The sequence below is a fragment of the Dinoroseobacter shibae DFL 12 = DSM 16493 genome (assembly GCF_000018145.1).
Taxonomy (GTDB): Bacteria; Pseudomonadota; Alphaproteobacteria; order Rhodobacterales; family Rhodobacteraceae; genus Dinoroseobacter; species Dinoroseobacter shibae.
In genome coordinates this window covers 620,001-677,185 of sequence record NC_009952.1, presented here as the reverse complement: position 1 = coordinate 677,185, position 57,185 = coordinate 620,001, and the positions used below count along the sequence as shown (strand labels likewise).

Annotated in this window: 48 protein-coding genes, 2 rRNA genes and 1 other RNA gene (2 of these 51 cut by a window edge); 15 read left to right on the top strand and 36 right to left on the bottom strand. The window is 66.1% G+C overall.

Going from position 1 to position 57,185, the window contains the following annotated elements:
- Together DSHI_RS03435 and clpS are read right to left on the bottom strand one after the other, a co-directional pair.
- Positions 1–776, bottom strand: the 5' portion of a protein-coding gene (locus DSHI_RS03435) for a class I SAM-dependent methyltransferase (protein WP_012177349.1). The gene continues 226 nt to the left of window position 1, outside the view; only the first 776 of its 1,002 coding nucleotides appear in the window; its start codon is at positions 774–776; the stop codon falls past the left edge of the window.
- 16 nt (positions 777–792) lie between these two features.
- Entirely contained in the window at positions 793–1,113 is a 321-nt protein-coding gene (clpS, locus tag DSHI_RS03430) for an ATP-dependent Clp protease adapter ClpS (protein ID WP_044028302.1), read from the bottom strand.
- 153 nt (positions 1,114–1,266) lie between these two features.
- On the opposite strand from clpS, the gene DSHI_RS03425 reads away from it, so the two are divergent.
- Together DSHI_RS03425 and DSHI_RS03420 are read left to right on the top strand one after the other, a co-directional pair.
- A complete protein-coding gene (locus DSHI_RS03425) occupies positions 1,267–1,971 on the top strand; it encodes an HAD family hydrolase (RefSeq protein ID WP_012177348.1) in 705 nt (234 codons plus the stop codon).
- Positions 1,972–2,144: 173 nt separating this feature from the next.
- Entirely contained in the window at positions 2,145–3,626 is a 1,482-nt protein-coding gene (locus tag DSHI_RS03420) for a D-alanyl-D-alanine carboxypeptidase family protein (RefSeq protein WP_012177347.1), read from the top strand.
- Between the two features lie 87 nt (positions 3,627–3,713).
- On the opposite strand, the gene ccoS is transcribed toward DSHI_RS03420, so the two are convergent.
- From ccoS to fnrL, 9 genes are all read right to left on the bottom strand, one after another.
- Entirely contained in the window at positions 3,714–3,872 is a 159-nt protein-coding gene (ccoS, locus tag DSHI_RS03415) for a cbb3-type cytochrome oxidase assembly protein CcoS (RefSeq protein ID WP_012177346.1), read from the bottom strand.
- Positions 3,873–3,876: 4 nt separating this feature from the next.
- Entirely contained in the window at positions 3,877–6,066 is a 2,190-nt protein-coding gene (locus DSHI_RS03410) for a heavy metal translocating P-type ATPase (protein WP_012177345.1), read from the bottom strand.
- A 1-nt stretch (position 6,067) separates the two neighbouring features.
- A complete protein-coding gene (locus DSHI_RS03405) occupies positions 6,068–6,535 on the bottom strand; it encodes a FixH family protein (RefSeq protein WP_012177344.1) in 468 nt (155 codons plus the stop codon).
- A complete protein-coding gene (ccoG, locus tag DSHI_RS03400; protein WP_012177343.1) occupies positions 6,532–7,974 on the bottom strand; it encodes a cytochrome c oxidase accessory protein CcoG in 1,443 nt (480 codons plus the stop codon). The genes DSHI_RS03405 and ccoG overlap by 4 nt, the downstream gene beginning before the upstream one ends.
- Positions 7,975–8,289: 315 nt before the next feature.
- Positions 8,290–9,153 (bottom strand): cytochrome-c oxidase, cbb3-type subunit III, encoded by an 864-nt coding sequence (gene ccoP, locus DSHI_RS03395; RefSeq protein WP_012177342.1) that lies wholly within the window; start codon positions 9,151–9,153, stop codon positions 8,290–8,292.
- On the bottom strand, positions 9,150–9,383 hold the full coding sequence (locus DSHI_RS03390) for a cbb3-type cytochrome c oxidase subunit 3 (protein WP_012177341.1): 234 nt from the start codon (positions 9,381–9,383) through the stop codon (positions 9,150–9,152). The genes ccoP and DSHI_RS03390 overlap by 4 nt, the downstream gene beginning before the upstream one ends.
- A 12-nt stretch (positions 9,384–9,395) precedes the next feature.
- Complete coding sequence (gene ccoO, locus DSHI_RS03385) at positions 9,396–10,121, bottom strand: cytochrome-c oxidase, cbb3-type subunit II (protein ID WP_012177340.1); 726 nt, start codon at positions 10,119–10,121, stop codon at positions 9,396–9,398.
- Between the two features lie 14 nt (positions 10,122–10,135).
- Positions 10,136–11,737 (bottom strand): cytochrome-c oxidase, cbb3-type subunit I, encoded by a 1,602-nt coding sequence (gene ccoN, locus DSHI_RS03380; protein ID WP_012177339.1) that lies wholly within the window; start codon positions 11,735–11,737, stop codon positions 10,136–10,138.
- Positions 11,738–12,074: 337 nt separating this feature from the next.
- Positions 12,075–12,824, bottom strand: coding sequence for a transcriptional regulator FnrL (gene fnrL / locus DSHI_RS03375; protein WP_012177338.1), 750 nt, complete (start codon positions 12,822–12,824; stop codon positions 12,075–12,077).
- A 52-nt stretch (positions 12,825–12,876) separates the two neighbouring features.
- Between fnrL and hemN the strand changes: the two genes are divergently transcribed.
- Positions 12,877–14,238: an oxygen-independent coproporphyrinogen III oxidase gene (gene hemN, locus DSHI_RS03370; protein WP_012177337.1), complete on the top strand. Its 1,362-nt coding sequence runs from the start codon at positions 12,877–12,879 to the stop codon at positions 14,236–14,238.
- Positions 14,239–14,415: 177 nt separating this feature from the next.
- On the opposite strand, the gene DSHI_RS03365 is transcribed toward hemN, so the two are convergent.
- From DSHI_RS03365 to DSHI_RS03345, 5 genes are all read right to left on the bottom strand, one after another.
- A complete protein-coding gene (locus DSHI_RS03365) occupies positions 14,416–16,017 on the bottom strand; it encodes an ABC transporter ATP-binding protein (protein ID WP_012177336.1) in 1,602 nt (533 codons plus the stop codon).
- Positions 16,014–17,192: an ABC transporter permease gene (locus DSHI_RS03360; protein ID WP_012177335.1), complete on the bottom strand. Its 1,179-nt coding sequence runs from the start codon at positions 17,190–17,192 to the stop codon at positions 16,014–16,016. The genes DSHI_RS03365 and DSHI_RS03360 overlap by 4 nt, the downstream gene beginning before the upstream one ends.
- Position 17,193: 1 nt before the next feature.
- On the bottom strand, positions 17,194–18,291 hold the full coding sequence (locus DSHI_RS03355; RefSeq protein ID WP_012177334.1) for a microcin C ABC transporter permease YejB: 1,098 nt from the start codon (positions 18,289–18,291) through the stop codon (positions 17,194–17,196).
- A 4-nt stretch (positions 18,292–18,295) separates the two neighbouring features.
- The gene (locus DSHI_RS03350; protein WP_012177333.1) at positions 18,296–20,197 is read right to left on the bottom strand and encodes an extracellular solute-binding protein; all 1,902 of its coding nucleotides are present in this window, start codon (positions 20,195–20,197) and stop codon (positions 18,296–18,298) included.
- A 250-nt stretch (positions 20,198–20,447) separates the two neighbouring features.
- Entirely contained in the window at positions 20,448–20,972 is a 525-nt protein-coding gene (locus DSHI_RS03345) for a c-type cytochrome (protein WP_012177332.1), read from the bottom strand.
- 123 nt (positions 20,973–21,095) lie between these two features.
- Between DSHI_RS03345 and DSHI_RS03340 the strand changes: the two genes are divergently transcribed.
- Complete coding sequence (locus DSHI_RS03340) at positions 21,096–21,938, top strand: prephenate dehydratase (protein WP_012177331.1); 843 nt, start codon at positions 21,096–21,098, stop codon at positions 21,936–21,938.
- Positions 21,939–21,983: 45 nt separating this feature from the next.
- On the opposite strand, the gene DSHI_RS03335 is transcribed toward DSHI_RS03340, so the two are convergent.
- Positions 21,984–22,472 carry an SRPBCC family protein gene (locus DSHI_RS03335; protein WP_012177330.1) on the bottom strand — a complete coding sequence of 163 codons (489 nt, stop codon included), beginning with the start codon at positions 22,470–22,472 and terminating at the stop codon, positions 21,984–21,986.
- A gap of 20 nt (positions 22,473–22,492) precedes the next feature.
- The gene (nudC, locus tag DSHI_RS03330) at positions 22,493–23,449 is read right to left on the bottom strand and encodes an NAD(+) diphosphatase (protein WP_012177329.1); all 957 of its coding nucleotides are present in this window, start codon (positions 23,447–23,449) and stop codon (positions 22,493–22,495) included.
- A gap of 120 nt (positions 23,450–23,569) precedes the next feature.
- On the opposite strand from nudC, the gene ffs reads away from it, so the two are divergent.
- The 4 genes from ffs to recR all read left to right on the top strand — a co-directional run bounded on the left by ffs (position 23,570) and on the right by recR (position 26,523).
- Positions 23,570–23,666, top strand: an RNA gene (gene ffs, locus DSHI_RS21635) — signal recognition particle sRNA small type.
- Between the two features lie 113 nt (positions 23,667–23,779).
- Entirely contained in the window at positions 23,780–25,543 is a 1,764-nt protein-coding gene (locus DSHI_RS03325; protein WP_012177328.1) for a DNA polymerase III subunit gamma/tau, read from the top strand.
- 19 nt (positions 25,544–25,562) lie between these two features.
- On the top strand, positions 25,563–25,907 hold the full coding sequence (locus DSHI_RS03320; RefSeq protein ID WP_012177327.1) for a YbaB/EbfC family nucleoid-associated protein: 345 nt from the start codon (positions 25,563–25,565) through the stop codon (positions 25,905–25,907).
- 16 nt (positions 25,908–25,923) lie between these two features.
- Positions 25,924–26,523 (top strand): recombination mediator RecR, encoded by a 600-nt coding sequence (recR, locus tag DSHI_RS03315; RefSeq protein ID WP_012177326.1) that lies wholly within the window; start codon positions 25,924–25,926, stop codon positions 26,521–26,523.
- 149 nt (positions 26,524–26,672) lie between these two features.
- Here the strand turns inward: recR and DSHI_RS03310 are convergent, their stop codons facing one another.
- The 10 genes from DSHI_RS03310 to DSHI_RS03265 form a co-directional block, all read right to left on the bottom strand.
- Positions 26,673–29,420 carry an FG-GAP-like repeat-containing protein gene (locus tag DSHI_RS03310; protein WP_012177325.1) on the bottom strand — a complete coding sequence of 916 codons (2,748 nt, stop codon included), beginning with the start codon at positions 29,418–29,420 and terminating at the stop codon, positions 26,673–26,675.
- 191 nt (positions 29,421–29,611) lie between these two features.
- Positions 29,612–31,714, bottom strand: coding sequence for a TRAP transporter permease (locus DSHI_RS03305; protein ID WP_012177324.1), 2,103 nt, complete (start codon positions 31,712–31,714; stop codon positions 29,612–29,614).
- A gap of 58 nt (positions 31,715–31,772) precedes the next feature.
- On the bottom strand, positions 31,773–32,780 hold the full coding sequence (locus DSHI_RS03300) for a TAXI family TRAP transporter solute-binding subunit (protein WP_012177323.1): 1,008 nt from the start codon (positions 32,778–32,780) through the stop codon (positions 31,773–31,775).
- Between the two features lie 99 nt (positions 32,781–32,879).
- On the bottom strand, positions 32,880–34,775 hold the full coding sequence (uvrC, locus tag DSHI_RS03295) for an excinuclease ABC subunit UvrC (protein WP_012177322.1): 1,896 nt from the start codon (positions 34,773–34,775) through the stop codon (positions 32,880–32,882).
- A gap of 293 nt (positions 34,776–35,068) precedes the next feature.
- Positions 35,069–35,860, bottom strand: a complete 792-nt coding sequence (locus DSHI_RS03290) for an SDR family oxidoreductase (RefSeq protein WP_012177321.1) — start codon at positions 35,858–35,860, stop codon at positions 35,069–35,071.
- A 10-nt stretch (positions 35,861–35,870) separates the two neighbouring features.
- Complete coding sequence (locus DSHI_RS03285; RefSeq protein ID WP_012177320.1) at positions 35,871–36,809, bottom strand: calcium/sodium antiporter; 939 nt, start codon at positions 36,807–36,809, stop codon at positions 35,871–35,873.
- A 2-nt stretch (positions 36,810–36,811) separates the two neighbouring features.
- The gene (locus tag DSHI_RS22540; RefSeq protein WP_012177319.1) at positions 36,812–36,982 is read right to left on the bottom strand and encodes a hypothetical protein; all 171 of its coding nucleotides are present in this window, start codon (positions 36,980–36,982) and stop codon (positions 36,812–36,814) included.
- Positions 36,983–36,986: 4 nt separating this feature from the next.
- Positions 36,987–37,784 carry a S49 family peptidase gene (locus DSHI_RS03275; protein WP_012177318.1) on the bottom strand — a complete coding sequence of 266 codons (798 nt, stop codon included), beginning with the start codon at positions 37,782–37,784 and terminating at the stop codon, positions 36,987–36,989.
- Positions 37,785–37,885: 101 nt separating this feature from the next.
- Positions 37,886–38,647, bottom strand: a complete 762-nt coding sequence (locus DSHI_RS03270) for an ABC transporter permease (RefSeq protein WP_012177317.1) — start codon at positions 38,645–38,647, stop codon at positions 37,886–37,888.
- Entirely contained in the window at positions 38,644–39,600 is a 957-nt protein-coding gene (locus DSHI_RS03265) for an ABC transporter ATP-binding protein (RefSeq protein ID WP_012177316.1), read from the bottom strand. The genes DSHI_RS03270 and DSHI_RS03265 overlap by 4 nt, the downstream gene beginning before the upstream one ends.
- Positions 39,601–39,791: 191 nt before the next feature.
- Here DSHI_RS03265 and DSHI_RS03260 point away from each other — a divergent pair, with 191 nt between their 5' ends.
- The 3 genes from DSHI_RS03260 to DSHI_RS03250 all read left to right on the top strand — a co-directional run bounded on the left by DSHI_RS03260 (position 39,792) and on the right by DSHI_RS03250 (position 43,777).
- Positions 39,792–40,715 (top strand): ring-cleaving dioxygenase, encoded by a 924-nt coding sequence (locus DSHI_RS03260; protein WP_012177315.1) that lies wholly within the window; start codon positions 39,792–39,794, stop codon positions 40,713–40,715.
- The gene (locus DSHI_RS03255; protein WP_012177314.1) at positions 40,712–41,377 is read left to right on the top strand and encodes an alpha/beta hydrolase; all 666 of its coding nucleotides are present in this window, start codon (positions 40,712–40,714) and stop codon (positions 41,375–41,377) included. The genes DSHI_RS03260 and DSHI_RS03255 overlap by 4 nt, the downstream gene beginning before the upstream one ends.
- A gap of 198 nt (positions 41,378–41,575) precedes the next feature.
- Positions 41,576–43,777 (top strand): cyclic nucleotide-binding domain-containing protein, encoded by a 2,202-nt coding sequence (locus DSHI_RS03250; protein WP_012177313.1) that lies wholly within the window; start codon positions 41,576–41,578, stop codon positions 43,775–43,777.
- Positions 43,778–43,779: 2 nt separating this feature from the next.
- Here the strand turns inward: DSHI_RS03250 and DSHI_RS03245 are convergent, their stop codons facing one another.
- The gene (locus DSHI_RS03245; protein WP_012177312.1) at positions 43,780–44,589 is read right to left on the bottom strand and encodes a hypothetical protein; all 810 of its coding nucleotides are present in this window, start codon (positions 44,587–44,589) and stop codon (positions 43,780–43,782) included.
- 255 nt (positions 44,590–44,844) lie between these two features.
- Here DSHI_RS03245 and DSHI_RS03240 point away from each other — a divergent pair, with 255 nt between their 5' ends.
- Positions 44,845–46,209: a bifunctional enoyl-CoA hydratase/phosphate acetyltransferase gene (locus DSHI_RS03240; protein WP_044027612.1), complete on the top strand. Its 1,365-nt coding sequence runs from the start codon at positions 44,845–44,847 to the stop codon at positions 46,207–46,209.
- Positions 46,206–47,354 carry an acetate/propionate family kinase gene (locus DSHI_RS03235; RefSeq protein ID WP_012177310.1) on the top strand — a complete coding sequence of 383 codons (1,149 nt, stop codon included), beginning with the start codon at positions 46,206–46,208 and terminating at the stop codon, positions 47,352–47,354. Before DSHI_RS03240 ends, DSHI_RS03235 begins: the two co-directional genes overlap by 4 nt.
- Here DSHI_RS03235 and DSHI_RS03230 read toward each other — a convergent pair.
- Complete coding sequence (locus DSHI_RS03230; RefSeq protein ID WP_012177309.1) at positions 47,332–48,105, bottom strand: DeoR/GlpR family DNA-binding transcription regulator; 774 nt, start codon at positions 48,103–48,105, stop codon at positions 47,332–47,334. The genes DSHI_RS03235 and DSHI_RS03230 overlap by 23 nt on opposite strands.
- 183 nt (positions 48,106–48,288) lie before the next feature.
- Between DSHI_RS03230 and glpD the strand changes: the two genes are divergently transcribed.
- Entirely contained in the window at positions 48,289–49,884 is a 1,596-nt protein-coding gene (gene glpD / locus DSHI_RS03225; protein WP_012177308.1) for a glycerol-3-phosphate dehydrogenase, read from the top strand.
- Between the two features lie 64 nt (positions 49,885–49,948).
- Positions 49,949–50,821: a helix-turn-helix transcriptional regulator gene (locus tag DSHI_RS03220; RefSeq protein ID WP_012177307.1), complete on the top strand. Its 873-nt coding sequence runs from the start codon at positions 49,949–49,951 to the stop codon at positions 50,819–50,821.
- Between the two features lie 6 nt (positions 50,822–50,827).
- Here DSHI_RS03220 and DSHI_RS03215 read toward each other — a convergent pair whose 3' ends face one another.
- The 6 genes from DSHI_RS03215 to DSHI_RS03190 all read right to left on the bottom strand — a co-directional run.
- Positions 50,828–51,658, bottom strand: coding sequence for an ABC transporter substrate-binding protein (locus tag DSHI_RS03215; RefSeq protein ID WP_012177306.1), 831 nt, complete (start codon positions 51,656–51,658; stop codon positions 50,828–50,830).
- 36 nt (positions 51,659–51,694) lie between these two features.
- Entirely contained in the window at positions 51,695–52,450 is a 756-nt protein-coding gene (locus DSHI_RS03210) for an ATP-binding cassette domain-containing protein (protein WP_012177305.1), read from the bottom strand.
- Entirely contained in the window at positions 52,443–53,150 is a 708-nt protein-coding gene (locus tag DSHI_RS03205) for an ABC transporter permease (RefSeq protein WP_044027611.1), read from the bottom strand. The genes DSHI_RS03210 and DSHI_RS03205 overlap by 8 nt, the downstream gene beginning before the upstream one ends.
- Before the next feature lie 209 nt (positions 53,151–53,359).
- On the bottom strand, positions 53,360–54,010 hold the full coding sequence (locus tag DSHI_RS03200) for a hypothetical protein (RefSeq protein ID WP_157865231.1): 651 nt from the start codon (positions 54,008–54,010) through the stop codon (positions 53,360–53,362).
- Between the two features lie 184 nt (positions 54,011–54,194).
- A 5S ribosomal RNA gene (gene rrf, locus DSHI_RS03195) occupies positions 54,195–54,309 on the bottom strand.
- A 205-nt stretch (positions 54,310–54,514) separates the two neighbouring features.
- A 23S ribosomal RNA gene (locus DSHI_RS03190) occupies positions 54,515–57,185 on the bottom strand; it runs 228 nt beyond the window's last position.

The following is a 57,185-nucleotide window of genomic DNA, read 5'->3' as shown; positions in this document are numbered from 1 at the left end:
TGGAAGGGCGGGTTGCACAGGATCGCGTCGTAGCGTTTGCCGGGGGCGAAGACCGCCGCGTCCTCCCAAAGAAACCTTGCGCGCGGATCGTCGACATTGCGGCGCGCGGCCTCCAGCGCGTCGAACTCGGCCTCCACCAGATCCATGCCGGTGACCTGCCCCGAGGCAAGCGCGGCCTTGGCCAGATACCCCCACCCGGCCCCGAGATCGAGCACGTCGCCCTGCAACCGCGCGGGCAGATGGGCCGCCAGCAGCGCCGAGCCCGCATCCACCGCCCCGGCGGAAAACCCCGCGCGCGCTGTCACCCAGCCCTCGGGCGATGTCAGCGGCGGGGTCAGCGGCGCCAGATCGGGCAAGGGGTCCGGCACTCGCCCCCAGAGCAGTTTGCCATGGGCCTTGGCATAGACCTCGACCCCCGTCAGCAGGGATTTCGCGAGCTTCACCAGGCTGTCGACGCCGTCGGTCTTCTGCCCGTCCAGAACGATCAGCCCGCCGGGCCCGACCCGGCCGATCGCCTCGGCCAGCAGCGCGCGGGCATGGTCCTTGGCCCGGGGCACGCAAACGAGGGCCGTCGCGAACGCGCCCTCGGCCTGCGGCTGCACCAGGGCGCCGCGGCGTTCCCAGGCGGTAACATCGGGGCGAAATCCGTGGACGATCTGGAACCTGTCCTCGGGCAGCCCTTCGAGCCCGGGCGGCGGGCGCAGGGCGAGTACCGGGCCGTCTGGCCACTCCAGAAGACCCGCGTCCAGGGCCAGCCGTAATCGTTGTGCTGTCATGGGCTGCGCCGGGGCGCTATTCCTTTTCCATCGTGCACTGCAGCGGATGCTGGTGCCGGCGGGCGAAATCCATCACCTGGGCGACCTTGGTCTCGGCGATCTCGTAGGAAAACACCCCCACCACCGCCACGCCTTTCTTGTGCACGGTGAGCATCAGCTCGACCGCCTGGCCGTGGGTCATGCCGAAGAACCGCTCCAGCACATGCACGACGAATTCCATGGGCGTGTAATCATCGTTCAGGATCAGAACCTTGTAGAGCGGAGGTTTCTCCGTCTTGGTTCTGGTCTTGGTGATGACGCTGGTATCGTCATTGGGCGTGCCGGGTTCATCAGACATCTGGATCGGGGTGTTTCCTGTCATTCGCAGCCACTCTGGTGTTGCGTGTCAAACTGGCAATATAAGTGTAGAGGCCCGTGTGAAAAGAGCAACCCGGGCTCAAGCCGAACAAAACCGCCCCAGTGCTGCGCTTTGACCAACCGAGGCCCACGATTGTCCACCCCGATCACGACCATCGGCTTCGATGCCGATGACACGCTCTGGCAGAACGAGCAGTTCTTCCAGCTTACCCAGGAACGATTCGCCGACCTGCTGGCCGAGTTCGCCGAGCCCGACCACCTGATGGAGCGGCTGCTGGCGGCCGAGCGGCGCAACCTCGGCCATTACGGGTTCGGGATCAAGGGGTTCGTGCTGTCGATGATCGAGACGGCGCTGGAGGTGACCGAGCACAAGGTGCCGGGCGAGGTCATAGCAGAGCTGCTCGCCGCAGGGCAGGAGATGCTGCAGCACCCGATCCACCTCCTGCCCCATGTGGGCGAGACGGTGGCGGCGCTGGCCGCGGAGTTCGAGCTGGTGCTCATCACCAAGGGCGACCTGCTGGACCAGGAGCGCAAGCTGGCGCAATCGGGGCTGGGGGAGTTCTTCGACGCGGTGGAAATCGTGTCCGACAAGACGCCCGCCACCTATGCCCGCGCCTTTGCCAAGGCCCCCCATGGGCCGGCCGGCGCGATGATGGTGGGCAACTCGCTGAAGTCCGACGTGTTGCCCGCGCTGGCGGCGGGGGCCTTCGCCGTGCATGTGCCCCATGACCTGACCTGGGTGCTGGAACAGGCCGAGTCGCCCAAGGGGGCCCATCGGTTTTTCGAGTTGCCCGATCTCGGGGGGCTGCCCGGGCTGATCGACGGGCTGCGCCGCTAGAGGCTTGCGCCTTGTGGCGCGCGGGCCCCAAGATGTGGGTTTCAAGGCGCGAATTATCCGGATTCAGACCGGGATAAACCGTTTCTTCACGAAGATTTGCGTGCTATCCTTCATGTAATAAACGCGGTGCGTCCAACGAGACGCGCCCAGAGGCAGAATAGGATCGAGTTGACATGGCACGTCCGTGGCTGGAAGGATTCCGAATAATTGCAATCGTGTGTGTGTGCCTGGGGATGCAAATCTCGGCACAGCCCGTACAGGCCGCGCCCTACGCGGCGATGGTGATCGATGCCCGCACCGGCGAGGTGCTGCATTCGCGCAACGCCGACACACGCCTGCACCCTGCATCCCTGACCAAGATGATGACCCTCTACATCGCCTTCGAGGCGGTGCGCATGGGCGAGATCGGCCTGGACACGAAGGTCCGCATCTCGAAAAAGGCCGCCGCCGAGCCGCCCTCGAAACTGGGATTGCGACCGGGGCAGCAGATCGCCCTGCGCTACCTGATCCGGGCCTCGGCCGTGCGGTCGGCCAATGACGCGGCCACGGCCATCGGAGAGGCGATCTCCGGCTCCGAGGCGGCGTTCGCGCGGCGCATGAACCGGACCGCCAAGGCGCTGGGGATGAACAGCACGACCTTCAAGAACGCCCATGGCCTGACCGAATCCGGCCACTTGTCCACGGCGCGGGACATGACGACCCTGGGACGGCACCTGTTCTACGACTATCCCGAGTACTACAACCTGTTCTCCCGCCGCTCGACCGACACCACCATGGGCACCGTGGCCAACACCAACCGGCGGCTGCTGAACGCCTATCGCGGCGCAGACGGGATCAAGACCGGCTATACCCGTGCCGCGGGCTTCAACCTCGTGGCCTCCGCCGAGCGCGGACAGGAACGGATCATCGCCACGGTGTTCGGCGGACGGTCCTCGGCGACCCGCAACCAGCGCGTGGCCGAACTGCTGGACCTCGGCTTCCAGCGGGCCCCGAGCGTGGCCAGCGTGCGCAAGCCCGCCCCGCCCCGCTATGACCGGGCCTTTGCCCAGGCGACCCGCACGGACTTGGCGCTGGCCAAGAGCCCGCGTCCGGCGGCCCGGCCGCAGCCGGTGGCGACCCTGGTCGCGGAAACCGTCGCCCCCCAGGTGGACAGTGCCGAAGAGCTGATCGCGATGCTGGCGCCCTCGGTGTCCGACGCGGTCAAGACAACGACAGAACAGCTCGCCGCCGAGGACGGATCGGCCGAGGTGGCCAATGCGCCCGAGCCGGAGGCAGGCTTTGCCGAGATCCCGGTCGCCCAAGGGGCCGCAGCCCCGGTGATGCCGCGCCCCCTGCCCGTGCCCGAGCCGCGGCGTTTTGCCGATGTGGACCCGGATGTGCAGCCCGAAGTGGTCACGCGGATCTCGACCTCGGGCGGGCGCCAATGGGGCATCCATATCGGCTCCTACACCACCCGCTACCAGGCCGAGCGCGTTCTGCTGAAGATCGCGCTGAAGGAGACCGGCACGCTGGACGAGGCGCTGCGCAAGGTCGCGCGCAAGGGCGGCATGTTCGATGCGAATTTCGTCGGGATGAGCGCCGAGAGCGCGGAGCTGGCCTGCAAACGCCTGACCGCGCAGAACATTCCCTGCGCGCCCATGAGCCCGACTTCCTGATACGCACTGCCACTCACGGAGCGTACCGCCCCGTCGGGACCGAGGTCCTGGCGGGGCTTTTTTCTGCCTGGGCGTCGGGTGGGCGGATCAGTGCTTGGGGCGGTCGTCGAATTCGTCCGACAGGATGCGGTTGGCATCCCCGTCCGGGTCGTCGAACTGCCGCGACTTCACCATCCAGTAGAAGCCTGCAAGCCCGATACCCCCCAGTGTGAGCGAGATCGGAATGAGATAGCTGAGAACTTCCATGGGCTCAGCGTACACGCAATGCGTTCAGACTGACAGTGATGGATGAGACCGACATGGCCAGCGCCGCGATCAGGGGCGTGGCGAGCCCCGCGATGGCCAGCGGCACGGCCACCACGTTGTAGACGGTCGAGATGGTGAAATTCTCGCGGATCAGCTTGGTGGACTTGCGCGCGGTCTGCAGCATGTCGGCCAGCGGCGACAGGTCCTGGCCCAGCAGCACGATGTCCGACGCGACCCGGGCCGCGTCCAGCGCGCTGGCCGGCGAGACCGACGCATGGGCCGCGGCCAGGGCGGCGGTGTCGTTCAGCCCGTCGCCCACCATCAGCACCTTGTACCCGGCCTCGCCGCGGGCGGTGACATGGGCGGCCTTTTCCTCGGGGCGGCACTCGGCGCGGTAGTCGGTGATGCCGAGCTCCCGGGCGACCCGCGCCACGGCCCCGGGCGCATCCCCGGACAGCAGGCTGACCTTCAGCCCGCGCGCCTGCAGGGCCGCCACGGCCTCCGCCGCGCCGGGGCGCAGGGCATCCTTGAACTCGAAGGCCACCGGCGCCGCCTGCCCGATCCGGAGCCAGGTCGCGGTCACGTCCCCCTGCGCAGCCCCGACCCAGTCGGCCCGCCCGAGGCGCACCGGCTGATCCTGCCAACGACCCTCGACCCCGTAGCCGGGCACTTCGCGCAACTCGGTGACCTCTGCGCTGGCCCCACCTGCGTCGGTGGCGGCAATCGCCCGCGCCAGCGGGTGCGCGGACCCCTGCGCGAGCGCCCGGGCAACCGCGAGGTCCCGGGCCGCGATCCGGTCGGCATTCTCCAGAATCGGCTGGCCCAGGGTCAGGGTGCCGGTCTTGTCGAACACGACCTCGTCGACCTCGGCCAGACGCTCCAGCGCCGTGCCGCTCTTGATCAGCAGCCCGCGCCGGAACAGACGCCCGGAGGCCGCCGTGACCACCGCGGGCACCGCGAGGCCCAACGCGCAGGGGCAGGTGATGATCAGAACCGCACTGGCGATGTTGAGCGACAGGCGCAGATCCATGGAATAGAGCATCCAGCCCAGCCCGGTCAGCGCCGCCAGGATATGCACGCCGGGCGCATAGAGCCCCGCCGCCTTGTCCGCGAGGGAGGTGTATTTCGACCGGGCGTTCTCGGCCACGGCCACGAGTTCCGCCATCCGGTGCAGGGAGCTGTCCTGCCCCGCCGCCGTCACCCGCAGGGTCAGCACCCCGGTCAGGTTCATCTCGCCCGCCGACACCGGGGTGTCGGGCGCCGCGTGAACCGGCAGGCTCTCTCCGGTCAGAAGCGACCGGTCCAGCTCGGACACCCCGTCCACGACCAGGCCATCGGCGGGCACGCGGGAGCCGGGTGTCACCCGGATCAGGTCGCCCACCGCCAGATCGGCCACCACGGTCTTCACCTCGGTGCCGCCCACCAGCTTGATCGCCCGGGGCACTTCCAGCGCGGCAAGCTCCTGCGCGGCCGAGCGGGCCGAGGCGCGGGTGCGGAAATCGAGATAGCGCCCCGCGAGCAGGAAGAAGGTCAGCGAGACCGCCGCGTCGAAATAGGCGTGCGCGCCGGAATTGGCGGTCTCGTAGAGCGACATGCCCACCGCCAGCAGGATCGCCAGCGAGATCGGCACATCCATGTTGAGCCGCCCGGCCTTCAGCGCGCGCCAGGAATTGGAAAAGAACGGCTGGGCGCAGAACCCGATGGTCGGGATCGCGATGGCGGCGGAGATCCAGTGGAACATGTCCCGGGTCGCGGCCTCGGCGCCGGACCAGACCGCCACCGACAGCAGCATGATGTTCATCATGGCAAAGCCGGACACCGCCAGCCGCATCAGCAGGTCACGGGCCGGACGGTCGGCCTCGGCATTGCCGAGTTGGCCGGGATCAAGCTCGTAGGCCTCGAACCCCTTGTCGGTCAGAAGCTGCGCGAGCGCTTCGGGGGTGATCCCTTCCTCGGCGTCGATCAGAACCCGTTTGCGGGTCAGGTTGACCCGGGCCCCGACCACGCCGGGGGTTGCGTCCAGCAGGCGCTCGACCCCCGAGATACAGGACGCGCAATGGATCCCCGGCAGGCTGAGCACGATGCCCCCGCGCACGGGGCGCTTGCTCAGCTGCTCGGCCAGCGGCGCGGCCGCGCAGGCCGGGCAGGCGGAGTTGGCCGAGGGGCCGAGGCTATGCGCGCTCAGATCCGACATCTCATCCCTTCACGTAAAAGACCATGCGCTGCCTGAACTGCGTGCCGTCCTCGGCCTGGGCCACGAGACGGATGTTCCAGTTGCCCCCGTCCAGGTCGACCGGCGCGGTGAAGTCGCGGCCGGTCCAGCGGAAGGGCGGCGTCTGGTCGTCGCGGACATGGGTGGACCGGCCGAGCGTGACGCTGAGCAACTCCGCGCGCACGGGCTGGCCCTGCTTGTCGGTAAAGACCAGGTGCAGCACCCCGTCGTCGAGCCGCACATCGGTGGTCCAGCCCAATGCCTGTTGAGAGGCGCGGTTCTTGTCGAAATTCTGGCTGGCGACGTAGCTGTTCTTGACCTCCAGGCCGGGGAAGGTGCCGATCGCGTTATAGGCCATGGTCAGGTTGACGGTGATGATCACCCCGAACGCGCCCAGCATGACCATCAGCATGTGACGCCCGGTGAATTCCTTTTCCTGCGACTTGCTCATTGGCTGCCCTTTCCGTTGAATACAGTGTCCTTGTAGGCGCGCTCGCCCGTCGAGAGGTCCTCCACCCAGAGGCGGAATTCCGTGCGGTGGTTTTCGACCGCGTCCGAGCCGCGCGGGCCGATCACGTAGACGCGCGACAACTGGGTGCTGTCGGCGGGGACCATGACCCAGTTGGTGTCCGACCCCTCGATGTCGAGCATCAGCTCCGCGGCGGCGGGATCCTGCGCCTCGACGGTCAGGTCGAAACGCCGGTCCTCGCCATGCTTGTTGAGCAGGCGCACCTCGTAGGTGTTGCGGATGTCGCCATTGGCGAGGGTCACGAAGGTCGGGTTGCGCACGGGGGCGACGGTCATCTCGATATCCGAGCGCAAGAAGAGCGCGACGACCAGACCGACGCCCACCCCGGCCCAGAGCACGGTATACAGGATGGTGCGCGGGCGCAGGATGTGCTGCCACGGGCGCCGCCCGGTCTTGCCCGCGCGCTCCAGAGTCTCGTCCGAGAGCGCTAGGTAGTCGATCAAGCCCCGGGGCTTGCCGATCTTCTCCATTATGTCGTCGCAGGCGTCGATGCACAGACCGCAGGTAATGCACTCCATCTGCTGGCCGTTGCGGATGTCGATCCCCATGGGACAGACATTCACACAGGCCATGCAGTCGATGCAGTCGCCCTTTTCCTCCGCGCCCTCGGCCTTGCGGTGCTTGCCGCGCGGCTCCCCGCGCCAGTCGCGATAGCCGATGGTCAGGGTGTCCTCGTCCATCATCGCGGCCTGGATGCGCGGCCAGGGGCAGGCATAGATGCAGATCTGCTCCCGCGCGAAGCCGCCGAACACGAAGGTCGTCGCCGTCAGGATGGCGATGGTGGTGTAGGCCACCGGGTGCGCGCTGAAGGTCACGAGATCGCGCAGCAGGGTCGGCGCATCGGTGAAATAGAACACCCAGGCGCCCCCCGTGGCCACGGCAATGACCAACCAGATGGTCCACTTGGTCAGCCTCAGCCGCAGCTTGCGCGCGCTCATGGGCGCGCGGTGCAGGCGCAGCCGGTTGTTGCGATCGCCCTCGATCCAGCGCTCCACCGCGATGAACAGGTCCGTCCAGACCGTCTGCGGGCAGGCATAGCCGCACCAGACCCGGCCCATGGCCGAGGTGAACAGGAACAGCCCCAGCCCGGCCATGATCAGCAAGCCGGCCACGAAATAGAATTCGTGCGGCCAGATCTCGATCACGAAGAAATAGAAACGGCGGTTCGCCAGGTCGACCAGCACCGCCTGGTCCGGCAGGTTCGGCCCCCGGTCCCAGCGGATCCACGGGGTGATGTAGTACACCCCGAGCGTGACCAGCATGATCCACCACTTCAAACTGCGGAACGTGCCTTTCACCCGGCGCGGAAAGATCGGCTCGCGCGGAGCATAGAGCGACTTCGGCTCTTCAACGGATGACACAGTGCGACTCCTGAACGTAAAGCTTAGTATATCATTTGGCTTTTTTGCCGGGCCTCTACATTGACCTGAGTCAAACGGGGCGCAGTCTGCGGGTCCATCGGGCACTGTGACGCGCGGTCCGGAAAACAAGGGCTCTCCGCGCTGCGACACAGTGCGCGCTGGGCCCGTCTGACCCCCGGTGCGCGCGTGGGGCTGGCCGCGGCGGACCGCGCTCCCCGGAAAAGGCACGCCGCCCCTCGAATATGCGCGAACAGGTCGAGGAGCGGCGCCGGGACCAGACCGCCTCAGGGCGATCCGGGTGTTTGTTCGGAGGGGTTACTCCCCGCCGCCCAACTGGTGGACATAGGTGGCCACGGCGGCCACATCGGCCTCGGAGAGCCGGTCGATCCAGCTCGGCATCACACCGAAGCGGGAGTAGCGCACGGTCTCCTCGATGCTGGCCGCATCGCCGCCATAGAGCCAGATCGCGTCCGTGAGGTTCGGCGCCCCACCATAGATGTCGCCGGTGCCGTCCTCCATGTGACAGGCGGCACAATTGTCGAGATAGACCGGCTCGCCCGCCGCCACCAGGGTGGCATCGGTTTCCGTGCCCGACAGGCTCATGACATACTGCACCACCGATGCGATCTCTTCATCCGACAGGATCTCGTCGAACGCCGTCATCTCGGACCAGCGGGCATCCGGATCGTTCTCGTTCCGGATCCCGTGGGCGATCGTGTGACGGATATCCTCGATCGACCCACCCCAGAGCCAGGCATTGTCCAGCAGGTTGGGATAGCCGACCGCCCCCGCAGCCCCCGAGCCGTGGCACTGTGCGCACCAGGTCCGGAACACCGCAGCCCCGCCGGAGACCGCGTAGCTGTAAAGCTCTTCGTTCTCGGGCAGCGTGGTCAGGTCCGCCGAGGCCAGCTGCGTGTCGAGCTCCGCATTCGCGGCCTCGAACAGGGCAATCTCCTGGGCGACCTCGGCCCGGGTGGAATACCCCAGAAGCCCGGGCGTCGCGCCCTTGATCAGGGGCCAGGCCGGATAGGCGATGGTGTAGAGGATCGCCCACACGATGGTGGCGTAGAAGGTCCACAACCACCAGCGCGGCATCGGGTTGTCGTATTCTTCGATCCCGTCCCACGAATGTCCCGTGGTGGGTGGTTCCTTCTGGTGGTCGTCGGGTTTGTTACTCATAGCCGCGCCTCCTTGAACTGGGCGATCCGCTCGCTGACCTCTGGCAGGCCGGAAGGGCGGTCCGTGGCGGGTTTATCCTCGTGACGGAATGGGATGTTGGCCACATCCTTGTGTGTCGCCTTGCTGCCCGGCCGGAGGGCCCAGAGGACCACTCCGACGAACACGCTGAACAGGAACACCAGGGTGAAGTTGTCCTTGACCTGTTGAAGGATCGTAACTGTCTCTTCCATGAGGCGTCCTCCTTAGCGACTTGCATCGGCCTGGAAGGTCGAGAAATCGACCAGCGTGCCAAGCATCTGCAGATAGGCGATGAGCGCATCCATTTCGGTCAACTCGGGCTGACCGTCGAAGTTCCGCGTCTGGGCCTTGGGATAGCGGGCGACCAGGTCGTCCCAGTCCCCGTCCGGATCGGCCTGCACCAGGAAGTCGGCCCGGGCGGAGGCGATCATCTCGTCCGTGTAGGGCACGCCCACCATGCGGTGGGTTTCCAGCAGGTCCTGGATGTATTTTCCATCCAGTTCCCGATCCATCAGGAAGGCGTATTTCGGCATCACCGACTCCGGCACGACCGACTGCGGATCGATCAGGTGATCCACATGCCAGTCATCCGAGTACCGGCCGCCCACCCGGGCCAGGTCCGGCCCCGTCCGCTTGGACCCCCACTGGAACGGGTGGTCGTACATCGACTCCGCCGCCAGCGAGTAGTGGCCGTAACGCTCCACCTCGTCCCGCATGGGCCGGATCATCTGCGAATGGCAGACATAGCAGCCCTCGCGGATGTAGATCTCCCGGCCCGTCAGTTCCAGCGGGGAGTAGGGGCGCATGCCCTCCACATCCTCGATGGTGTTCTCCAGGTAGAACAGCGGGGCGATTTCGACGATCCCGCCGACCGTCACGACGAGGAAGCTGAACACCAGCAACAGCGTCGCGTTCTTTTCGAGGACCTTGTGCTTGTCAAGAATTGCCATTTTCTGGTCCCTCCTTATTCAGCGGGGGTCGCGACAGCCGCGGGAGACTTCTTCTCCGAGCCGCGGGTGACGGTCCACCACAGGTTGAGACACATGATGATTGCACCGGCCAGGTAGAGCACCCCGCCCAGACCGCGCACCACATACATCGGGAACTTGGCGGACACGGTGTCGGCGAAGGAGTTCACGAGGAAGCCCTGCGCATCCACTTCGCGCCACATCAGGCCCTCCATGATGCCCGTGACCCACATGGCCGAGGCATAGAGGACGATCCCGATGGTCGCGAGCCAGAAGTGCCAGCTGACCAGGGTCAGGCTGTAGAGCTTCTCGCGGTTCCACAGGCGCGGCACCAGGAAGTAGAGCGCGCCGAAGGTGATCATGCCGTTCCAGCCCAGCGCCCCGGAGTGCACGTGACCGATGGTCCAGTCCGTGTAGTGGCTCAGGGAGTTGACCGCGCGGATCGACATCATCGGGCCTTCGAAGGTCGACATGCCGTAGAAACCGATCGAGATCACCATCATCCGGATCACCGGGTCGGTGCGCAGTTTGTCCCAGGCGCCAGAGAGCGTCATCAGACCGTTGATCATGCCACCCCAGCTGGGCATCCACAGCACGATCGAGAACACCATGCCGAGGGTCGAGGCCCAGTCCGGCAGCGCGGTGTAATGCAGGTGGTGCGGACCGGCCCAGATATACAGGAAGATCAGCGCCCAGAAGTGGATGATCGACAGCTTGTAGCTGAAGACCGGCCGCTCGGCCTGCTTGGGCACGAAGTAGTACATCATGCCGAGGAAACCCGCGGTCAGGAAGAAGCCCACCGCGTTATGGCCGTACCACCACTGCATCATCGCGTCCTGCACACCCGAGAACAGCTGCACCGAGCGCGAGCCGAAGATCGACACCGGGATCGACAGGTTGTTGCCGAGATGGAGCATCGCCACCGTGACGATGAAGCTCAGCAGGAACCAGTTCGCCACGTAGATGTGCTTTTCCTTGCGGTTCATGATCGTGCCGAGGAACACCGCCAGGTAGGCCACCCAGACAACGGTCAGCCAGATATCCACGTACCACTCGGGCTCGGCGTATTCCTTGGACTGGGTCGCGCCCAGCAGGTAGCCCGTCGCCGCCAGGACGATGAACAGGTTGTAGCCCCAGAAAACGAACCAGGCGAGATTGCCACCCCAGAGACGTGCCGCAGAGGTGCGCTGCACGATGTAGAAAGATGTGCAAATCAGGGCGTTGCCCCCAAACGCGAAAATCACCGCACTGGTGTGCAGCGGTCTCAGGCGCCCGAAATTTGCATATCCTTCCGCCCAGGCGAAGTTGAGTTGCGGGTAGGCGAGCTGGAACGCGATGAACGTGCCCGCGAGGAACCCCACAACCCCCCAGAAGGCGGTCGCCACGACGCCGTACCGCACGACATCGTCCATGTATTCACTGGTATTGACTGTCTTTGGTTCGTCGACCTTGCGCACCTGCCAGAGGAACATCCCCCCGGCGATGAGCATGATCAAGACAGCGTGGACCTGATAGGCCAGATCGCGGGCATAGTTGGCAGCGATTGCAGCTGCCAGAGCGACCAGACCAAGCAGTACGATTTTAACGTAGTCCCACATTGATCGTCCCTTCGTTTTCCGTACGTGTGACCGACTCGCGGGACACCTCGGCGTTAATTATGGGGTTTTCATGCGGGTTTCCGGGAAGAGGCTCATTGATCCATGTCAAAGAGCGCGGCGGGGACCGAAAAAGACCTGCGCACAGACATGCGTACTTTAGTCGTAGAAACGGAATTCGGTTGTTTTTCAGGGGTTTTGAAGGGTCGCCCCCACCCCGCGATGCAACGCGATCGCCCAAGGCGCCCCGAACGCGCAGCGTGCCACAGATGCAGCCGGGCCGCGTGACGCTACGGGAACAAACTGAGAATCAGCGGAGCGACACGCCCCCTCCGGCCGGTCAGACCAGCGGGCCACCATCGGCGTCATCGCCGGTTTCGTCCATCAGCCGGAAGAAATCCGGAATGGTCACTTCGCGCTTGCCGCGCAGCTCGATCACGCCGTCGCGCTTGAGCGCCGAGACCTGCCGCGACACGGTCTCCAGCGTCAGGCCGAGGTAATCGGCCATGGCCTCCCGGGTCATCGGCAACTCGAAGGTGAAGGCACTTCTGTGGTCGTGCTGGGCAATGGCGGCGTTGCGCCGGGCGATGATCGCGATCAGGCTGGCGATCTTCTCGCGCGCGGTCTTGCGCCCCAAAAGCAGCATCCACTCCCGCGCCGCGTCCAGCTCGTCGAGGGTCATTTCCAGCAATCGCTGGGCGATATGGGGGGTGGTGTTCATCATCTGCTCGAACGGACCGCGGCGGAAACAGCACAAGGTCACGGCCGTGCTCGCAGTCACGTCGTAGCTTGCGATGGTACGCCCGGGCCGACCCAGGAAATCCGAAGGCAGCAGAAGCCCGACCATCTGGCGCCGCCCGTCCTCCATGGTCTGGCTGAGCGAGGCGATCCCGTCGACCACGGAGGCCACGAAATTCAACTCATCCCCCGCCCAGACGATGGTCTGTCCCGCCTCGAAATCGCGGTAGTACTTCATGCTTTCCAGCAATTCCATCTCGTCGGTCTCGCACCGCGCGCAGACAGCACGGTAGCGGATCGGGCAATCGCTACAGTCTTTACTGATTTGAATGGCTTGGCTGGTGGCCGGCATTGGATTGATCTGGGTCAAGGACGCGTATGCGCAGATACCTCACCGTAGTCGCATGACACCCAAAACGCAACTTGCGCGCTACGGGCTTTTTGACACTCGCGTTCCACGGTACACGAGCTATCCCACGGCGACCCATTTCTCGCAGGCCACCCGGCCAAGGGATTTCACGGCCTGGATCCAGGCGATCCCCCCGGGGAGCGAGATTTCCCTCTACGCGCATGTGCCGTTTTGTCGCCGCCTGTGCTGGTTCTGCGCCTGCCGCACCCAAGGCACCCAGAGCGACGCGCCGGTGCGCGCCTATGTCGATACCCTGCTGGCTGAAATCGCCCTGCTGCGCGCGGCGCTGCCCGAAGGTGTCCGCCTGTCGCGCATCCATTGGGGGGGCGGCACACCGACCCTGCTCGCGCCGGACCTGGTGACGCGGCTGGCCGAGGCGATGTTCGCCCTGGCGCCCACCACCGACCGGGCGGAATTCTCGGTCGAGATCGACCCGAACGAGATCGACGCCGCCCGCCTCGACGCGCTGGCCGCCGCGGGCATGAACCGCGCCTCGATCGGGGTGCAGGATTTCGACCCGGACATCCAGAAGGCGATCGGACGCGAACAGCGATTCGAAGTGACCGAGGCGGTGGTGATGGACCTGCGCGACCGCGGCATCCGAAGCCTGAACACCGACATCCTTTATGGCCTGCCCTTCCAGACACCGGTGAAGATCACCGAGTCGGTACAGAAGCTGCTGTCGCTGCAACCGGACCGGGTCGCCCTCTATGGCTACGCCCATGTGCCCTGGATGGCCCGGCGCCAGAACCTGATCCCGAACGAGGCGCTGCCCACCCCGGAGGCCCGGCTCGACCTGTTCGAAACCGCCCGCCGCCTGTTCCGCTGGGACAACTACGCCGAGATCGGTATCGACCATTTCGCGCACCAGGGAGACGGGCTCGCCGTGGCCGCCGCCGAACGGCGCCTGCATCGGAATTTCCAGGGCTACACGGACGATTCCGCAACCGTTCTGATCGGCCTCGGCGCCTCGGCGATCTCGCGCTTCCCGCAAGGCTACGCCCAGAACGCCAGCGGCACCGCCCAGTACCAGAAGGCCATCCGCGCAGGCGGCTTCGCCACGGTGCGGGGCCACGACTTTGCCGGGGACGATGCGATGCGGGCGCGAATGATCGAGATGATCATGTGCGATTTCGCCGTGGATGGCCGGGAACTGGTCCGCGTGTTCAAGGTGCCCGAGGCCCGGATCACCGCCCTGTTCCGCGCCGCACAAGAGCAATTCGGCGGTATGGTCGAGCTCGACAGCGGGGCACTCAGCTTCCGTATCCCCCCCGATGCACGCCCCCTGACCCGGATGATTGCAAGGGCCTTCGACCGCTACGAGGCCCCGGCAGGCAGCCACTCGGTCGCCACCTGACCGCAGCTGACGCGCGCCTCAGTTGCGTCCCGCGCATCGGGGATGCGCCCGAACCTTTCTCAAGTCTGGAAATATCCCGGGGAGAGCACGAGAGGGGCTGGCCCCTCTCGCCCCGGGCGACGTGCGCAGCACGGCGCAAAACCTCCCCGCCCCGCCCGCAAAGTCACGCGTGCCGCCTCAGGCCGCACCACGATCCATGAACGCCGCCGCCAGCAACTGCTTGGTATAGTCCGACCGGGGCCGCTCGAAGATCTGCCGGCCCTCGCCCATCTCCACCACGTCACCCTGGCGCATCACGATCACCTTGTGGCTCAGCGCGCGCACCACCTTCAGGTCGTGAGAGATGAAGATATAGGCCAGCCCGTATTTCCGCTGCAACGCGCGCAGAAGCTCCACGATCTGGACCTGCACCGTCATGTCGAGCGCCGAGGTCGGCTCGTCCAGAACCACCAGCTTGGGCCGCAGGATCATGGCGCGCGCAATCGCGATCCGCTGCCGCTGCCCGCCGGAAAACTCGTGCGGATAGCGGTCCATCATGGCCGGGTCGAGGCCCACTTCCACCAGGATCTCCGCCACCATCCGGCGCGGGTCGGCCCCCGGCTCCAGCCCGTGCACCCCCAGCCCCTCGGCGATGATCTGGGCGATGGTCATGCGCGGGCTGAGGCTCCCGTAAGGGTCCTGGAACACCACCTGCATGTCCTTGCGCAACCGGCGCAGGTCGCGGGATTTCCAGCCCTGGATGTTCTCGCCCGCATAGACGATCCGCCCCTCCGACGAGATCAGCCGCAGGATGGCGAGCGCCAGCGTGGTCTTGCCCGACCCGCTCTCGCCGACCACGCCCAGGGTCTCGCCCGCGCGCACGTTCAGCGTCGCGTTGTTGACCGCCTTCACATGGCCGACCGTGCGCCGCAGGATGCCGCGCTGGATCGGAAACCACACCTTCAGGCTGTCGGTCTCGGCCACCACGGGCGCGTCCTCGGGCACCGGGTCGGGCTGGCCCGACGGCTCCGCCGCCAGTAGCTTGCGGGTATAGGGATGCTGCGGGTTGGCGAAGATCTCCGCCGTGGGGCCGGTCTCGACGATCTCGCCGCCCTGCATCACGCAGACCCGGTCCGCGATCCGCCGCACGATGGTCAGGTCATGGGTGATGAACAGAAGGCTCATCCCCTCTGCCTCTTTCAGATCCGCCAGCAGATCGAGGATCTGCGCCTGGATCGTCACGTCGAGCGCCGTGGTCGGCTCGTCCGCGATCAGCAAATCCGGCCCGTTGGCCAGCGCCATGGCGATCATCACCCGCTGGCGCTGCCCACCGGAGAGCTGGTGCGGATACGCCCCCAACCGGCTTTCGGCATCGCGGATCCCGACCTTTTCCAGCAACTCGATCACCCGCGCCCGGGCCGCGTCGCCGGTCAGCCCCTGATGGAGCGTCAGGCTCTCGGTGATCTGCTTCTCCAGAGGGTGCAGCGGGTTGAGCGAGGTCATCGGCTCCTGGAAGATGAAGCTGACATCGTTGCCGCGCACCCGGCGCAAGTCCCGCTCCGGCGCGCCGACCATCTCGGTCCCGGCATAGGTGATGGATCCCGACACCTCCGCCGAATCCGGCAGGAGCGACACGGTGCTGAGCGCGGTCACCGACTTTCCCGACCCGCTCTCGCCCACTAGGGCCACGGTCTCGCCCTGGGCCACGTCGAAGCTCACGCCCTTCACGGCCTCGGTCACCTGCCCGTCCTGCCGGAATCCCACGCGCAGGTTGCGCACCTGCAGAACCGCATCGCTCATGAGAAGGTCTTTCTGGGGTCGAACGCGTCACGGATGCCCTCGAAGACGAAGACCATGAGCGACAGCATGATCGCGAAGGTGAAGAACGCCGTGAAGCCGAGCCAGGGCGCCTGCAGGTTCTGTTTCGCCTGGAGCGTCAACTCGCCCAGCGACGGCGCCGAGGACGGCAGGCCGAAGCCCAGAAAGTCGAGCGTGGCCAGCGAGGCCACCGTGCCCGTGACGATGAAGGGCAGCATGGTGACCGTGGCCACCATGGCGTTGGGCAGCACGTGGCGGAACATGATCACCACGTTCGAAACACCCAGCGCCCGCGCCGCGCGCACGTATTCGAAGTTCCGCGCCCGCAGGAATTCCGCCCGCACCACGCCGACAAGGGCCGTCCAGCCGAACAGCACCATCAGGAACACCAAGAGCCAGAAGTTCATCTGGAAGATCGCGGCGACGATGATGATGATATAGAGGCTCGGCGTCGCGCCCCACAGCTCGATGATCCGCTGGAACAAGAGGTCCGTGAGCCCGCCGAAATACCCCTGCACCGCCCCGGCGGCGATCCCGATCACCGAGGTCAGGAACGTCACCACCAGCGCGAAGGCCACCGACAACCGGAAGCCGTAGATCACCCGCGCCAGCACGTCGCGCGCGGTGTCATCGGTGCCGAGCCAGTGATTGGCATCGGGCGCGGACGGTGCCGTGCCCTGAATGTCGTTGATCGTGTCGAAACTGTAGGGGATCAGCGGCCAGAGCAGCCAGCCCTTGTCGATCTCCTGCCCCAGCACCTCGCCATCCTGCGCATCCTCGATGATCCCCTCCGGGTCGTCGAAGCAGTCCTCGAGCCCGCCCGATATGATCAGGCATTGCACTTCCGCATCGCGGTAGACGGCCTCGGTGCGGAAATCTCCGCCGAACGCGGTCTCGGGATAGAATTGCGCCACCGGGAAGTGCCACTCCCCCTGGTAGCTGACGATGATCGGCTTGTCGTTGGCGATCAGTTCCGCAAAAAGCGACAGCACGAACAGCGTCCCGAAAATGATCAGCGACCAGTAGGCCCGCCGGTTCGCCTTGAAATTCCGCCAGCGGCGCTGGCCCAGGGGCGAGAGGCCGAAGCGCTTCTTTTCTTCGGGCACATAGACCGGCGGGGCGGCCGGATCGGGGCGGGTCTCTTCGGCCAGTGCCATCTCAGGTCTCCCGCGTCGCGAAGTCGATGCGCGGATCGATCCACACATACATCAGGTCCGACACCAGCCCCATCAGCAGCCCGATCAACCCGAACACGAACAGCGTGCCGAAGATCACCGGGTAATCCCGCGCCACCGCCGCCTCGAACCCGAGCCGCCCGAGCCCGTCGAGGCTGAAGATCGTCTCGATGATCAGCGAGCCGCCGAAGAAGACCGACACGAACACCGCCGGGAATCCCGCGATCACGATCAGCATCGCGTTGCGGAACACATGGCCATAGAGCACCTGGTTCTCCGCCAGCCCCTTGGCCTTGGCGGTGATCACGTATTGCTTCTTGATCTCGTCCAGAAAGCTGTTCTTGGTCAGCAGCGTCAGCGTCGCAAAGGCCGAGATGGTCGAGGCCAGCACCGGCAGCGTGATGTGCCACAGGTAATCGCCGACCTTGCCGATCAGGCTCAGCTCGTCGAAATTGTCCGAGGTCAGGCCGCGCAGCGGGAAGATCTGGAAATAGGAGCCCCCCGCGAACAGCACCAGCAGCAGGATCGCGAACAGAAACCCGGGGATCGCATAGGCCACGATGATCAGCCCAGAGGTCCAGGTATCGAAACTCGACCCGTCCCGCACCGCCTTCCGGATGCCCAGGGGGATCGACACCATGTAGGCGATCAGCGTCGACCACAGCCCGAGCGTGATCGAGACCGGCATCTTTTCCAGCACCAGGTCCACCACGGAAATGGACCGGAAATAACTCTCTCCGAAATCGAACCGCATGTAGTCCCACATCATGTTTAAAAACCGGATATGGGGCGGCTTGTCGAAGCCGAATTGCGCCTCCAGCTCGGCGATGAATTCCGGCGGCAGGCCCCGGGAGCCGAGGTACCGGTCATCGCCCGAAGAGGCCGCGCCCGCGCCCACATCCCCGCCCGCATCGCCGCCCCCGGCGATGTTCTGGAACACGTCCCCGCCCCCGTCGAGCTGCGCCAGCACCTGCTCCACCGGGCCGCCGGGGACGAACTGCGTCAGCGCGAAGTTGATCAGCATGATGCCGAACAGCGTGGGAATGATCAGCGCCAGGCGGCGCAGGATATAGGCGCCCATGGGCTTACAACGCGCCCTTCGCGCGCAGGGCCTCGGCCTTCTCGGCGTTGAACCACCAGAAATCCAGGTTGCCCAGGGCAAAGGGCGGCAGGGTCTCGGGATGCTCGTACATGTCGTAATAGGCCACCGTATGGGTGTTCTTGTTCCATTGCGGCACCCAGAACTTCTCGGCCCGCAGCGCACGGTCGAGCGCATGGACCGCCGTGGTCAACTCTTCCTGGCTTTGCGCGGCGAGCACAACCTCGATCAGCCGGTCGATCGCCTCCGATTGCAGGCCCATCTTGTTGAAGGTGGAGGTATCGGCGGTCTCGGAGCCGAAATACTGCCTCAGCCCGCTGCCGGGGATGTAATCGGTCGCCATGAAGGTCGTGACCATGTCGAAATCATACTCCGGCGGCCGCTCCCGCAGGGTCATCTGCGCATTGTCGATCCGCGTGTGGCGGGCATCGACGCCCAACCGCTTGAGGTTCTCGACGTAAGGATTGATCACCCGGTCGAAGGTCTGGCTGTCGTTGAGGAATTCGACGCTCAGGGTCTGTCCGTTCTTGCGCCGCAACCCGTCATCGCCGACGACCCAGCCCGCCTCGTCCAGCAGCGCCGACGCCGCCCGCAGGTTGCCGCGATCGAGCTGCCGCGCGCCGGAGCGCGGGAAGCTGAACGGCTCGGAGGTCAGGATCTCCGGCGCGAGCAGCCCCTCGTCCACCAGCGGTTGCAGGATCGCGATCTCGGCCTCGGTCGGCAGGCCCGTCGCCTCCAGCTCGGAATTGTCCCAGAAACTGTCGACATAGTCGTAGATGCCGTAGAAAAGCGTCTCGTTCGACCACTCGAAATTGAACATCATGCCCAAGGCTTCGCGCACGCGCGGATCCTGGAATTGCGGGCGGCGCAGGTTGAACACCCAAGCCTGACCCGTGGCCTTGGATCCGTTGGGCAATTCGGCCTTAATGACCGACCCTTCGGCCACCGCCGGAAAATCGTACCCAGTGGCCCAGATCTTCGAAGACGCCTCGTTGCGGAAGGTATAGGTGCCGCCCTTGAACCCCTCGAAGGCCGCGTTGTAGTCGGCGTAATACTCGATCCGGATGGCGTCGAAATTGTTGCGGCCGATATTGATCGGCAGGTCCGCGCCCCAGTACGCCGGATTGCGCTCGTAAACCACCGTCTGGCCCACATCCATCCGGCCCAGAACGTAGGGCCCCGATCCGACCAGCGGCTCCAGCGAGGTCTCTTCGAAGTCCCGGTCGTTCGCGGTGTAGAAATCCTCGGAAAACACCGGCAGCGCGCCCACGTCCGAGATCAGATCGCGGGTGGGAATGCCCTCCTTGAACACGAAGCGGACCGTACGGTCGTCCAAGGCCTCGGCGCTCTCGACCTTCTGGGCCAGCTGCGCCCGGAAGGACGGCAGGCCCTTGGTCAGCAGGATCTCGTAGGAAAACACCACGTCTTGCGCGGTCAGGGGCGTGCCGTCGGAAAACGTGATGCCCTCGCGCAAGGTGAAGGTCACTTCCGAGCGGTCCTCGGGATAGGTCAGGCTCTCACACAGCAGGCAATAGGCCGCGCCGATCTCGTCCGCGGTGCCGGTGAGCAGGCTTTCGAAGAACACGTTGGACAGGCCCGCCGCGCGGCCCTTGAGCGTGTAGGGGTTCATCGAGTCGAACGATCCGAAGGCCCAGACCGACATCTCGCCGCCCTTGGGTGCGTCCGGGGTCACATAGTCCAGATGCGGAAAATCGGCAGGGTATTTCAGATCGCCGAAGGTCGAGATGCCGTGGGAGGTGATCATTTCCGCCCGCGCGGGCAGCGCCGCCAGCGCAAGCGCCATGCCGAGCGCCAGACCGCTCAGGGTCGGGCCGTATCGGCGGGTGATCCAGGGTCTGTCGGCTGCTCGCACCTGTGGCTTTCGCATGAATGTCCTCCTGAACCTCTTGGGTAACCCGGCGCGCGACGCGGCCACGCGCCCAGTGCTTCAAGCTAAAGAGCGACCGCCCCGTCTTTCAAGCCTGCATCACTCCATTTCACGAGGAAGTATGCCGCCGCGAGCAAAAAACAAAAAATCAGCCCCGTGTCGGAGGCGAAATCGACGCGACCGGGCGCGCGGACCACCCATGAAAAAGGCCGCCCGAAGGCGGCCCCGAATTGCGATCCGACAGATCCGCTTACTGGTAGGTCGCCAGATAGGCGATCAGGTTCGCGCGGTCCTCGACATCGGGCATGCCGCGATAGGCCATCTTGGTGCCCGGCGCATATTCGCGCGGGTTCTCGAGAAACGCGCTGATGTTCTCGGGCGTCCATGCACCGTCCTGGGACAGCAGCGCGTCGGAATAGGCATAGCCATCGGCCGCGTGCTTGGGCCGGTCGACGATACCGTGCAGGTAGGGGCCCACGCCATTGGCGCCCGCCTCCAGCTTGTGGCAGGCCTGGCACTGACGCCACAGGCGCTCGCCCGCGCCCGCATCGGCGGCGGCGTAAACTTCGGCGAATGGCAGTTCGACGACCTCTTCGGCTTCGGCCACAGACTCTTCTTCTTCGCCCGTGTCGATCACGTAGGCCTGGTTTTCACCGGCTTTCGGACCGCCATAGGTGCCGTACAGGATGCTGGACGCCCACGTGCCCAACAGGAACACGAGAAGTGCTCCACAAAAGCCACCCACAATCTTCGTCATCGTCATTGTGTCGAACATGTTGCTTCCACTCGCTGCAAGTTTGAGGCGGTAACTATGGCTTCCCCTCCCCGAGGGCAAGGTATAGAAACCGCGACCAAACGCCCGACCGTTCAGAGGTCAAACGTCGAGCAGAGGCCCGCCATGACATTGAAAATCGCGTTCCAGGGAGAACCGGGCGCCTACTCGCACCAGGCCTGCCACGACGCCCGCCCCGATGCGGAGGCCGTGCCCTGCCGCACCTTCGAGGATGTGTTCGCCGCCGTGCATGACGGCAGTTGCGATCTGGGCATGCTCCCGGTGGAGAACTCGACCTATGGCCGCGTGGCCGATATCCACCGGCTGCTGCCCGAAAGCGGCCTGCATATCATCGAAGAAGCCTTCGTGCGCGTGCATATCAACCTGCTCGCCGTGCCAGGCGCCAAGCTCGGCGATATCCGCACCGCCCAGAGCCACACGGTCCTGCTGGGCCAGTGCCGGTCCTTCCTGCGCGCCCATGACATCCAGCCCGTGACCGGGGCCGATACGGCGGGCTCGGCCATGCATGTCGCGCAGGAGGGCAACCCGGCCCATGCCGCGCTGGCCTCGGAACTGGCCGGCGAGATCTACGGGCTCGACGTGCTGGCCCGCCATATCGAGGACCAGGACAACAACACCACCCGCTTCCTGATCATGACGCCGGAGCTGGACCTCACCCGGCGGGGGTCCGGCAAGATGATCACCTCCTTCGTGTTCCAGGTCCGTAACATCCCCGCCGCCCTCTACAAGGCGATGGGCGGGTTCGCGACCAACGGCGTGAACATGACCAAGCTGGAAAGCTACATGGTCGGCGGGTCCTTCACCGCGACCCAGTTCTACGCCGATATCGAAGGCCACCCGGACGACGCCAATGTCCGGCGGGCGCTCGACGAGCTAGGCTATTTCACCTCGCAGCTGGAAATCCTCGGGGTCTACCCGGCCGACCCGCGGCGCGACGAGACCGCCTGAGGCCGCGCCCGCAGGTCGGGGGGCAGCGCGCCCCACCCCGGACATTCACGACGCGTCCGGTTCACCCATGGTCGGGGCGTGGATGCGATCTTCCAACTCGCGCAGGGACTTGCGCACGCGCTTGCGATACTGCTTGGCCAGCGAGGCCCGCGCCAGCTTCATCGATTGCAGGATCACCTTGGCGCTGATCGACTTGGCGCGCAGCTTGGTGGTGATCGTCACCTCCGTGGCGTCCGGGTCGAGCACCCGGCAGTCGAAATCGCTCTCGAAGAACAACCCCTGCACCCGGCCCTCGAACCGCATCCCCGTGGGCGCGGCCAGCTTGACCAGCGCGAACTCTGCCACCCGGTCCCGCCCCTTGGCCCGGAACGGCACTCGCCACTGCATCCCCGGCGCGGGGCGGGGCAGGTTGTCGAGCCGCTCGACCTGCACCCCGCGCGCCAGCGCATCGCGCTCGTAATGGGCCATGTCGCTCAGGCCCGCGAACACCAGATCGATCGGGCCCGTGACCACCTCGGAAGCTCTGAATTGCAAACCGCTCTCTCCTTCGTGCCCTAGCGCGCCTCGTCCCGGAGCCACGCGCTCAGCAGGCTGTGGGCGATGGCGCCCTTTCGGGGCTCGCGCATCTCCGGATGGGTGCCCGCGAACACGTCGATCATCTCTTCCCGGCCCATCCAGCGCGCATCCTCGATCTCCACCGGGTCGACGGTGATCGCGTCGCTGACCGCCTCGCCCGCGCACCCCATCATCAACGACGCCGGATAGGGCCACGGCTGGGACGCGATGTAGCGCACGGGGCCGACGCGGACACCGGCCTCCTCATAGACCTCGCGCCGCACGGCCCCCTCCAGGGTCTCGCCCGGCTCCACGAACCCCGCCAGCAACGAATACATCCGCTCCGGCCAGCCGGGCGAGCGGCCCACCAGCACCTTGTTGCCCCGGGTGATCAGCATGATGACAACCGGGTCCGTGCGCGGGAAATGCCGCCGCCCGCAGGACGGGCAAAGCCGCTGCCAACCGGCATCGGCCTGATCGCTCTTGACCCCGCACATGGAACAGAACCCGTGGGTGCGGTGCCATTCCAGCAGCTGCCGCGCCGCCGCCGCCAGTTCCGCCTCGCGCCGGGTGAGCAGGGTCATCACCCCGCGCAGTTCCTTGAACAGATGCCCCTCGGGCAGATCGGGATGCTGTTGCTCGGAGCGGTCGAGAAAACTGTCCAGCTCCCCCACCTCTTCGACCGGCTGCCAGCCCGACAGGTCATAGGCGAACCGCGGACCCGCCTTGTCCAAGCCCAGGAAAATGGGCGCCTCGGTCGCCGCCTCCAGGACCGGATGGTCCAGCGGCAGCTTCACCAACCCCTCCGGCGAAACAGCCGGTTTCGCCCGCCAGAAGGCGATCGCCCGCGCCGCCGGGTCCGCGACCAGCCGCGCCATGGCCTCCGGGTCCATACGCAGATGCGCCGCGCGCTCCAGCCCGGAGCTGCCAAAGGTAATGCTGTCTTCGAATGGCATGGGCCGTGTCCTCCTTCGCGCCCGTGCTTGCCACGAGACGCCCGGAGGCGCAATCGCCGCCCCGCCCTCCGGACAGGCCGGGTCTTGCAGTCGCGCGGCAGGATGCGTATATCGCAGATCGAGAGGTTGGCGCGGGCGAGCGCCTCGCCAACCCGGTCAGATCCGGAAGGAAGCAGCCGTAACGAGCCCCGCTTGGGTCGTTGTCCAGCCTCTCACCTCTCCCCCACCCGACGCCTGTTGCGACCTGAATGGTATGCCGCCGCCCCGCGGCGCTGGACCTTGCCCCTGCGCGGCCCTACCCTGTGGCCCGAGCGAGTCAGATGGGGCGACATGAGCGACACCACCACCACCGGTTACCAGGTGCTGGCGCGGAAATACCGCCCGGCGACCTTTGCGGACCTGATCGGCCAGGACGCCATGGTCCGCACCCTGCGCAACGCGTTTCAAGCCGACCGGATCGCCCAGGCCTTCATGATGACCGGCATCCGCGGCACCGGGAAGACCACCACCGCCCGGATCATCGCCAAGGGCATGAACTGCACCGGCGCCGATGGCGCGGGCGGGCCGACCACGGACCCTTGCGGGCAATGCGACAATTGCCGCGGGATCATGGCGGGCCAGCATGTGGACGTGATCGAGATGGACGGCGCCAGCCAGACCAAGATCGACGACATCCGCGCCAATGTGCTCGACTCGGTCTATTACGCGCCGGCCTCCGCGCGCTACAAGATCTTCATCATCGACGAGGTGCACATGCTCTCGACCAGCGCGTTCAACGCGCTGCTCAAGACCCTCGAAGAGCCCCCCGCCCATGTGAAATTCATCTTCGCCACCACCGAGATCCGCAAGGTGCCCGTCACCGTGCTCAGCCGCTGCCAGCGGTTCGATTTGCGCCGGATCGAGCCGGAGGTGATGATCGCCCATCTGCGCCGCATCGCCGGGCTGGAGCGCGCCGAGATCACCGATGACGCGCTGGCACTGATCACGCGGGCCGCCGAGGGGTCGGTGCGCGATGCCATGAGCCTGCTGGATCAGGCGATCAGCCACGGCGCGGGCGAGACCACCGCCGAGCAGGTGCGCGCCATGCTGGGCCTGGCGGACCGGGGCCGGGTGATGGACCTGTTCGACCTGGTGATGCGCGGCGACGCGGCGGGGGCGCTGACCGAACTGTCGGCGCAGTATTCCGACGGGGCCGATCCCATGGCGGTGCTGCGCGATCTCGCCGAGGTGACGCACTGGGTCTCGGTGATCAAGATCACCCCCGATGCCGCCGAGGATCCCACCGTCAGCCCCGATGAACGTGCCCGCGGGCAGGCGGCGGCGGCGGAGTTGCCCATGCGCGCACTGACCCGGATGTGGCAGATGCTGCTCAAGGCGCTGGAGGAGGTCGCGATCAGCCCCAACGCCATGATGGCCGCCGAGATGGCGATCATCCGGCTGACCCATGTGGCCGACCTGCCCTCCCCCGAAGATCTGGTGCGCAAGCTGCAGACCATGACGCCCCCACCCGCCACGCCCGGCGGCGGCGCGGCCCCCGGCGGCCCCGGCACGGGCGTCAGCGCGCGCGGACATGGCGCGGCCCCCGCCCCGCGCGGCGGCGGTGTGCGCGCCTCCGCCGGTCCTGCACTGGCCATGGCCCAGGCCGATCCCGACGCGCTGGCGCGGTTCCGGCGGTTCGACGATGTGGTCGCCCTGATCCGCAGCCACCGGGACGTGAAGCTCCTGGTCGAGGTTGAAGGCTGCCTGCGTCTGGCCGCCTACAGCCCCGGCCGGATCGAGTTCGCGCCGACCGAGAACGCGCCGCGCGACCTCGCCGCCCGCCTCGCCGCCCGCCTTCAAAGCTGGACCGGCGCCCGCTGGGCGGTCTCCGTGGTGGCCGAGGCCGACGCCCCCACCATCGCCGAGACCCGCGACGCCGAAAAACTGGAGATGGAGCGCAACGCGCTGGACCACCCGCTCGTGGCCGCCGTCTTCGCCGCCTTCCCCAAGGCAAGGATCACCGAAATCCGCACCCGCGAGGCCCTGACCCAGGAGGCCGCCATCGAGGCGCTTCCGGAAGTCGAGGATGAATGGGACCCGTTCGAAGACGACTAACCTCCCGAAAGGAAACATCATGCTCAAGGGATTGGGAAATCTGGGCGACATGGCCAAGGTCATGAAGCAGGCCCAGGAAATGCAGGCCAAGATGGCCGAAATGCAGGAAAACCTGAAAACCATCACCGTGACCGGCGAGAGCGGCGCGGGACTGGTCAAGGCCACCGCCACCGCCAAGGGCGAGCTCACGGGGCTGGACATCGACCCGTCGATCTTCAACCCCGAGGAAAAGGAAGTCGCCGAGGACCTGATCCTCGCCGCGATCAAGGACGCCCAGGCCAAGGCGCTCGACAAGGGGCGCGAAGAGATGGCCAAGGTCACCGAGGGGCTGAACCTGCCCGAGGGCATGAAGCTGCCCTTCTGAGCCGGGAACACAGGACGTGAGCACCGCGCCCAAGGATATCGAAACGCTGATCGACCTGATGGCGCGGCTGCCCGGACTGGGCCCGCGCTCGGCCCGGCGCGCGGTGCTGTTCCTGCTCGGCAAGAACCGCCGCCTTCTGGCGCCCCTGGGCGAGGCCATGACCGCCGTGGCCCAGACCGCCCGCGATTGCCTGAACTGCGGCAATATCGGCACCAGCGATATCTGCGACATCTGCACGTCCGAAAAACGCGCCACCGGCGAGATCTGCGTGGTCGAGGATGTCGCGGACCTCTGGGCGATGGAGCGGGCGGGCGTGTTCAAGGGCCGCTACCACGTGCTCGGCGGCACGCTCTCGGCGCTCGATGCGGTCGGCCCCGAAGAGCTGCGCATCCCCAAGCTGCGCGACCGCGCGGTCAGCGAGGGCGCGACCGAGATCATCCTCGCCCTCGGCGCCACAGTGGACGGCCAGACCACCGCCCATTACATCGCCGAAGCGCTGGAAGGCACCGGCGTCGCGGTGACGAGCCTCGCCCAGGGCGTGCCCATCGGCGGCGAGCTCGACTATCTCGACGACGGGACGATCACCGCGGCCCTGCGGGCGCGCAAATCGTTTTGATCCCGAGCGCCCCGAGACCGGGGGCGCCGTAGCCCCTGCCAAGGCTTTGCGCCGTGCTCCGCACGTCGCCGGGCGCGAGAGGGGCCAGCCCCTCTCGCGCTCTCCCCGGGATATTTTCAGACTTGAGAAAGGGCACGCCCGGCCCCCGGTCACAGGTTGACCAGATGCCCGCGCTGCGCCCAGGTCAGGCCGATCTGCGAGACGGTCTTGTTCGGATTGCCCTCGGGATAGAGCCGCCCGTGATTCACCCCGACCATGCCGGTGCCCCAGCCGTTATGGATGAACACATCCGTCAGCCCGTCGATCACCGTGTCCCGGTCGCCCAGCGCGATATCCCGCCCCGTGCGGTGGAAATCCCCCAGCACGAAACGGTCCCCCGCCCCGAGGTTCCAGCGCCCGTTGAAATGGCTGTGGATCGCATGGACCACCTTCATCTCACCGTCCTGCCAGGCCAGCACGTAGAGGCCTGTCTTGCCGTAATGGCCCGCCCCGTTCTGGTCCTTGCGGATCAGCACCCCGTCCCGGTCCGTCCGGAACCGGCCCGCATACATCCGGTCCTCGGGGTCCAGCGGCATCCGGCGATCCGCCCGGTCCTCGTGGTGGTTCACATGCTCTTTCGTCATCCACAGCACGCGGAACCGCCCGCCCTGCCATTTCAGCACCCCGATCCAGCCATCGCTGCGGATCACGATCTCGTCCATCCCGTCACCATCCACATCCGCGATGGCGTGCCAGTCGCCGGGCCCGAGGTTCCAGCCATCGACCCAGTCATGCTGGATCCCGGCACGCACGAGTTTCTGCGCCCGCGCATCCCAGCGCAGCAGGCCGATCCAGTTGTCGCTGCGGATCACGATCTCGTCCCGCTCCTCGGTGGAGAACCGCCCGACATACTCCCGGTCATCGCGCCCGAGATTCCAGTCGTCGATCCAGTCGTGATGGATCTTCTTCAGCCGCAGCCGCCCGCCTTCCAGCTTCATCACCCCGGCCCATTCGGGCGAGCGGATATAGACCTCCGCCGCGCCATCCCCGTCGAGATCGGCCAGAAGCTCCCGATTGTCCGCGCCGAGATTCCAGCCATCCACCCAGTCATGCTGGACGGTGACACTCTCGAACCGGCTGCGGGTCCATTTCAGCACGCCGATCCACTCGGGCGAGCGGATCAAGATCTCGTCCCGGCCGTCCCCGTCCAGATCGCCGACCGTCTGGCGGTTGTCGGTCCCGAGGTTCCAGCCGCCGATCCAGCCATCCTGCCGCTTCTCGACATTCCACTGGCCCTCGCCATGGCTCAGAAGTGCGGCGGCATTGCCGTTGCGGATGAAGATCTCCTCGCCGGAGGTCGCCGAGGCGGGCGTGAACCGGCCCGCCAGCGCGCGGTCCTCGGAGCTGACGGTCCAGCCGATGCTGTGATGCGCGTTGATCTCCAACTCGAAGCGCAGCTGCTCCGCCTCGATCCGGATGCCGGTGATCGACAGCCCGGAATTGCGCGGCCCGTAAAGGTTGCTCGACGGCGCGGTCGCCGGCGTGAAGCTGTTCTGCGCGCCTTGCGGGAAAAGCTTGCCGGTCAGCTCCTTGTGGCCATGCCAGTCCACCACGTTGGGCCCGCCCGCATCGGCGAACTCGGTGTTGAAGAAGGGCGCATCGCGCAACAGCCACGTACTGGGCACGCCGATCCGGTCGTTGACATGGGTGATGAGCAGCCCCTCTTCCGGCAAGCCCCCATCGGGGCGCCAGACCTCCGCTCCGGTGGATTTGCGGTACTCCAGCAGGAAATATTCATGGGGCGTGAACTCCGGATCCGGGACGACCTTGATCGCCTCGTGATCGGTCGTATAGGGCCGCAGGGACAGGGTGCGCCGCGACACGTTCGGCCCCTCGATCACCTGCTTGAAGGACAGCCAGCCCATGCGCTCCTTGAAGAGCGAGGAAACCTCGGACATCCGCCCCGGGGGGGAGTTGTCGCCCAGCAAGTCCCAATACCCGGTGCAGCCCGAGGGGCCGTAGAGGTCCCAGAATTCCAGGAAATTGTGGGCGTATTCATGGTTCAGCGTGCCCCACCAGGTTCGGCCGACCTTTCCCGGTGCCTCCGGCGGCGCGTAGGTGTCGAGCCCGAAGCGGATATGGGTCACGTCGCCCACGGTATAGGTCGTGCCCGAGACGTCGATATCGTAGCCGCCGAACCGCGCGCTGGCATGGGTCCAGTAGTTCTGCACCAGCACCAGCGACGGGATCCAGCGCTTGCCGTTCTTCATCAGACCGCCCGCGGCCTGCCAGATGGCCTGGGCATTGGCCTTGACGCAGCGCCTGATCAGTTCCTCCCAGGCCTGCACATCCCCGCCGGGCGGCGCGATGTCGGGGATCAGCGGCTTGCCCGCACCGTCCCGCGGTGTGTTCAGCCCGAAGGCGAAGGCCCCGTTCGACAGGGCGCCCCAATACTGGGTCAGGCTCTCGGAGATGCCCGGCGACAGCGCCCCGGGCCCCTCGTCGAGGAAGGTCCTGGCCGTGGCCACCGTGGTGGCGGCATAGTCGTCGGGCCGGTCGGCGGCGGGCATGTCGAGGTTGAAGAACAGCGCCACGGAATTCCACTGGGGCGCATAGCTCGGCAGGTCGGCGCCCGGGCGCGGTGCCGGGCTCGGGATCGGGCGCGGCATCAGCGGAAACTCGAACGCCCCGCGCGGCGGGCGGCGCAGGTCCGGCAGCTCCCCCGCAGGCGGGTGGAAACACGGCGTCAGATGCCGGTCATAGGGCCGGTCCACCTTGCGCAGCTGCGCGATCTTGTCGGGGTCAAGGGACGGCACCGCCGGGCGGCGGGTGAGCACGGGCGGGTCGCGCGGGTCATGGTGCAGGGTTGGAAAAGGGGCGCGAAAAACGAGACGGTTACCGAGCCGAAATCTGGGCATGGGGTCCTCCTGAAAACGAGTGCCAGACAATGAACCGCAGGACATGCCCAGAATGGGGGCGCTACGGCAGGACCGCTTCTAGACCGGCCCCGTTAGGCAAATGTTAGGCAGATGGTAACACATGCCCGACGTTTGCCCGACACTTGCCCGACACATGCCCGACGGATGTCCGACCGGGTCGGGCGGGGGCCTCACGCGTCGGTCTCGGCCCTCGGCGCCCCGGCCACCGGCACCCCGTCGCGCAGGTTCCACGCCAGCAGCAGCGCCAAGCAGACCACGCCCGCGACATTGGCCCAGATCAGACCCGGCCACAGGCAGGCCAGCCCCGCCAGCCCGCTCAGAACTCGCGGAAAAAGGCCCAGGGGCCGCTCCATGCAGCCTTGAATCCCCGCCGCCAGCGCGTAGATGCCGACCACCGCGAAGGCAAAGACCTGCACCATAGCACCCCAGTCGCCCGACAGAAGCGGCGTGTAGGCAAAGAGCACCGGCACGATGTAGAGACCCTTGGCCAGCTTCCAGCTCGCCACCCCCGTCGCCATCGCCGGCGCCTTGGCAATCGCCGCCGCGGTGAAGGCCGCAAGGGCCACGGGCGGGGTGACGTTGCTGTCCTGGCTGAGCCAGAAGACGATCATATGCGCCGACAGAAGGGCCGCGACCGCGGCCTCGGGCGGCACCACCAGGTCGCGCAGGGGCGCGGCCACTTCCAGGGGCAGGCCGCGGACCAGCGCGGTTGCATCGGCCTCGGACATCGGGGCTGCGAGCAGCGCCATCTGGTCGGGCGCGCCCAGCATGAAGATCGCCTGCGCCGTGGGCGGCAAGGTCCCGGCGGCGATCTGCGCGATCACCACCTGGTCGGCGATCATGCCCGCCAGCGCCGGGGCCGAGAGCGTCGCCAGCACGATATAGGCCGCCGTCACCGGCAGCCCCATGCCCAGAACCAGGCTCGCCAAGGCGATAAGTACAATCGCGACAAGGATATTTCCGCCCGACCAGGCGGCGATCATCAGGCTGAAGGTGTTGCCGACCCCCGCCGTGGCGATCACGTTGACCACCAACCCAACCGAACACAGGAGCACCGCCGTCAGGATCATCCCCTTTGTGCCCATGACCAGCGCCTCGAACACCGCGCGCGGGCCCATGCGGGTGCGGGTCAGCCAGCTCGACGCCACCACCGCGATGATCCCGAACACCGCCGCATAGGTGGGGGTGAACCCGCTCACCAGCATCCCGATCAGCAGTCCGATGGGCAACACGAAGCTCGCGCCGCCCTCCAGGAAGGCACGGCGCAGGGTCTGGCCCTCGTCGGCCATGGGCGGCAGGTTCTGGCGCCGCGCCTCGATCCGCACGAAGAAGGCCACCGACAGGAAATAAAGCAGCGCAGGCAGGGCCGCGACCGCCACGATGGTCTCGTAGGGGATGGCGGTGAAGCTCGCCATCACGAAGGCCCCGGCCCCCATGATCGGCGGCATCAGCTGCCCGCCGGTGGAGGCCGCGGCCTCGACCCCGCCTGCGAATTTCGGCTGGAAGCCCGCGCGCTTCATCAGCGGGATGGTGATCACGCCGGTCGATGCGGTGTTGGCCACCGCCGAGCCCGAGATCGTGCCCGTCAGCCCGCTGGCAATCACCGCCACGATGCCCGGCCCCCCGACCATGCGCCCGGCCACGGCGCGCGCCAGGTTGATCACGAACTCCCCCGCGCCGGAGCGCAGCAGGAACGCGCCGAAAATGATGAACAGAAACACGTAGGTCGACGAAATGCTGGCGATGGAGCCGAACATCGCATCATCGCCATAGACCGAGCGGAACAGCACCGATTCCAGTTTCAGGCCGGGGAAGTTGAACACCCCGCCCACGAACTTACCCCACCAGACCACGTAGCTGAGCGCGATCACGATCAGGGCCGGGATGATCCAGCCGGTCAGCCGCCGGGTCAGCTCGATCGCGCCCAGAACCACGATGATGGCGGCGATCCAGTCGGCGGTGTTGAACTTCACGCCCCGGTCGTAGATGCCATCCTCGGCATAGCTGAGATACACCGCCGCCGCCGCGACCACCAAGCCCAGCACCAGGTCGACCCCGAGGGCCAGCCGCCCCCGCGCGATGGGATAGAACAGGGCCGCGAGCGCAGCAAAGCCCGCGAAGTGGAAGGCGTTGCGCTGCAACTCCGACAGGACGGGATCGAAGGCCACGTAGATATGGCCGACCGCGATCAGGAAGGAGGCAACCGCGATCAGGGTGCCCGGCAGGCCGGAAAATCGGCGCAAGCCGCCGCTGTCATCGGATGGGTCGGGCATCGGCACCTCCCTGAAAGACCTGCGCCCCGGACCGGGGTTCGGGGCGCAGGCGTTGCCGTTACTGGGCCTTGAGCCGGTCCGGAATTTCGATCCCGACCTCCTCGTAATAGCGCTGCGCGCCCGGATGCAGCGGCAGCGGCAGACCCGCGATCGCGCTCTCGATGGCCATGGCCTTGGTCGCCGGGTGGATCGCGTTCAGGAAGGGCAGGTTTTCATAGATCGTCTTGGTGATCTGGTAGACATGCTCATCCGGCAGGTCGGCAGACGTCGCGAGGAAGTTGGGCTGCGCGATGGTCTGCACGTCCTCCGCCTGGCCCGGATAGGTACCCGCCGCGATGGTGTAGGGGGTCCAGAGCTCCCGCCCGCCATCGGCCTGGGCGGCTTGCTCCGGCGTGAAGTTCAGCAGGGTGACACTGTCGCCGGCGGCGGCCATCAGCTGGCTGATCGCGCCCACGGGCACGCCTGCGGGGGTGCCGATGCCCTTGACCTGCCCGTTCTGCAAAGCCTCCGCCGAGGGGCCGTAGCCGCCGAAGACGAGCTCATAGTCGGATTCGATGTCCACCCCGAAGCTCGACAGGATCGTCGCATTCGACCCGATGGTGCCGGAGTTCTGACGTCCCAGCGCCATGGCCTCGCCCTTCAGGGCGACGAGATCCTCGATCGTGCCAGTGGGCGCTGCGTCGGCTGCGACGACGAAATGCTCCACATTCTGCCACAGCATGGTGACCGAGCGCAGGTTTTCCTGCTTGCCGGATTCCTCCAGCGGGCCGGTGCCCGTGGCCGCATAGTAGCCGAAGAGGCCCTGCATGATGCCGAACTGCGCCTCGCCCTCGCGGATCAGGCGCACGTTCTCACCCGACCCGGCCGAGCTGATGGCGGACATGCCGATCTTCTGGGACGGCTCCAGCTTGACCTTCACCAGGGTCGAAAGCGCCACGCCGACCGGATAGTAGGTGCCCCCCGTGGAGGCCGTGGCCAGGATGTAGTTCGCGCCCTCGGCCTTCGCGCCGGTTGCCACGGACAGAGAGATTGCGGCGGCCGCAGCCGCGCAAACGAGATGTTTCATGGTGTTCGCTCCCTTTCGCTGGGTTCTGGTGTCCGAACCCTTGGCAGGCAGTGTAGCCCGCCGACGCGCGGGTGCAATCACCGAAACTGGGTAGGGGCGTCAGCCCTTCTGGTCGTGAAAGAAGTCGTAGATGGTCTGCGCCATGGTCGCCGAGACGCCCTCGACCGCCTTGAGGTCCGACAGATTGGCGCGGCTGACCGCCTTGGCGGAGCCGAAATGCGCCAGCAATGCGCGCTTGCGCTTGGCACCCACCCCCGGCACATCGTCGAGCGGCGTGCGGGAGACCGATTTCGACCGCTTCGCCCGGTGCGTGCCGATGGCGAAACGGTGCGCCTCGTCGCGCAGGCGCTGGACGAAATAAAGCACCGGGTCGTTGTGGCGGAGAGCCGTGGGGCGCGCACCGGGGCGGTGGAATTCCTCCTTGCCCGCGTCGCGGTCCACGCCCTTGGCCACGCCGATGAAGGGCACGTCCTCCACCCCGAGATCGCCGAGGATGTCCGCCACCGCCGAGACCTGCCCCGCCCCGCCGTCGATCAGCAACAGGTCCGGCCAAGCCTCGCTCTCGCGGTCGGGGTCTTCTTTCAGCAGGCGCTGGAAGCGGCGTTGCAACACCTCTTTCATCATGCCGAAATCGTCGCCCGGGGTCAGGTCGGTGCCGCGAATGTTGAACTTGCGGTACTGGGATTTCAGGAACCCGTCCGGGCCCGACACGATCATCGCGCCGACCGCGTCCGTGCCCTGGATATGGGAGTTGTCGTAGACCTCGATCCGCTTTGGCGGCGCGTCCAGATCGAAGGCCTCGGCCAGACCGCGCAGCAGCTTGGTCTGCGTGGCGCTTTCGGCCATGCGGCGGGCGAGGCTCTCGCGGGCGTTGCGCTCTGCCCCGGCGATCAACTCGGCCTTTTCGCCGCGCTTGGGCACGAGGATCTCGACCTTGCGGCCCCTCTTTTCGCCCAGCGCGTCGGCCATGAGGTCATGGTTGTCGATCGGATGGGACAGCAGGATCTGCCGGGGCGGGTCCTTCTGGTCGTAGAACTGCCCGAGGAAGGCTTCGAGGATTTCGGGCGCCTCGGCCCCCGCCCCGGTGCGCGGATAGAAGTCGCGGTTGCCCCAGTTCTGGTTTGCTCGGATGAAGAACACCTGCACGCAGGCCTGCCCGTTCTCGAGGTGGAGCGCGATCACATCCGCCTCGGACACGCCGCGCGGGTTGATGCCCTGGGCCGACTGCACCTGGGTCATGGCGCGGATGCGGTCGCGCAGGGCGGCGGCGCGCTCGAACTCCATCGCCTCGGCAGCCTCGGTCATCTGGACGGCGAGGCGTTCCTGCACCTCGGTGGACTTGCCCGACAGGAACCGTTCGGCATCGCGCACGGAGGCGTCGTAATCCTCTTCGGAGATATAGCCGACGCACGGGCCCGAGCAGCGCTTGATCTGGTAGAGCAGGCAGGGGCGCGTGCGGCTTTCGAACATCGCGTCCGAGCAGTTGCGCAGCAGGAAGGCCTTCTGCAGCTGGTTGAGCGTCCGGTTCACCGCCCCCGCACTGGCGAAGGGGCCGTAATAGGCGCCCTTGGTGGCCTTGCGCCCGCGATGCTTGCGGATCTGCGGATAGGCGTGGTCCTTGGCCACGAGGATGTTCGGAAAGCTCTTGTCGTCGCGCAACAGCACGTTGTAGCGCGGCTTGAGCTGCTTGATGAGGTTCTGCTCCAGCAGCAGCGCCTCGGTCTCGGTCCGCGTGGTCAGGAACATCATCGACGCGGTCTCGGAGATCATCCGCGCGATCCGCGCCGAGTGCCCCGAGGGGCGCGCGTAGTTCGACACCCGCGCCTTGAGGTTGCGCGCCTTGCCCACGTAGAGCACCCGGGATTGCGCATCGAGCATCCGGTACACCCCGGGCGAGCCGTCGAGGGTTTTCAGATAGGCCTGGATGCGCGCATGACCGGTCAGCGCCTCCGCTTCGGGGTCCAATCCGTCCGACAGTTCGCCATTGTCGCTCATCTCATTGCTGCTCCGACTGGCCTGTGCGGCTTTGTCCACCACTTATGTGGATAACTCTGGGGGCAAGTTTTCGGCAACCCGGATTTTCCCTTTGTTTCAGCCGACTTCTTCACTTTGATTAAAATTTGGGCAGCCATCTAACCTGCTGGAAAGATGAGACAATTCAGGCTGACACTCTAAATGTCAATCAAAGTAAAAGAATCATGACACTCTCGGAGGGCTGCTTGAGCCCGGTGGACAAGTCAAGGCTTCCAAGCGGGTTTTCGCCCGCGGAAACCCGCTTGCGGCGAAGTTTATTCCACTCCGATCACGTCCGGCGTCTCCCAGGACAGGTGCTGGCCGCCATCCACACACAAAAGCTGCCCGGTCACGGCAGGTGCATCCAGAAAGTAGCCCAGCGCGGCGGTGATGCCGGCGGGGTCGGCCCCGCGCCCGAGGATCGTCGCGGCGCGCTGCTTGGCGAAATGTTCCACCGACTGCCGCCCGCCGCGCAGGGTCGGCCCCGGCCCGATGGCATTGACGCGGATGCGCGGGGCGAGGGCCTGTGCCGCGGTCTGCGTGAAGGCCCAGAGCCCCATCTTGGCCAGGGTGTAGGTCATGAACTCCGGCGTCAGCTTGCGCACCCGCTGGTCGATCAGGTTGACCACCAGCGCGCGCGCCAGGGGCTCGTCATTGCCGTCGCGCCCGGTCTCGGGGGCCTGGGCGGCAAACGCCTGGATCAGCACGAAGGGCGCGCGCAGATTGCTTTCGAAATGGCGGTCCCAGCTGTCGCGCGTGGCACTCTCCAGGCTGTCATATTCGAAGATCGAGGCGTTGTTGACCAGTACGCTCAGGGGGCCCAGCGCCTCGGCCGCGCGGGGCACCAGCGTGGCGGTCTCGGTCTCGACCAGCAGGTCGGCCTGCACGGTCACCGCCTTGCGGCCCATGGCGCGGATCTGCGCGGCCACGTCCTCGGCGGCGTCGCCGGAGCTGGCATAATGCACGGCCACGTCGTGCCCCCGCTCCGCCAGAAAGAGTGCCATCGCCGCGCCGAGCCGTTTGCCCGCGCCGGTCACCAGGGCCGCCCCTGCCATCGCCTGTGTCATGTCCCGCCCCTCACGTCAGCAGCGCGACCACATAGGCGACATAGAGCCCCGTCAAGACAACACCGGCCGTTCGCTTCAAATTCACCCGGAAATAGACGAACGGGATCAGCAGGAGCGACGCCCCCAGCATCACCCACAGATCGAAGGTCAGGAATTCGGCCGAGACGGGGATGTCCCCCACCATCGCAGTGATCCCGATGATCGCCAGCAGGTTGAACATGTTCGACCCGATCACGTTGCCCAGCGCCACATCGGCCTGCCGCCGGATCGAGGCCATGACGGTGGTGGCCAGTTCCGGCAGGGAGGTGCCGAAAGCCACAAGGGTCAGGCCGATCACCTCTTCGGAGATGCCGAACGCGCGCGCGATGTTGATCGACGCATCCACCAGCAGGTCCGCCCCCAGGGGCAGGCCGACGAGCCCCAGAAACAGGAACATGACGATCCGCCACCAGGGCATGTCGGGGTCCGCGCCCTCGACCTCTTCGACCTCGGGGAGGGCGTTCTTGTGGGCCTTGGCCTCGCGGAACGCGTCGAATAGCATCCAGCCCAGCGCGGCCAGCAGCACCAGCCCGTGCATCCAGGTGATCGGGCCCAGGAAACACACCGCGATGAACAGGATCGTCGCCGCCAGCATCTGCACGTAGCTGCGCCTGGTGTCGCAATCGGCGGTGTGCAGCCCCGCCAGCAGGGCCGGTATCCCCAGCACCAACAGGATATTGGCGGTGTTCGAGCCGACCACATTGCCCAGCGCCAGCCCCGGTGCGCCATCCTTCACCGCCGCGATGGAGATCAGAAGCTCCGGCGCGGAGGTGCCGAAGGCGACGATGGTCAGCGACACGATCAGCGCCGGGATCCCGACACGCAGGCTGAGATTGACCGCACCTTTGACCAGACTGTCGCCAGCCAGAACAAGAATGACGAGGCCGAGCCCCGCAAGGAGGAAGTCCATCGCTATCCCTTGCCGCAGCTACACGGGTCGCTGGACAGCAGGTAGCGGCCGCAGGACTTGCATTTCACAGGTTTCTTCAGCGAGACGCGCCCGATATAGGGCAGGCGCAGCTTGCCGAACATGGCGAGGATCGCCATGCCGACCAGGAAGATCGTGACCGCCTTGATCATCATGCGATCACAGCCCGTAGCGTGCCCAGAGACCGCGCGCCTCCAGGGCATGCAGCGTGTCGTCCACCACCGAGAAGCCAAAGCGGCTGATCAGCGGGCGGCGCGGGCCATAGGTCCGGAACCGGGTCTTGTCGCCGAATTTCTCTTTCATCACCGGGGCCACGTGGCCGATCCCGTCGGCGAGACCCACATCGATGCCCTGCTGGCCGATCCAGACCTCGCCGGTATAGAGGTCGCGATCCTCGGGCAGCTTCGCGCCGCGCCGGGCGGTGATATGGCCCTTGAAGGTCTCGTGCAGCTGGGCCTGCAGACCCTTGAGCCGCTCGACATCCTCGGGGCGTTCCGGGCGGAACGGGTCCAGCAGGGACTTGTCCTTGCCCGCGGTATAGACGCGCCGTTCGATCCCCTGCCGTTCCATCAACTCGTGGAAGCCGAAAGAGGCCGAGATCACCCCGATCGAGCCGACGATGGAGGTCGCGTCGAGCCAGATCTCGTCCGCCGCGGCCGCGATCCAGTAGCCGCCCGAGGCCGCCACATCTTCGACGAAGGCGTAGACAGGCACCTCTTTTTCCTCAGCCAGCCGCCGGATGCGCGCGCCGATCAGCGAGCTTTGGGCGGGCGAGCCGCCGGGGGAGTTGATCACCAGCGCCACCGCGTCCGGTTTGCCCTTGGTGAACGCGCGTTCCAGCAGCGGCCCCACGGACTGATCATTCAACATGCCACGGCCTGTGGCCGCGATCGCGCCTTGCAGGCGCACCACGGCGACGGTCGGGTCCGATTTCACGAAGGGGAGCCAGCGTTTCATGGTGGGCGATGTAAGCCGCGACCTGCCCAGCGGCAAGGCGCGGCGCGCGCAGGGCGCAAATACTGTTGCCACCCTGCCCGCCCGGCGCGGGGCCGCGCCGCTCAGCCCCGGATGCGGTAGCCGGAGCGGAAGATCCACCAGATCGCGCCGAAACAGGCCAGCGTGAAGGCGAGAATGGCAAGCAGGCTCCAGACCACGGGCACGTCGGCGGTGCCGAAGAACGACCACCGAAAGCCCGAGATCAGGTAGACCACCGGGTTGAACAGGGTCACGGTCTGCCAGATCGGCGGCAGCATCGAGATCGAGTAGAAGCTGCCCCCGAGGAACACCAGCGGCGTGATGATCAGCAGCGGAACCAGTTGCAATTGCTCGAAATTCTGCGCGAGAACGCCGATGATGAAGCCCAGCAGGCTGAAGGCGATGCAGGTCAGCACCAGGAAACACAACATCCAGATCGGGTGCTGGATCTCCAGCGGCACGAACAGGAACGCCGTGCCGAGGATGATCAGCCCGATCAGCAGCGCCTTGAACGCCGCCGCACCCACATAGCCGATCACGATCTCCAGCGCCGAGATCGGGGCGCTGAGGATTTCGTAGATCGTGCCGATGAACTTGGGGAAATAGATCCCGAAGCTGGCATTGGACACCGATTGCGTCAGCACCGACAGCATGATCAGCCCCGGCACGATAAAGGCCCCGTAGGAGGTGCCGTCGACTTCCTCCATCCGCGCGCCGATGGCCGCCCCGAACACCACGAAATAGAGCGAGGTGGACAGGATCGGCGAGATCAGGCTTTGCAGCATGGTGCGGAAGAACCGGTGCATCTCGTAGCGGAAGATCGTCTGGATCGCGGCGAAGTTCATTGGGCGGCCTCCCGGGGCGCGTCGTCGTGGACGAGCGAGACGAACACGTCCTCCAGGGAGCTTTGCCGGGTGGACAGGTCGCGCATCACGATGCCCGCGGCGTCCAGCTCGTTGAGCACGCGGCGGATGCCCGTGCGCTCGGCCTGGGTGTCGTAAGTGTAGACGATCTGATGCCCGCCCGCAGCGAGGGTCAGGTCAGGACCGGTCAGGGCCGCGGGCAGCGCCTCCAGCGGCGCGGCGAGGTCGATCACCGCCTCCTTCTTGCCCATGCGTGCCATCAGGCCCGCGGTTTCCTCGACCAGCAGGATCTCGCCCTTGTTGATCACCGCGATGCGGTCGGCGATCGCCTCGGCCTCTTCGATATAGTGGGTGGTCAGGATGATGGTGACACCCGCCGCCTTCAGCGCTTCGACCACGCGCCACATGTCCCGGCGCAGCTCCACATCGACCCCGGCGGTGGGTTCGTCGAGAAACAGCACCTTCGGGTCATGGGCCAGCGCCTTGGCGATCAGCACCCGCCGTTTCATCCCGCCCGACAATGCGACGATCTTCGAGGCGCGCTTGTCCCACAGGCTCAGGTCGCGGAGGATCTTTTCGATCCGGGCGGGGTCGCGGGGCCTGCCGAACAACCCGCGGGAAAAGGCGACCGTCGCCTCCACCGTCTCGAACGGCTCCAGCGACAGCTCCTGCGGGACCAGCCCGATCATCCGGCGCGTGGCGCGATAGTCGGCGACCACGTCATGCCCGCCCACGGTGACCGTGCCGCCCGTGGGCATGGTGAGCCCGCAGATGGTGGAGATCAGCGTGGTCTTGCCCGCCCCGTTCGGCCCCAGCAGGGCGAGGATCTCCCCCTCCCGGATCGACAGGGTGACACCGTTCAATGCGGTAAAGCCGCCGGGATAGGCTTTCACCAGGTCGGTGATGGTGACGATATCTGCGACAGGCTGGGACATCAGGGGCTCCGGGTTGGCGAGAGCGGCACTCTAGGCCCGGAGCGCGGCGGGCGAAAGGCCATGCGCGCGCGGCCCGCCCTGCGAAAATGCACAGAAACGGCGCGAGACCGTGGAATTGTGCGAATGCCTCGGGGGCTTATGTTGCGGGTCAAGCCGCGGCACTGACGCCGCCGCACCTGACGGAGGCATCCATGAAACACAACACCATTCCCGGCCTGCACCATGTCACCGCGATCTCCGGACCGCCGCAGGACAACCTGGATTTCTTCACCGGCACGCTGGGACAGCGGCTGGTCAAGAAGACCGTGAATTTCGACGCGCCGGACACCTATCACCTCTATTACGGCAACGAGACCGCAGAGCCGGGCACGATCCTGACCTTCTTCCCCTTCGTGGATGCGGGCCCCGGGCGCGCCGGGCCGGGCATGGCGAGCGCCTATGCCTACGCCGTTCCCGCAGGCCGGTTCGACGGCTGGATGGCACGCCTTGCCGAGGATGCCATCGACTTCAACGGCCCCGTTGAGCGGTTCGGCCAGCGCGTGATCACCCTGCGCGACCCGGACGGCGCGCCGGTAGAATTGATCGAGACCGACCGGGTGGCGCAGGCGCCGCTGGACGGGTTCCACTCGGTCACCCTGTGGGAGGCCGACCCGGAGCCCACCGCCAAACTGCTGACCGAGGTGTTCGGCTATACCGATGGCGGCACCGAGACCGGCGAGGGGATCGAACGGCTGCGACTGGTCGCCCCCGGCGATGCTCGCGGCGCGGTGGTCGACCTGATCCGCACCGACACCCCGTCCATCGGGCGGTCCGGGGCGGGCACGATCCATCACGTGGCCTTCCGGGCGCAGGATCACGACACCCACATGGGCTGGCGTGAGAAACTTCTGGGCCTGGGGCATGGCTTGACCCCGGTGATCGACCGGCAGTATTTCGACGCGATCTACTTCCGGGAGCCGGGCGGTGTCCTGTTCGAGATCGCCACCGACCCGCCGGGCTTCGCCACGGACGAGCCGATGGAGGCCCTGGGCCGGAAGCTTATGCTGCCGCCGCAGCACGAGCCGCTTCGCGACCGGATCGAGCGGGTGCTGCCGCCGCTCAGGACCGCCGCATGACCGCGCGGCTGGTGCGGGGCGGGGCGCCTGCGTCCCGCGCCCCGGCGGGCCTCGTCCTTGTCCATGGACGGGGCGGGTCCGCCGCCGACATCCTGCAGGTTGGGGAGGCCCTGGGCCTTCCCGATCTTGCGCTGATCGGGCCGGAGCATCCGGCCCGGTCCTGGTGGCCAACCTCGTTCCTGGCGCCCCATGCCGAGATGGCCGCGCCTTTGGAGGCCGGACTGGATGCCGTTGCGGATGCCTTCGCGGCACTGGAGGCCGAGGGCCTGCCCCGCGCACGGATCGCCGTGGCCGGGTTCAGCCAGGGCGCGTGCCTTGCGCTGGAATATGCGGCGCGGCAGGGCACGGGGCTGGCCGGGGCGTTTGGGTTTTCAGGCGCGCTGGTGGGCACCGGGGACACGGACGGCGCGCCGACGCCCGCACTTTATGGGCATGGCGACAAGCGGTTCGACTATGACACCGACCTGCGCGGGCTGCCCGTCTACCTGAGTGTCTATGAACAGGACCCGCATATCCCGCACGCCCGGGCACAAAGATCGGCGGAGGTGTTTAGACGCCTCGAGGCGACCGTCGACACGGTGACCGCGCCGGGGGCGGGGCATGGGCTGCTGTCCGAGGACATCACCGCCCTGCGCGGCCTTCTGAACCGCCCTGCCGCCTGACCGCGCCAGCATCGCGGGCTGGACCATCCGGTCCGGTCTGTTGACGCATTGGCCGCCCCGTGGCACGCCTGCGGGGCAGGCCGCCCTCGTCCGGGATGCGCCGACACTGACACGGTTTCGGAGGCTCCGCCCAACCCCCATGCGCAATTTCCCGGCCTGCCCACTGCCCTCCCGCGCCCGGCAGCGCGGACCCGCCCCGTGTCAGTGGGGGTGAGCGGCCGCCCGAAGTCGGGCGCCGCGCCAGTCGTTCCCTCTGTCGTGGCGGGGCTTCTGGTGGGGTTCAACCTGCTGGGACAGGCGGTGGCGCTCTCGGGGCTGGTCTTTGCGGGCGCGCTGGCGGTGGGACTGGGGCTGAGTACGGCGCTCCTGCTGGCCAGTTGCATCGTGGCGACCTGCGCGCTGACGGCGATTCCGGGGATGCCGCCGACCGCAGTGGGGGCGTTGCAGAACGTGCCGGTCGCGGCATTGCTGCCTGCGGCTTACCTTTTGGCGGACCCAACCGCGGCGGCCCTGAGCCCGGAGAGCCGGGTGGCGACCATGCTGGCGCTGTTGGGCCTCTCGGCGGTTGTCACCGGGGTCGGGATGCTGATCCTGTCGGCGCTGGATGTGGGGCGGGTGGTGCGGCTGATGCCGCATCCGGTCTCTGCCGGGTTCCTGGCGAGCGCGGGCATGATCCTGATCCTCGCGGGCCTGTCGCGGATCGTGGATGCACCGGCGCCTGGCCTGCAAGGTCTCGCCCGCCTGCCCGTCGAGGCCCTGCCCGCCCTCGCGCTGACGCTCGGACTGACGGGGGCGATCGGTCTGCTGGCCCGGTGGCGCGCGGATCTCGGCCCTTTCCTTGCGGTCCTGCTGGCCTTTCTGGCCTTCTACGGGGTGCTGAGCGCCCAGGGGCTCGGCCCCGAAGACGCCCGCACCCTCGGCTACCTGCCGCCGCGCAGCACGCAGGAGGCGCTGATCGGCTGGCACCCGGGCTTGTTCGACGCGATTTCCTGGAGCTTCGTGTCGGGCCACGTCGCGCTGATCGCCGCCGCGGCGCTGATCGGCATTCTCGGCGCCATGCTGAACCTGACGGGGATCGAGCTGGCCCTGCGCACGGATATCGAGACGCGCCGCGCCCTGTCGGTCACCGGCCTGACGAATGTGGGTCTTGGCGCGATGGGCGGCAGTATCAGCTATGTCTCCTCTGTGAACACGGTCTCGATGCAGGCCCTGGGCGCGCGCGGTCCGGTGGCACGGATCGTTCTTCTGGGGTTTCTTGCAGCAAGCCTGGTCTACGCACCGGCGATCGTCGCCTTCACGCCCACCTTCGTGGCGACCGGGCTGCTGGTCTATATCGGCTACACGATCCTGTCGCGCTGGCTGTTGCAGCAATACCGCCAACAACCCCTCGCGGATTGGGCGATCTCCGCCGGGATCGTGCTGGTGACGGTGGTCTTCGGCATCCTGCCAGCGATCGGCTTCGGTATCGTTGCCGCCTCGCTGATCTTCGCGATCAGCTACGCACGACTGCCCGTGGTCACGCGGCTCGCGGATCTGAACGTACGGCGCAGTTCGGTGGACCGGGGCCCGGCGCAAAGCGCGGTGCTCGACCGGGAGGCGCACCGGGTTCTGACCCTGACCCTGCGCGGTTTCTTGTTCTTCGGATCGGTGGAGCAGTTGCTGGAGCATGTCCGCGCGGCCCTGAACCGGCCCAACAGGCCCGACACGATCCTGCTTGATTTTGCGCGGGTGAGCGCGCTCGACAGCGCGGCGCTTGCCGCCTTGCAGAAGCTCGATTTCCTCGCGCGCAACAGCCAGGTGCAGATCGTCATCACCGAAGCCAGCCCCGCGGTGGCCGCAGCACTCGTCCGTCTGGAAGCGCTGCTCGGCCCGGACCCGGCCATGCGGTTCGCGAGTGCGACGGACGCCGCGTTGGAGGCCGCCGAGGACCGGCTGCTGACGCGACTGGAGGCGGCCGAGACAGGCGCGGGCGCGCGCGCCTTCCTCGACGCCACGCTCGGGGATGCCGCACTTGCGCAGCGTGTTTTGTCGATGATGACCCGCGAGGAGGTCGCGGCGGGGCAGCGTTTGATGGCCTGCGGCGACCGGGACACGGACGTGATCCTGGTGGAGCGCGGGCAGCTGGCGGTGCTGGCCCCCACCCCGGACGGGCGGATGCGCCGGATCCAATCCCTGCGCCCCGGAGCCCTGATCGGCGAGATTGCAAGCTATGCAGGCCTGCCCCGGGCCGCGGATGTGATCGCCGAAACAGCCGCGACCGTGTACCGGTTCAATCGGTCCGAGCTTGACCAGCGCACCAGGGACGACCCGGAACTTGCCGCGGCCTGGCACCGGATGATCGCCACCGCGTTGTCGCGCAAACACCACCGCACCTTGCGGATGCTGCGCGAGAGCCGCTGAGCCTACTCCTTGGGCGTCTCGGGCAGGGGCACGTCCTCCACCCACGGCGCAGGCAGCAGGTACTGCCGGATCGCCTTGAGCTTCTTCTTCTGGGTCAGCGCGCGCTTGATGTGAGGCCAGGGCGCCAGATGGGGCAAGGTGCGGTGATACCGTCCCCGCACCGCGTCCGGCGGGTTGAGCGCGCCTGCGAAGATCACCACCCGGGAATCCTCGGGTGGGCGCGGGGCGCGAAAATAGTTGAACGGAAACCGCGGGATGCAGTCGATCCGGAAGTGGGACACCCAGGCCCGCGGCCAGAACTTGACACCGTTTGGCGCGTTCTTGGTGACGAAATGCTGCTCGAACCGGTATTTGTCGGCGATCCCCTGGGGGTCTGCGGCGAAAATCGGCTGCAGGGAGGCGAGCGCCCCCACGGGCATCCTGTAGACCGAGGTCTGGCCGAGCTTGTGCAGCGGCTTGGCCTGGTTGCGGGCAAGGATCACGTCCTCGGGCGAGCCGTAGTCGAAGAAATCATCGAGCGAGCCGACGATCGACGCATCCAGGTCCAGAAACAGCACCGGCCCTTCGAGATCGCCGAGCGTCGGTGCCCAGAGCCGGGATTTCGGCCACTGCCCGATGGTGCGCTCGGGCATGAAGCCGGGCATCTCGGGCAGGTCGAAACACTCCACTTCCGGGCGCACGCCCTGGCGCGTGTCGGTGAAACACACGAACCGGAAGGGCGGCGTGGTATGGCGCGCGACCATGTCGTAAAGCCGGTTGATGTAAGGCGCGCCGTACTTGGTGCCCCAGTTGATGCACATGATTTGCTTCATGAGTTCGCGCTAGCATTGCTCCGGCGCCAAATCAACGCGCGCGGCCATGCCTTCGGGAAAGTCGACAGCTGTCACCTGTGGCGAGTCGCACGGTTTTCAGAAAACGAACCGTTTTAGCAACCGTCCCGGGGCAGCGCGCAATGGTCGCGGCGCAGTGGGTTGCAGGTTTGGAAAGGTTGAACACCATGGGCGCCATCACATGACATGTGCCCCCGCACCCTCCCCGCGGAACCGAGACTGGCAGAAGGCAGACCCATGAGCAGTGTATTCGACGACCTGGAGATCGGCGCGACGGCAGAGACCTCCCGGCTCTGCCGGGAAGAGGACCTGATCGTCTTTGCCAACGCCTCGGGCAATTTCAACCCGCTGACCGTGCCGGACCAGGACGGCGATGGCGATGGCGTGCCCGAAGCGGTTGCGCCGGCGATGTGGGTGGCCTCCCTGATCTCGTCGGTGCTGGGCAACAAATTGCCGGGTCCCGGCATGCGGTACCGCGCGCAGTCGCTTTTCTTCCGTGCGCCGGTGCTGGCCGGCGAGACGGTGGTGGCGCGGGTCAAGTTGCTGGAGAAAAAGGCGGACCGGGTGGTGCGGCTGGAAACCATCGTCGAGACCCAGGGGGGGCGACGCCTTCTGGACGGGGAGGCGGAGGTGATCGCGCCGGAGACCCGCATCATGCTTGACGCAGCCAATGTGCCGGGCTTGCTGGTGCAGCGCCATGTGCATTTCGAGCGGATGATCCTTCGGGCTGAACCCCTGCCCCCCTTTCCTACGGCGGTGGTGGCCCCCGAAGAGCCCGACGCGCTGGCGGGCACGATCCTCGGGGCCGAGCACACGCTGATCACGCCGCTGCTGATCGGGGACCCGGACAGGATCGCGGCGGCGGCGGCGGAGAAGGGCATCGACCTGGCCCCTTACGAGATCATCGCCGAGCCCCATCACAAGGCCGCAGCGGCCTGCGCGGTGCGGCTGGTCCATGAGGGACGCGCCAAGGCGATCATGAAGGGGCATTTGCATACGGATGTCCTGCTCTCGGCGATCCTGAAGAAGGACGGGGGCCTGCGCGGCACCCGGCGGCTGAGCCATGTTTTCGTGATGGATGTGCCCGGGCTCGATCATCCGCTGTTCATCTCGGATGCGGCGATCAACATCGCGCCCGATCTCAAGACCAAGGCGGATATCACCCAGAACGCCATCGACCTGGCGCTGGCCATCGGGGTCACGATGCCGAAGGTCGGGATCCTGTCGGCGGTGGAGACGGTCAACCCGGCGATCCCCTCCACGCTCGACGCCGCGATCCTGTCGAAGATGGCCGAGCGCGGGCAGATCACCGGCGGGCTGGTGGACGGACCGCTGGCCATGGACAACGCGGTGGACCTGGCCGCGGCGCGCACAAAGGGCATCATATCGAAGGTGGCGGGACAGGCCGATATCCTGATCGTACCCAACATGGAAGCGGGCAACATGCTGGCCAAGCAGCTGACATATCTCGCCCATGCGGATGCAGGCGGGATCGTGATGGGGGCACAATGCCCTGTCATCCTGAACAGTCGCGCCGATAACGACAAGGCGCGGCTCGCCTCGTGTGCGATCGCGGCGCTCCTTGTCGGAGCCACCGCTTGAGTGTCCTGCTGACACTGAACGCGGGCAGCTCCTCGGTAAAGTTCGCGGTCTACGAGGCGGCCAATGCGCCGCTTCTGATCGTGGCGGGTGAAGTCGATGGGCTCGGGCCAGCGGCGCGGCTGATCGTGAACACCAACCCGGCGACGAAACGGGATCTCGGGCCGACGGACCATGCCGCAGCCCTGCACGCGATCCTCGCCGCCCTGCGCCCGATCCTGTCCGGACGGCAGGTGGTCGGGGTCGGCCACAGGATCGTCCATGGCGGCGGCGCCTTCACGGCACCGGTGGAGTTGACGCCCGATGTGATCGAGGCGCTGGAGGCGTTCGTGCCGCTGGCGCCGCTGCATCAGCCCCACAACCTGGCCATGGTGGCCGCCGCGCGGCAGGCATTCCCCGACGCGGTGCAGATCGGCTGTTTCGACACGGCGTTCCATGCGGGACATCCCTGGGTGAACGACACCTTCGCCCTGCCCCGCCGCTTCTACGAGGCGGGCGTGCGGCGCTACGGGTTTCACGGGCTCTCCTACGACTACATCACCGACAAGCTGCGCGCGGACTGTCCGGAACTGGCCGCCGGGCGGGTGGTGATCGCGCATCTCGGAAACGGCGCGTCGATGTGCGCGGTGCGCGACGGGCGCAGTGTCGGGTCCACCATGGGCTTCTCGGCGCTGGACGGGTTGCCCATGGGCACGCGCTGCGGACAGCTCGACCCCGGCGTGCTGCTCTACATGATGGAGCAGGGCATGAGCCGGGAGGAGATCACCTCGATCCTCTACGAGGAAAGTGGGCTGCAGGGACTGTCGGGCTTCAGCCATGACATGCGCACCCTGCAGGCGAGCGACGACCCGAGGGCGGCGGAGGCCATCGATTACTACGTGTTCCGTATCCGGCGGGAACTAGGGGCAATGACGGCTGTGCTGGGCGGGATCGACGCCCTGGTGTTCTGCGGCGGCATCGGAGAGAACGCGGCCGTCATACGGGCGCGCGTGATCGAGGGGATGGACTATCTCGGCCTGTCGCTGGACGCCGAGGCCAATGCGCGGAACGCCACGCGGGTCGCGACCGGGCCGGTGCCGATCCTGGTCATTCCCACCAATGAAGAGCTGGTCATTGCGCGCGCGGTCAGCGCGGCCCTGCACCCGTGACCACGATCCGGGTGGACCAGCCCGCGCAGGCCTCGGCCACCGGGGGCGACACCGGCTGATCGGTAAAGAGGGTCTCGACCGCGCTGAGCGAGGCGATGCGGGCCGGGGCCTTGCGGCTGAACTTGGAGTGATCGGCCACGACGAAGGTGCGCCGGGACTGGGCCAGGATCGCGCGGCTGACCCCGACCTCCTGGATATCGAAGTCCAGCAGATCGCCCTCCGTATCCAGCGCCGAGCACCCGATCACTGCCAGGTCGAATTTGAACGCGCGGATGCTCTCGACCGCCAACGCCCCGATCAGCCCGCCATCGCTGCGCCGCAACTGCCCGCCGGTGAGGATCACCTCGCAATCGGGGTTGGCCGTGAGAATGCGCGCCACGTTCATGTTGTTGGTGATCACCAACAGGTCGGTATGATGCAGAAGTTCCTGCGCCACGGCCTCGGTGCTGGTGCCGATGTTCAGAAACAGGGAAATGCCGTTGGGGATCTGCGCAGCACAGGCCCGGGCCATCGCCCGCTTCGCCCCGGTGTTGAGCGCGCGGCGTTCCTCATAGGCGACGTTGGACGTGCCCGAGGGCAGCACGGCGCCGCCATGGACACGCTCCAGCCGCCCGGCTTCGGCCAGATCGCTCAGATCGCGGCGGATGGTTTGCAGGGTAACGCCGAAATGGGCCGCCAGCCGGTCCACGGTCACCTTGCCGTCGCGGCGGGCGATCTCGAGGATTTCCGGGTGACGCAGGGTCTGGGTCATGGGCACTCCGCTGGGCTTTGACGGCCAGTGTTCGGGTTTTCGTGCAAACTGCAAGCGTGGATGTCTGCGCGCGGATACGCTCGAAACCGCGCGCTTGGCCGATTGTTTCACCAAAGTGATTTTCTTTTTTGTTCGCTTTGCCCTAAACCGCGCACAAACGCAGATGCGAGTGCTCCCATGACCATGCCGGAAACAGACGCGAAATTGCACGACCTCTTCATCATCGGGGGGGGCATCAATGGTTGCGGGATCGCGCGCGATGCCGCCGGGCGCGGGCTCTCGGTGGCGCTGGCCGAGATGAACGATCTGGCCTCGGGCACTTCGTCGGGGTCCACCAAGCTCTTCCATGGCGGGCTGCGATACCTGGAGTATTTCGAATTCCGGCTGGTGCGCGAGGCCCTGATCGAGCGGGAGGTGCTGCTGCGCGCGATGCCCCATATCAGCTGGCCCAAGCGGTTCGTGCTGCCCTATCACCCGGACATGCGCTTCGAAGGGCAGACCCCGACCTCGAAACTGCTGGGCATTTTCATGCCCTGGATGAAGGGGCGGCGGCCCGCCTGGCTGATCCGGCTGGGGCTGTTCCTCTATGACAACCTGGGCGGACGGAAGATCCTGCCGGGGACCGAGACCCTGTCGCTGCAGGGCACGCCCGAAGGCGCACCGTTGGAGCCGCGGTTCGAGAAGGCGTTCGAGTATTCCGACTGCTGGGTGGAGGATTCGCGTCTGGTGGTCCTGAACGCGCGCGATGCGGAGGCGCGCGGGGCGGAGATTCACATGCGCACCAAGGTCGTCGCGACCGAGCGGCATGCCGATCACTGGCGGATCGAGACCCAAGAGGCCGACACCGGCACGCGGCGCAGTTTCCGGGCGAAGATGCTGGTGAACGCAGGCGGGCCCTGGGTCGCCGAACTGCTGACCGGGACCCTGCGGCTGAACGTGCCGGACACGGTGCGGCTGGTGCGGGGCAGTCACATCGTGGTGCCCAAGCTCTATGACCACGACAAGTGCTACTTCTTCCAGGGGACCGATGGGCGGATCATCTTCGCGATCCCCTACGAGACGGATTTCACCCTGATCGGCACCACCGATGCGGAGCATCCGGACCCCTCGCAGAAGCCCGAATGCACGCCGGAGGAGCGCGACTACCTGCTGGCCTTCGCGAACCAGTATTTCAAGCAGGACATCACGGCCGAGGACGTGGTCTGGACCTATTCCGGGGTGCGGCCGCTTTATGATGACGGCGCGAGCAGCGTGACGGCGGCGACGCGGGATTACACGCTCAAGACCGATGCCGCGGCCGGGGCGCCGGTGCTGAACGTGTTCGGCGGCAAGATCACCACCTATCGGCGGCTGGCGGAAAGCGCGTTGGCGCAGATCGGCGCGCAGCTGCCCGTCGGCGCGGGGCCGTGGACCGCCGGCGTGGCACTGCCCGGGGGCAATTTCCCGGTGGACGGGGTCGAGGAGCTGATCGCGCAGCTGCGCGCGGCCTATCCGTTCCTGAGCGCACGGTGGGCGACGCGGCTGATCCGCGCCTATGGGCGCGACGCGTGGGAGGTGCTGGGCGACGCGAAGACCGAAGCCGATCTGGGCGAGGGGTTCGGCGCGACCCTGACCGCGCGGGAGGTGCGCTGGCTTATGACGCGCGAATATGCGCGGCAGGCCGAGGACGTGGTCTGGCGGCGCAGCAAGCTGGGCCTGCGGATGAGCGCCGAAGAGATCGTAACGCTGGACCGCTGGATGCAGGCAGCGCGCCGCACCCTGCCGCAATCGGCCGCATAAGGGCCTTGCGCGGTGCGGGATTTGTCCCCATCGTCCGGGCAGGAATGGACAACCGCGCGGAGCCATGGACCTCAACGCCCCTGACGCCCCGAGATTTCTGACCACCAAGGAGGTGGCGGATTTGCTGCGGGTGCGGGAGCGGAAGGTCTATGACCTGGCCGGCGCGGACGAGATCCCCCATCGCCGGATCACAGGGAAACTGCTGTTCCCGCGCGAGGAACTTCTCGACTGGATCGAAGGAGACCGGCAGGCGACCGCCCTGCCTCCGGTGCTGACCGGGTCGCATGATCCGTGGCTCGCCTGGGCGGTCGGGGCCTCCGACTGCGGGCTGGCGGTGTTGCAGAATGGCAGTGCCGAAGGGCTCGCGCGCTTCGCGGCGCGAGAGGCCGCGTTCTGCGGGCTGCACATCCCCGAAGACGACGGCTGGAACGTGGGCAGCGTGCGGGCGCAGGGGGTGCGCGACTGCGTGCTGATCGGATGGGCGATACGCCAACGGGGGCTGCTGCTGTCCCCTGCCCTTGCCGCCGATGTCAAAGATGTGGCCGCCCTGCGAGGCCAGCGTGTCGTGCTGCGCCAGCTGGGCGCCGGGGCGGCGGTATTGCTGGAGCGGTTGCTGGACGATGCGGGGATGGCACTGTCCGACCTGGTCACGGGGACGGATGTGGCCCGAACCGAGCACGAGGCGGCGGAGGCGGTCGCCTCCGGCGAGGCGGACGCGGCGCTGGGACTTGCGGCCATGGCACGGCAGTTCAAGCTGGGCTTCGTGCCGATCGTGGAGGAACGCTTCGACTTGCTGGTCGACCGGGCGTTCTATTTCTCGGATCCGTTCCAGCGCCTGCTGCAATTCGCGTCAACGCCCGCGGCCTTGGAAAAGGCGCGGGCGCTGGGGGGCTACGACGTGTCCGAGCTTGGCACGGTCCGCTGGAACGGACCGTGAGCCGGATCAACCGCCCGCGTTCGGGAAGAAGAGCTGCTGCCCGTCGACCTTGAAGGACGCGATCGCGGCTTGCCCTTCTTCCGACAGGATCCAGTCGACGAATTGCTGACCGAGATCGGCTTTGACATGGGCGTGACGCTCGGGGTTTACGAGGATGATCCCATACTGGTTGAAAAGCTTGGGGTCGCCTTCCACGAGAATCTCGTGGTTCTGCTTGTTGCCAAAGGCGATCCAGGTGGCGCGGTCGGTCATGACGTAGCCGTTCATGGCGATGCCGGTGTTCAGCGTCGCGCCCATGCCGGAGCCGGTTTCGCGATACCAGTCGCCCGACGCCGCCTGGGCGTCGATGCCGGTCTCGGACCAGAGGCGCAGCTCGGCCTTGTTGGTGCCGCTGTCGTCGCCGCGGCTGAGGAAGGGCGCCTGGGCTTCGGCGATCTGCGCCAGGGCCGCCACCGCATCGCTGCTCCCGCCGACACCGGCGGGGTCCGCGGCGGGACCGACGATGACGAAGTCGTTATACATCACATCGGCGCGGGACACGCCGAACCCGTCGGCAACGAATTTTTCTTCGGCAGCCTTGGCATGAACGAACAGGACATCGCCGTCCCCGTTGGCCGCATTGCGCAGGGCCTGCCCCGTCCCGACGGCCACGACCTGCACATCGATGCCGGTCTCGGCCTCGAAAATGGGCAGGATATGGTCGAAGAGCCCGGAATTCTGGGTCGAGGTCGTGGACTGCACGAGGATGGACGGCTCCGAGGCCTGTGCGACCCCGGCGAGCGTTGTGGCTGCGCCGAGGCAAGCAGCGAAGAGCGAGGATATCAGGGCAAGTCTCATCGGGACTCCTCCAGTTCAGGGGATCGGGAATGGATATCAGGGGCCGTCGTAGAACCGGCCGTCGAGCCAGGCGGCGACCGCGGCGCTGCGCGGCGCGGTGAGCACCTGCTGCGCCGGCCCGGCCTCGGCCACGCGGCCCCGGTGCAGGAAGAGGATATCATCCGCCATCCGCCTCGCCTGGCCGTGATCATGGGTGACCATCACGACAGTGACCCCGGCACCATGGGCCGCGTTGATCTGGCTTTCGATCTGCCGCGTGGCGGCGGGATCGAGGCTGGCAGTCGGCTCGTCGAGCAGGAGCATCCGGGGCGCGGTGGACAGGGCCCGCGCCACGGCGAGACGTTGCTGCTCGCCCCCCGAGAGCACCCGCGCCGGGCGGCGGGCAAACTCGGACAGCCCCGCACGGTCGAGCGCCTCGGCCTCGCGGGCCGCGCGCTCCTTGCCGCGGATGCCGCGGACCGACAGGGCGAAGCGCAGGTTGCCCAGAACCGAGCGTCGCAGCAGGACCGGGCGCTGCAGCACCATAGATTGCGCCTGCCGCGCCTCTGCCGACAGGGGGGCGCCGTGCCAGAGGACCTGGCCCGCATCGGGCGCAATGAGCCCGTGCAGGACCCGCAGCAGCAGGCTCTTGCCCGCGCCATTGGCCCCCATGATCACCGTGCGCCGACCGGCAGGCAGGGACAGGTCGACACCGTCGAGCAGCCGCTTGCCGCCGCGCATCAGCACGATGTCGCGGGCTTCGAGAAGCTTGTCGCCAAGCTCCAGCTCCGGATGGGTGTGGAAGTCACGCATAGGCCGCCCTCACCGCCGAGGCGCGGATCGACATTACCAGCGCGTTCACGATCACCGCCATGCAGAGCAGGATGATGCCCAGGGCCAGGGCCAGTTCGAGATTGCCCTTGGACGTCTCCAGCGCGATCGTGGTGGTCATCACCCGGGTGGCATGGTCGATATTGCCGCCGACGATCATCACCGCGCCAACCTCCGCCACGGCCCGCCCGAACCCCGCAAGCGCCACCGTCAAAAGGGTATAGCGCGCATCCCAGAGATAGGCGCCAATCCGGTCGACCGGTCCGACCTGAAGCGAGGCGAATTGTTCGGAGTATTCCGCGTCGAGATCCGCCACCACTTGGCAGGTCAGCGCGGCCACGATAGGCGTGACCAACACCGCCTGGGCGATGATCATCGCGGTGGGCGTATAAAGCAGGCCAAGTGTGCCCAGGGGCCCGGCCGCAGACAGCATCAGGTACACCAGCAGCCCCACCACCACAGGGGGCAGCCCCATCGCTGCGTTCAAGAGGACCACAAGGACCGTACGGCCGGGGAAGCGGAAAGCGCCAGCCGCCGCCCCGAGGGGGAGGCCGATCACACAGGCCACCGCGACGGCAGTCAGGGTGACGCGCAAAGAGAGGCCGATGATCTCGACCAGGTCCGGATCCCACACCAGGACCAGACCGATCGCATCTGCCAAAACGCTCCAGAAACCAGACAAATCAGGTATCTCCCCCGCCACTTGGGAAATAATGCACAAAAATGCATAGCTTGCCAGCGGTAATTCGAGAGATGATCGCAAGGCACGGAAAAAGCCCTGCGTTGGGCAAGCCTTTTCAGGGCGTTGGGTGCGACGTCGATGAGCGTCGCATCAGCCTCATGGCGCAGAGAAGTCTGCTCTGAACACCTGCATCGGTAGATGCGGGTCCATCACGGGCGTCGAAGGGCAGCATGTCGGCGCGTTCTTCTAACAGCCTGCAGCCCGGTTACGGCAACAAGGCCGAACGCCAGGCTACCCAGGATCACAGGCCAGACCGGGATAGCGCGGCCGGCCGCATCCGGGCTCAAACGCAGCACGCCGTCTGCGGACACGGTGGTCTCGAACGCATCGACGAAGCGCCCCCGTTCATAGAGACGCACCGCAACCGGGACATGCGCGAAGCCATCGCCCGGCAACTCCAGCACGAGGTCCGCAGCGTCCAGACCGACGTCGGCACGAAGGCCGGTATAGAGGTACAACTCCGACAAGGGCGCGATCGGGGCGGTCGGTGTGCTGCACACGGTTGTCGAAATCGACGCCTGCAGCGGCGTGTCGAACGGCAGACGATCCACGCCAGCGTGCAGCAGGGTCGGCAAGGCGGAGGTGGGATGCGCGCCATCCTTCGACAGAACCTGCGTCTGGGCGGCGAGATGGATCATCGCTTGCGCCGCAATCTCGTGACCCCGGGCAAACGTGATCGGCTCGGACAGATCCGTCCGCAGATCGCGCCCGAGTGCGGCAACCGCGTCGAGGACCGGTGCCGCAGGCGCCATGATATAGAGGGATGTCGTTGCCGCATTGCGGGACACGATCAGGCTCATGGGCTCGGACGCCACAACCGGCCTGGGCAGCATCGCTGCAAGCAGAAGAAAGATGAAACCGACGCCACGCATGGATGACAGATATCGCCGGTGGGGCGAAAGTCACATGATCTCGATGGGGCGTGATTGGATCCTATAGAGAGTTATTATTGGATCCTATAGAGAGTTATTGGTTTTTTTCTAGGTTTGGCGGTGACCTACTCTCCCACGTCTTGAGACGCAGTACCATCGGCGCTACGGCACTTAACGACCGAGTTCGGGATGGGATCGGGTGTTTTGCTCGCGCTATGACCACCAAACCGAGGAAAAAACCAAGTGCGTTGCACTTGGGTTTTTCCTGGTTGGAGGCAGCGTTTCGGCGGAGCCGACAACGCGTTCCAACACCGCGGGTTATCCAGGTGCAGCGCTTACCACCTGATATTCAGGTGGGTCTTCACATCGGCGTCCAAGCCAAGTTCGTGTATGCTTTGATTTGTGTGTAGGGGCATTTGCCGTCTACTGGATCAAATCAAGCCTATCGGACCATTAGTACCGGTCAGCTGAGCGCATTGCTGCGCTTACACCTCCGGCCTATCGACGTGGTGGTCTACCACGGTCCTCAGGGATACCTTGTTTTGAGGGGGGCTTCCCGCTTAGATGCCTTCAGCGGTTATCCTGTCCGATCATAGCTACCCAGCACTGCCGTTGGCACGACAACTGGTCCACCAGTGGATCGTTCACCCCGGTCCTCTCGTACTAGGGGCAACTCCTCTCAAGTATCCTACACCCACGGCAGATAGGGACCGAACTGTCTCACGACGTTCTAAACCCAGCTCACGTACCTCTTTAAACGGCGAACAGCCGTACCCTTGGGACCTGCTCCAGCCCCAGGATGAGATGAGCCGACATCGAGGTGCCAAACGGTGCCGTCGATATGGACTCTTGGGCACCATCAGCCTGTTATCCCCGGCGTACCTTTTATCCGTTGAGCGATGGCCCTTCCACTCGGGACCACCGGATCACTATGGCCGTCTTTCGACTCTGCTCGACTTGTCAGTCTCGCAGTCAGGCTGGCTTCTGCCATTGCACTCAACGAGCGATTTCCGACCGCTCTGAGCCAACCTTCGCGCGCCTCCGTTACGCTTTAGGAGGCGACCGCCCCAGTCAAACTACCCGCCACACAGGGTCCCGGATCCGGATAACGGACCGCGGTTAGACATCAAGCGATGCAAGGGTGGTATCTCAAGGGAGGCTCCACAGGAACTGGCGTTCCTGCTTCAAAGCCTACCACCTATCCTGCACATGCATGGCCTGATGCCAGTGTGAAGCTGTAGTAAAGGTGCACGGGGTCTTTCCGTCTAACCGCGGGAAGCCTGCATCTTGACAGGCAATTCAATTTCGCTGAGTCGATGTTGGAGACAGCGGGGAAGTCGTTACGCCATTCGTGCAGGTCGGAACTTACCCGACAAGGAATTTCGCTACCTTAGGACCGTTATAGTTACGGCCGCCGTTTACCGGGGCTTCAATTCGGTGCTTGCACACCTCCTTTTAACCTTCCGGCACCGGGCAGGCGTCAGACCCTATACGTCGTCTTGCGACTTCGCAGAGCCCTGTGTTTTTAGTAAACAGTCGCCACCCCCTGGTTTGTGCCCCCCGCCCATAGTTGCCTACGAACGGGGCCTCCTTCTCGCGAACTTACGGAGGTATTTTGCCGAGTTCCTTCAACATCGTTCTCTCAAGCGCCTTGGTATTCTCTACCAGTCCACCTGTGTCGGTTTAGGGTACGATCTCATGGAGGGCTATTTCCAGGAACCGATCAGCGGCCCACCCAATCCGATAAGGGTGAACAACAGTCTCGATCCGTCACATCCTCCTGGCCCAGGAATATTAACCTGGTTCCCATCGACTACGCCTTTCGGCCTCGCCTTAGGGGTCGGCTTACCCTGCTCAGATTAACTTTAAGCAGGAACCCTTGGACTTTCGGCGACAGGGTCTCTCACCCTGTTTGTCGCTACTCATGTCATCATTCTCACTGGTGATCACTCCACCGGATCGCTCACGCGCCGGCTTCACAGTCAAACCCGGTCCTCCGCAGGATCCGAAGATCCTCAAGAGGAATGGGTTATGTCACACCACGCTCTGCTACCATGCACTACGTGCATCCTAAGCTTCGGCTCATGGCTTGAGCCCCGTTACATCTTCGCCGCAGGACAACTTGTTTAGACCAGTGAGCTGTTACGCTATCTTTAAAGGATGGCTGCTTCTAAGCCAACCTCCTGGTTGTTTTGGTCGTCCCACCTGCTTTCCCACTTAGCCATGAATTGGGGGCCTTAGCTGTAGGTCAGGGTTGTTTCCCTCTCCACTACGGACGTTAGCATCCGCAGTGTGTCTGCCATCTAGTACTCCCGGGTATTCGGAGTTTGGTTAGGATCAGTAAGCCTGTGGGGCCCCATTACCCATCCAGTGCTCTACCCCCCGGGGTATTCGGATGACGCTCTACCTAAATAGATTTCGCAGAGAACCAGCTATCTCCGAGTTTGATTGGCCTTTCACCCCTAGGCACAATTCATCCCGACCTTTTTCAACAGGTGTGGGTTCGGACCTCCAGTTGGTGTTACCCAACCTTCATCCTGATCATGCCTAGATCACTCGGTTTCGGGTCTGATCCCACGAACTCATGCGCCCTATTAAGACTCGCTTTCGCTGCGCCTACACCTAACGGCTTAAGCTTGCTCGTGAGACCAAGTCGATGACCCATTATACAAAAGGTACGCCGTCACCACTGATGTGGCTCCGACTGCTTGTAGGCGTCCGGTTTCAGAAACTGTTTCACTCCCCTCGTCGGGGTGCTTTTCACCTTTCCCTCACGGTACTGGTTCACTATCGGTCAGCAAGGAGTACTTAGCCTTCGAGGGTGGTCCCCCGATGTTCAGACAGGATTTCACGTGTCCCGCCCTACTTAATACGTCCAATTGAGCTTCCAATACGGGGCTGTCACCCACTATGGCCTGTCTTTCCAAACAGTTCTTGTCACTCGCATGGCTCGGCTGGTCCCCGTTCGCTCGCCGCTACTAGGGGAGTATCTGTTGATGTCCTTTCCTCCGGGTACTTAGATGTTTCAGTTCCCCGGGTTTGCTCTTTAAGACCTATGTATTCAGTCCTAAAGTACCTGGCTATATAGCCTGATAACCACTTC

What these genes read in the sequence shown, in the direction of transcription:
- DSHI_RS03285 (WP_012177320.1), bottom strand. Translation starts at nt 36,809, where the DNA reads ATGGACTTCCTCCTTGCGGGGCTCGGCCTCGTCATTCTTGTTCTGGCT.
- DSHI_RS03310 (WP_012177325.1), bottom strand. Translation starts at nt 29,420, where the DNA reads ATGCCCAGATTTCGGCTCGGTAACCGTCTCGTTTTTCGCGCCCCTTTT.
- DSHI_RS03325 (WP_012177328.1), top strand. Translation starts at nt 23,780, where the DNA reads ATGAGCGACACCACCACCACCGGTTACCAGGTGCTGGCGCGGAAATAC.
- ccoS (WP_012177346.1), bottom strand. Translation starts at nt 3,872, where the DNA reads ATGGAAGTTCTCAGCTATCTCATTCCGATCTCGCTCACACTGGGGGGT.
- DSHI_RS03210 (WP_012177305.1), bottom strand. Translation starts at nt 52,450, where the DNA reads ATGCGTGACTTCCACACCCATCCGGAGCTGGAGCTTGGCGACAAGCTT.
- DSHI_RS03260 (WP_012177315.1), top strand. Translation starts at nt 39,792, where the DNA reads ATGAAACACAACACCATTCCCGGCCTGCACCATGTCACCGCGATCTCC.
- DSHI_RS03245 (WP_012177312.1), bottom strand. Translation starts at nt 44,589, where the DNA reads ATGAAGCAAATCATGTGCATCAACTGGGGCACCAAGTACGGCGCGCCT.
- DSHI_RS03275 (WP_012177318.1), bottom strand. Translation starts at nt 37,784, where the DNA reads ATGAAACGCTGGCTCCCCTTCGTGAAATCGGACCCGACCGTCGCCGTG.
- ccoN (WP_012177339.1), bottom strand. Translation starts at nt 11,737, where the DNA reads ATGTGGGACTACGTTAAAATCGTACTGCTTGGTCTGGTCGCTCTGGCA.
- fnrL (WP_012177338.1), bottom strand. Translation starts at nt 12,824, where the DNA reads ATGCCGGCCACCAGCCAAGCCATTCAAATCAGTAAAGACTGTAGCGAT.
- DSHI_RS03240 (WP_044027612.1), top strand. Translation starts at nt 44,845, where the DNA reads ATGAGCAGTGTATTCGACGACCTGGAGATCGGCGCGACGGCAGAGACC.
- DSHI_RS03265 (WP_012177316.1), bottom strand. Translation starts at nt 39,600, where the DNA reads ATGTCCCAGCCTGTCGCAGATATCGTCACCATCACCGACCTGGTGAAA.
- DSHI_RS03345 (WP_012177332.1), bottom strand. Translation starts at nt 20,972, where the DNA reads ATGTTCGACACAATGACGATGACGAAGATTGTGGGTGGCTTTTGTGGA.
- DSHI_RS03220 (WP_012177307.1), top strand. Translation starts at nt 49,949, where the DNA reads ATGGACCTCAACGCCCCTGACGCCCCGAGATTTCTGACCACCAAGGAG.
- glpD (WP_012177308.1), top strand. Translation starts at nt 48,289, where the DNA reads ATGCCGGAAACAGACGCGAAATTGCACGACCTCTTCATCATCGGGGGG.
- clpS (WP_044028302.1), bottom strand. Translation starts at nt 1,113, where the DNA reads ATGTCTGATGAACCCGGCACGCCCAATGACGATACCAGCGTCATCACC.
- DSHI_RS03365 (WP_012177336.1), bottom strand. Translation starts at nt 16,017, where the DNA reads ATGAGCGATGCGGTTCTGCAGGTGCGCAACCTGCGCGTGGGATTCCGG.
- DSHI_RS03340 (WP_012177331.1), top strand. Translation starts at nt 21,096, where the DNA reads ATGACATTGAAAATCGCGTTCCAGGGAGAACCGGGCGCCTACTCGCAC.
- DSHI_RS03255 (WP_012177314.1), top strand. Translation starts at nt 40,712, where the DNA reads ATGACCGCGCGGCTGGTGCGGGGCGGGGCGCCTGCGTCCCGCGCCCCG.
- uvrC (WP_012177322.1), bottom strand. Translation starts at nt 34,775, where the DNA reads ATGAGCGACAATGGCGAACTGTCGGACGGATTGGACCCCGAAGCGGAG.
- DSHI_RS03410 (WP_012177345.1), bottom strand. Translation starts at nt 6,066, where the DNA reads ATGTCGGATCTGAGCGCGCATAGCCTCGGCCCCTCGGCCAACTCCGCC.
- DSHI_RS03360 (WP_012177335.1), bottom strand. Translation starts at nt 17,192, where the DNA reads ATGGCACTGGCCGAAGAGACCCGCCCCGATCCGGCCGCCCCGCCGGTC.
- ccoO (WP_012177340.1), bottom strand. Translation starts at nt 10,121, where the DNA reads ATGGCAATTCTTGACAAGCACAAGGTCCTCGAAAAGAACGCGACGCTG.
- hemN (WP_012177337.1), top strand. Translation starts at nt 12,877, where the DNA reads ATGACACCCAAAACGCAACTTGCGCGCTACGGGCTTTTTGACACTCGC.
- DSHI_RS03390 (WP_012177341.1), bottom strand. Translation starts at nt 9,383, where the DNA reads ATGGAAGAGACAGTTACGATCCTTCAACAGGTCAAGGACAACTTCACC.
- ccoP (WP_012177342.1), bottom strand. Translation starts at nt 9,153, where the DNA reads ATGAGTAACAAACCCGACGACCACCAGAAGGAACCACCCACCACGGGA.
- DSHI_RS22540 (WP_012177319.1), bottom strand. Translation starts at nt 36,982, where the DNA reads ATGATGATCAAGGCGGTCACGATCTTCCTGGTCGGCATGGCGATCCTC.
- DSHI_RS03350 (WP_012177333.1), bottom strand. Translation starts at nt 20,197, where the DNA reads ATGCGAAAGCCACAGGTGCGAGCAGCCGACAGACCCTGGATCACCCGC.
- DSHI_RS03300 (WP_012177323.1), bottom strand. Translation starts at nt 32,780, where the DNA reads ATGAAACATCTCGTTTGCGCGGCTGCGGCCGCCGCAATCTCTCTGTCC.
- DSHI_RS03215 (WP_012177306.1), bottom strand. Translation starts at nt 51,658, where the DNA reads ATGAGACTTGCCCTGATATCCTCGCTCTTCGCTGCTTGCCTCGGCGCA.
- DSHI_RS03270 (WP_012177317.1), bottom strand. Translation starts at nt 38,647, where the DNA reads ATGAACTTCGCCGCGATCCAGACGATCTTCCGCTACGAGATGCACCGG.
- DSHI_RS03305 (WP_012177324.1), bottom strand. Translation starts at nt 31,714, where the DNA reads ATGCCCGACCCATCCGATGACAGCGGCGGCTTGCGCCGATTTTCCGGC.
- DSHI_RS03420 (WP_012177347.1), top strand. Translation starts at nt 2,145, where the DNA reads ATGGCACGTCCGTGGCTGGAAGGATTCCGAATAATTGCAATCGTGTGT.
- DSHI_RS03290 (WP_012177321.1), bottom strand. Translation starts at nt 35,860, where the DNA reads ATGACACAGGCGATGGCAGGGGCGGCCCTGGTGACCGGCGCGGGCAAA.
- DSHI_RS03320 (WP_012177327.1), top strand. Translation starts at nt 25,563, where the DNA reads ATGCTCAAGGGATTGGGAAATCTGGGCGACATGGCCAAGGTCATGAAG.
- DSHI_RS03200 (WP_157865231.1), bottom strand. Translation starts at nt 54,010, where the DNA reads ATGAGCCTGATCGTGTCCCGCAATGCGGCAACGACATCCCTCTATATC.
- DSHI_RS03230 (WP_012177309.1), bottom strand. Translation starts at nt 48,105, where the DNA reads ATGACCCAGACCCTGCGTCACCCGGAAATCCTCGAGATCGCCCGCCGC.
- nudC (WP_012177329.1), bottom strand. Translation starts at nt 23,449, where the DNA reads ATGCCATTCGAAGACAGCATTACCTTTGGCAGCTCCGGGCTGGAGCGC.
- DSHI_RS03405 (WP_012177344.1), bottom strand. Translation starts at nt 6,535, where the DNA reads ATGAGCAAGTCGCAGGAAAAGGAATTCACCGGGCGTCACATGCTGATG.
- DSHI_RS03355 (WP_012177334.1), bottom strand. Translation starts at nt 18,291, where the DNA reads ATGGGCGCCTATATCCTGCGCCGCCTGGCGCTGATCATTCCCACGCTG.